Genomic DNA, 57,671 nt, shown 5'->3' on the forward strand with positions numbered 1-57,671 from the left:
TCCATTGGCACCCTGTGCGCAGAACGAAGAAAATGGCGTTCATGGCGGCACGATTATCGACACGTTTGCGATGCGTTCCCAACGGATGCTGAGTTTTATGCTCCGGGATCAGTGGTGCCATCTTTTCTCACAGTTCATCGCTAATCTGCCACTTGCTATTTGCCATAATTCACCCTCAGAAATGGTCATGATGTATTATACAGCAACTCCTATTGAGATGGGATCTAAGTGATCTACTATTCCGCGCAGCTATTTAGCTAACTTTCGTGGTGAGATGGCCATCAGGAAAAGTGATAGCCATATAAAATTATATGAATGGTAATTTTATAATATCAATGAAATAATCATCCAAATCAAAGATTGTGTAGTTAAAGTAAAACATCTTAATTTAAGGATAATTATTATGAATAACAGTTATTCAAAAGGTTTAATTTTATGCTTATTAGCAACACTTTCTTGGGGGGCTATGTTCCCTATCATGACCGATGCATTGCAGTATATTGACCCATTTAATTTTACCACCATACGCTATGGCATTGCAGGGTTGGTATTCGCACTTATTCTGCTCCGAATAGAGGGTAAAAAAGGGTTTGATTTGGGAGGTGAACGTTGGGGTTTAGCTTGGTTGTTTGGGACTTTCGGGTTTGCCGGTTTTGGATTTTTGGTTTTTCTAGGGCAGCATATGGCTGGCCCTTCTGGCGCTCTAACCGCATCAATCATGATGGCCACAATGCCGATGTTGGGCTTGTTAACAATATGGCTCTTGAAAAAGAACCGTCCACACGCCAGCACATTTGGATTCATTCTGATGTCATTCTCCGGTGTATTACTGGTGATCACCAATGGTAATGCCGCAGCGGTTATCAACTCCCCATCAAATTTGGTCGCAAACCTACTTTTGATTTCTGGGGCATTATGCTGGGTATTATACACTGTTGGTGCAAGCTACTTCCCTCACTGGAGTCCCGTACGTTACACGACAATCACAACATTATTGGGTATGATCAGTGTTATCACTATCGATGTGGTTCTAGTAACCACAGGTTATATCGCTGCACCGAATATTTCAACAGTAGTGATTGTAACGCCTCACTTGATGTACTTGGCTTTAATCGCTGGTCTGATGGCCGTTCTTTGTTGGAATGCAGGTAACAAGATCATCACACCAACTAACGGTGTGCTCTTTATGGATGTAGTGCCGGTAACCGCTTTTATCATATCAGCGTTGAGTGGAGTGGTACCGACACCTACTCAGTTGATGGGGGCAGCTATTACGGCAGTAGCGCTCATTCTAAACAACCTGAACCAGCGGAAACTGCTACAAGCTAAACTATCAATGGTGACTGGCCGGAACTGATCCTACATCTTCTTCCAGAGAGTCTTCACCGATTCAATCAACGTCCTAATCACCTGTGAGGACTCTCTGTCCCTGGACCATATGAAACAAAGCTGGCTCACCGTTTTTGCTTTGGGCCAAATATATATTTTTTCACAATCTTGTGCAGGTAAAGCGATATCTTCGCGCATCAACGTTAATCCCATTTCAAGATAGACAAGCTCGGTGAGTGTTTTCTCTTGGTCAACAACCATGGATGGGGTAAATACCGCGTTATTACGTTCAAAGAATTCTCGCGTGATGGTTGAGAAAGAGCATTTTTCTGGAGTTGCTATCCAGGGAAATGTCTGGATATCTTCCCATTCTGCTGATTGAATTTTACTGCGCCACGTCCATGGTCCAACAATACAAAGAGTAATTGGAGAAAGGACTATCATTCCCAAGTGCTTATTATGGATATCACCGATCACAAACCCTGCATCCATTTCTCCACTCACAACGGCGTCAATGATATACCCAGATATATTTTGGCTAATATTCAAATTCACATTTTGATGACGCTGACGAAATTCAGACAAAACGCCTGGTAAGTTGAGTATTATGGGAACGGAAATAGTCCCTAGCTTGCAAGTTCCAACTTCATTTATAGCACGTGCTTTTTGCACAAATTTGCTGGCTGCAGCCAGTGCTATTCGCGCTTCGTCCCGCATAACAATACCTGTAGGTGTCAGTTCCATTCCTCTGGGTGTTCTATTAAACAGGCGAACCTTAAACTCGCTTTCAAGTGATTTTATGTGAGCACTTACTGCTGGCTGGCTGAGAAAAAGTAGACCGGCGGCCCGAGTCAGACTTGACGTCTCTGCCACCGTAACGAAAGTCTTTAACTGGTTAAGATCCATGTAGGTAATTTCCCCTTCTAGGCAGAGTAGAATCAGGTATGCAAAGCTAGGCTGCCCCCCTAGTTTTGCAAATACTACCATTTTTTAGAATCAATGAGATAACTCAAGCCAAGATTCCGAGATCACTGACAGTGCAGTAGATCTCCACATGTCAACGCCCACTAACCAGTTCCCTAGCAAACTAGCAGCAACAGCCTGTCCAAGATCCAATAACACATTAAAGAAGGACAACATTCCGCACCCAATGAAGCTGATTTTCTATACCCCAATGTTGCCGGATGGCTCGCGCTGCCACTTCTGCATTCAAAGATAACGCGCTGACATACCAGCGGGAGTCTCGGTGAATATCACCCGGGTTTCCTCGCTGTCCGCCCATTCAAGCTGTCATCGTTAATAGCACACTACCTGATTGGCGCTTATAACTGACCGCGATAGTAGTAGCCAAGGAATTTTAACAGCTTCAGTTGACGCCGCAGTCGGCTAGGTTGGCTGAGCAAGCGATACAACCACTCAAGCCCCAGATTTTGCCATACTTTCGGCGCACGTTTGACCCGCCCAGTGAAGACATCATAAGTTCCCCCTACTCCCATATAAAGCGCGTCCGGATGATGCTGTAAGCAATCACGGATCAACATCTCCTGCTTCGGTGATCCCATTGCTACGCTGACCAGCGTAGCGCCACTGGCACGCACTCGCTCAAACAGTTCAGGGTAATGTTCCGCTGCCAAATAACCATGTTGGCTGCCAACAATATTCACATGCCACTGTTGGCGTAATTTCTGCTCCGTCTCCGCCAGCACTTCAGCTTTGCCACCGATTAAGAATAACGGCGTACCTTGCTGCCCAGCACGCTGCATCATGGCGTGCCACAGATCGACGCCAGCAATGCGTGCCACTTCCGCATCAGGATATTTACGGCGTATCGCACGTACCACGCTGATACCATCGGCATATTTGTATTGTGCCGCATCAAGTAGCGTTCGCAGTTCAGCATCCTGTTCAGCGTTGATCACCTTTTCGGCATTCATCGCTACCAAAGCGCCCACTTTGGGTTGTTCGGCAGCAAACAGGAAATCGAGGCATTGTGCCATGTCGCGAAATCCCCACAGTGTAAAATCCCGCACACGGTATTGCGGGATGGAGTCGGTCTGTTTCATCAGCACAGCCTGTCGTTGGTTAGAGAATCGGTTATCAGATGGTTAGCATCAGCGCTCGAGCGTGCTCGGATCAAACCTGCGCTCAGCAGTAGCCAGTAGAGTAATTTTGTCACCAGCAGAGCACCAGCAAAGATCAGGGTGAAAAACAGTATGCGCGAGAAAAAGGCATCCAATCCCTCCCTTACCAGCACAATCAGATAGAATATCGAGCTAAAACAGAAACTCTGTAGTGCGGCTGCTTTATAGCGGTTGCGCTCTTGTTTAGCGCACGCATATACCCAATCAAACCATTTGATGATCAAGCCAACCGCGATCGCACCAAGCGGGATAAAGACGATGCCGCCCATCACCAGCAGCGAGCCGATCAGCGTCGGTGAGATAGCTAATCCAGCGTGATAGTCGAGCACTTGCCAAGTGAAGTAGTTGGCCGTGTTGAGGATCTGATCCGGGCGCTCAGGCCATAGACTGCTGGGAATGAACACGTAAAAGTCACGGATAATGGGTGCCAGTCCCTGAAACTCTATATTTTGATAGTGTTGCAGCAGTAACGCTAAATTTTCCCAGGGCGAGAAGGTGTCACGGGTGAGATAGAGGAAGGTGTAAAACGCTTCTGCGCCAGTGACCTCAAGGTTGTAGCGTTTAAGTGCCAGCCAGAACATCGCCAACATTGCCAGTAGCCCCGCCAGTGCCAGTATCCGCAGTGAGATCCAGCCACGCAGCAGGCCAATAAACAGGAACAGGGCGAAGGCAATCATGATGTTGGCACGTGTGCCGCCGACAATGATGTAGGTCAGAATACCGAAGCCGACCGTGGTGAGCAAAAACTGCAACCAGGCGCGCCGATCCGGTTTCATAAAGTAGAGCAGCAGCATTGCCGGAATAAAAAAGTAAAAAAAGCGCTTTAACGCTACCGCCGTAACTTGCCTGGAAAAGATCTGGCTATAGCTGCTCAGTTTGAACAGTAGCAGGCCATTCTGCATAAAGAATAGGCTGACGCTACCCAGTGCGATCAGCGCCAATAACATCCACAGCAGATGCGCTTCTACCCGGCTGAGGGTAAATAGTGCGCTGTTTGGCTGCCATGTTGTCAGGCGGTGACTAAAGCGCGTGCGGTAACTTAATGCATAGATCGCGTAGAACGCCGTAGCGGCCAGCGAGGCATAGAGCAGGAATTCGAACGGCACCGTGACGACATCAAACTGCAGTATCAGCAGGCCGGTAAACGGCAAGCCGAAATAGAATGTCAGCAGGTACAGCAGGGAAAATAAGATATTAAAATTAAATCGATAGCGCTGGATATCTCGATAAGTGAGTAGCCCGACCAGTAACAGGCCAGCCAGGTAGACCAGCAGTAAGCCAGCAAACTGAGTCAGCGTCATGCCTCCTCCTGCTGAGTTAACGCTTGCCGCCAGCCCTGTAGATAGTTGGGGTGGAAAAAGGCAATCCGGCTGAAATCCACTGTTGCCAATTGACGTTGTGCCTGAGCAACCGCAGCAAGATCAAGTGGCTGATCCTGAAATAGTACCGGTAACTGTTGTTCGGCCAAATCCTGCCAAAATGGGTTATTGCGACTGAGCACAAACGGAATAGCAAACTGGATCAGTAGGCAGAGTGTACCGATACCCTGTTGGCGCTGGAAAATAAAATAGCCGAGATCACAGCCGCGTAATAACGCCAGGTAGTCACTGAAGGCCAACTGCTGCGTCAGCAGTTGCCATTGTTGCTCAGGGAATAGCGCCAGCGCTGTGCTGCGCACCTGTTGAATGTAATCGGCATTATTGGCTGGGTAGCCCATTGGGATAATCAGCCGTACATTTTGTCCAAACTGCCGCTGGATCGCGTGCAGCGCCTGAAGATGGCAGTTGCTGCGATCGCCCGAATTACCGACCAGGATCGTCAATGGCGCGCTGACATCAGTGCTTTTCTCAGCTTTTAGTGTCAGATCCATCCGGGTAGGAAAATAGAGCAGTGAGGTCGCTACGTTTTGATAGCGCTGTTGGTAGTAATTGAGATCACCACGGGTAGCAAAAACATGGCCAATTCGCCGCTGTGCCAGACGACGTAGCCGGTAAAATAGCCGAAACTTCCAGCCGTCGCCACTCTCATACAGATCCGCGCCCCACACATGCCAGCTCACCTGCTGTGGTTTGATCGCACCAGTCAGCAATGCCAGCCAAAGCCAGGGATTAAACTGTCCATGCCAGAAAAACTGTTGCTTGCGGTCGGCACGCGCACGCCTAGCCACTGCCGAGGCCAGGCGCTTTTTATCACTGAAAAGCTCAATATGCAGTTGTGGAAACTCGGCTAATAGCGCGCTCTGCTGGCTCACCACCATAAATTGGCTGATGCGCTCCGCCGGTAACTGTGTCGCCAACACATCGTTAAAGAAACGCAACAGCGTTTGGTTATGATGAGGGATATCGGCTGTCAATACGTGGATCAATCTGCTCATGCTCGCCTACGATAAACAATAAATGCACTGGCACAGAGGATAAAGTGAACAAGGTAAGTCGCCATATAGGCTTGCGCGGCTCCCAGTGCGCCATGTTGCGGGATCAACCAGTATGAGAACAGCAGCAGCAAGCTAAACTGGCTGATTTCAATCAGCAGGTAAAAACGCAGTGCCGCTTTGGCGATCACCAAGTAACCGAAGACATAGCCACTGATCTTCAGTACATCACCGAGGAGTTGCCAGGCAAACAGGTCTCGCATTGTCTGGAATTGTGACGAAAACAGTAGCCAAATGGCGAAATCACGCAGTAGCCAGATAATAAAACTAACCACCAGCAGCAGGGGTAATACAAACTTCAGCGTGCGTGTGATCTCTTGCACAATGGCGGTTTTCTGCTGCAAGCGCGCGAGTGTCGGCAGCAGGTAAACCGTGAAAGAGGCGGTGATAAACTGTAAATAGGCATCGGAGATACTGCTCACGCCTTGCCAGATCCCGACCTGTTGCCAGCCGTAGTGTGTCGCCAGCAGATGACGCATCATCACATAGGCTAGTGGCAGCGTGGTGGCGGTGATCAGTGCCATTAGGGTGAATTTGGCAAAATGGCGTGCTTGCTGAGGGTGCCAACACGGTAACAGCAGAGATAGCGCTCTGCGCCGGCGCAACCACAACAGCACGATAGCGGGCAGCAGCATCACTGCTGGTACTAGCGCTAAGCCAATCAATGCGCCGGAGTAGTCACCCAGTTTGACACTGAGCATAAACGCCGCGACGCCAAGCAGGCTACCGAGGATCACCGAAATGGCATTCGCCGCCGCGTCACGGTAGCCTTTCAGTACTGCGAGCAACAGGTTGGCATAAGCAATCGCCAATTGGATAAATGCCAGTACACGCACCACTGGTGTGTAGTCGCTGCTGGCAAACAGCGCATGGCTGATCGGTTCTGCTGCAATGACCAGCAACAGCGCCAGCAGAGTTGAACAAGCGATAACCAGGGTGGTTGCGGTACCAAGCGCCTGCTGTAACTGCTTTGGCTGCTGCTGATAACGTGCCACGCTCTGAGTGACGCCGTTAAAAATACCGGCACCCGATATTACGCCGAGTACCGTGATCAACTGGCGGAAATTACCCGCTAGCCCAACCCCACTGGGGCCAAATGCCAGTGCGATAATTTTTATCACCAGCAGGCCGACAGCAATTTTTATCAGCGTGGAGCCTGCCGTCCACAACGATGCTTTCGCCAATGACATCAGGCAAAGAAACTCAAAATGGTGTTGATCACCGTGCGCTGGTTCACCTCTGACAGGTTATAAAACAGCGGTAAGCGCACCAACCGTTCACTCTCGCTGCTGGTGAAGCCGTCTTCGCCCGCCAAGCGGCCAAATGTTGCGCCTGCGGGGCAAGTATGCAGGGGTATGTAATGGAAAACAGACAGAATTTCCGCCTCTTTCAGGTAGGCAATAAAGGCGCTGCGCTGTTCGATATCGCGCAGTTTAAGGTAAAACATATGGGCATTTTGCTGGCAGTGCGCGGGGATCACCGGTAGGCTGACGCGCCCGGCGGCCGCCAGTGGTTTGAATGCCTGGTAATAGTTCTGCCACAACGCTAAGCGACGCTGATTGATCTGTTCTGCCACTTCCAGTTGTGCCCATAGGTAGGCCGCTTGCAGATCGGACATTAAATAGCTTGAGCCGATATCACGCCAGGTGTACTTATCCACCTGGCCACGGAAGAACTGGCTGCGATTGGTGCCCTTTTCGCGGATCACTTCCGCTCGCTCAATCAGTGCTGGATCGTTAATTAATGTCGCTCCGCCTTCACCACCGGCAGTGTAATTTTTGGTTTCATGGAAGCTAAAGCAGCCGATATGGCCGATGGTGCCTAATGCTTTACCTTTGTAGCTGGACATCACGCCCTGAGCGGCATCTTCGACCACAAACAGGTTATATTTTTTCGCCAGCGCCATGATGCTATCCATTTCACAAGCCACGCCCGCATAGTGTACCGGCACAATCGCACGGGTTTTCTCGGTGATCGCCGCTTCGATTTTGTTTTCGTCAATATTCATCGTGTCCGGTCGCAGATCGACAAATACCACCACCGCCCCACGCAGCACAAAAGCATTGGCTGTCGAGACAAAGGTGTAGCTTGGCATGATCACCTCATCACCCGGTTGGATGTTGAGCAACATCGCCGCCATCTCCAGTGAGGCGGTACAGGAGGGAGTGAGCAGCACTTTATTACAGCCAAGACGCTGCTCTAGCCACTGTTGGCAACGGCGGGTAAAACCGCCATCTCCGCATAATTTGCCGCTGTTCATTGCGGCGTGTAGGTAATCCAGCTCGCTGCCGACCACCGGTGGGGCATTAAATGGGATCATGTGAACCTCTATATAACCAGTATGCACTGTTGACCAAGCGGGCGCCGTGGCGCTGATACAGCCGTTGTGCTGCCGTGTTGCTCAGTTGTGTTGCGATATTGAGTCGGGCGATTTGGTGCTGTTGGCACCAGGCAATCGCTGCTGCCATCAGTTGTGAACCGATGCCCCGTTGCTGTTGTCCGTGGCAGACTGCCAGCAAGCCAATACGTGCGGTTTGCGCATCGATATGGCGCAGGCTGACAAACCCAGCTAGCTCACCGTTGGTTTGTTTAACTTGCAGACATTGATGATCAAAACTGCCCAAGACCGCTTTCTCCACCCAGGTGGCATAAAAACGGCCACTCGCTTCAGGCTGATACCAAGGGCTGCGGAAGCGGCTGATGCTGAACAGTGCCGATGCGGCCTGGCGTAGTGCCGCAATATCATTCGGCTGAGCAATCTGCACCGGCAACGTTGCCTGCATGGCTAATGTTGTCTGCATGGCTAATGTTGTCTGCGGCTGCGGTGGAATCTGTAGGCTAAAATCGACTTCGGCTTCAGCCAGTCTAAAACCAAGCGCGGTGAGTGCATCCAGCCGTGCGGTGTCGCTGCTGGCAACTTTTGCTTGCACCAGCGCAAAGCGGTTTAGTCGCGTTTGATCCAGTGCTGGCGCATGTTGATCAAATTGCACGCGGCCACTGTGCAGTTGGAAAAAATCACTTTCCCAAGCCAGTGGCTCAATATTGGCGTGGACGAACATGCAGTAGCTCCAGCAGGTAGTCACCATAAGCGGTTTTCGCCAGCATTGAGGCGGCATCACGTACCTGATCATCACTCAACCAGCCGTTACGCCAGGCGATCTCTTCCAAGCAGGCAATTTTGAACCCTTGCCGCTTCTCCACCGTTTGCACAAAGGTGCTGGCCTCAATCAGGCTGTCGTGTGTGCCGGTATCCAGCCAGGCAAAACCGCGCCCCAGCAGTTCTACCCGTAACTGCCCCTGCTCAAGATAGCGTTGATTAATCGAGGTGATCTCCAACTCGCCGCGTGGTGAGGGTTTCACCTGGCGGGCAAAATCAACCACTTGGTGATCATAGAAATAGAGTCCGGTGACCGCCCAATTGGAGCGTGGTTGACGAGGTTTCTCCGCCAGCGAGATGGCTTGGAAATGATCGTCAAACTCGACCACGCCGAAACGCTCCGGATCCATCACTTGGTAACCAAATACCGTAGCGCCTTGTAACTGGTTGATCACGCTTTTCAGTTTCGGGCTAAAACCCTGACCAAAATAGATGTTGTCGCCCAGTACCAGGCAACAGGGTTGACCCGCAATAAAGCTTTCGCCGATCAAAAAGGCTTGCGCTAATCCTTCTGGGCGTGGCTGTTCGGCGTAGCAGAGTTTGATGCCAAACGCTTCACCGTTGCCCAGCAGGCGGCGAAATGAGGGCAGATCTTCTGGTGTTGAGATGATCAGCACCTCACGAATCCCCGCCAGCATCAGCACCGAGAGCGGGTAGTAGATCATCGGTTTGTCGTAGATCGGCAGCAGATGCTTTGAGACACCACGCGTGATCGGATGTAAGCGGGTGCCGGAGCCTCCGGCCAGGATAATGCCTTTCATGTTACCCCCGAAGTGGTCTGTTTAGCGCACCACTCACCAGTTAAGCAAAAGTTCGCCAAACGCCTTTGGTATCGACAATCCAGGGCTGTGTTACCTGCTGTGGTTCAATCGCTTTAAACAGTTGGTGATCGACCAACATCACAATCAGATCCGCCTGCTGCAACGCCGTTGACAGCGACTGCAGTGTCACCAGTCCACGCAGTGAAGGCGGTAACTCTGTGATGTGCGGTTCCACCACCAGGGTTTCACCACTGTGCCACAAGGCGATCTGGCGAGTAATTTCAACGGCGGGGCTCTCGCGCAGATCATCGATGTTGGGTTTAAATGCTAGGCCAAAGCAGGCGATCCTGATTTCGGTCGCGCGTTTGTTGGTGGCTGCCAGGCAGTCGGCTAATGCACTCTTTACCCGATCAATGACCCAGTGCGGCTTGCTGTCGTTCACCAGCCGGGCAGTGTGGATTAGACGTGACTGCTGTGGGTTCTGCGCCACAATAAACCACGGATCAACCGCAATGCAGTGGCCACCGACACCCGGGCCTGGCTGCAAAATGTTAACGCGCGGATGACGGTTCGCCAGCGCAATCAGTTCCCAAACATCAATTCCTTGCTCGGCGCAAATCAGCGATAGCTCATTGGCAAACGCGATGTTGACGTCACGAAAACTGTTTTCAGTCAGTTTGCACAGCTCAGCGGTGGCCGAGTTGGTGATCACACACTCGCCTTGCAGGAAGGTTTTGTATAGCTGGCAGGCACGTTCGGCGCACGTTGGTGTCATGCCACCAATTACACGATCATTCTGTATCAGTTCTACCATCACTTTGCCTGGCAGAACCCGCTCTGGGCAGTAGGCAATGTTGATTTCCGCCTGTTCACCAGCCTGCTGTGGAAAACGTAAATCCGGTCGCGCCGTTGCCAACCAGGATGCTATCTGTTGCGTGGTGCCTACCGGTGATGTCGACTCAAGGATCACCAGATCGCCGGTTTTTAATACCGGTGCTAGCGCATTAACTGCAGCTTCGATGTAGCTTAAGTCTGGTTGGTGGTCATCTTTGAACGGGGTGGGCACTGCAATCAGAAAGGCATCGGCGGGTTGCGGTTGGGTTGCTGCGCTCAGATAACCTGCTTCAACGGCACTTTTAACAACCTGTTCTAAATCGGGTTCAACGATATGAATTGCACCACGGTTGATGGTATCAACCGCATGTTGGCTAATGTCGACACCCACCACGCGCTTTTGGCAAGAGGCAAATGCCGCCGCTGTTGGTAAGCCGATATAGCCTAGGCCAATAACGGCAATAGTGTTAAAACTCATTGAATCACCTGATGATTTTTTAAAACTGCAAGAATTCGCTGGCAAGCGTGACCATCACCATACGGATTATGTGCTCGGCTCATCGCCTGATATTGACTTTCGTCGTGCAATAGCAGGCTGACGGCATCAACTATTTTTTTCACGTCGGTTCCAACCAACTTGATGGTGCCGGCGGCAACTGCCTCTGGCCGCTCCGTGCTATCACGCATCACTAACACCGGTTTGCCCAGTGACGGGGCTTCTTCTTGAATGCCGCCTGAATCAGTCAAAATCAGATAAGCACTGGACATCAGGTAGACAAACGGTAGGTAGTTTTGCGGATCAATTAGAATAATATTGTTAATATTCTTAAGAATTCTTTTAACTGGTTGATTAATATTTGGATTTAAATGAACCGGGTAGACAATCTGCACTTCGGGGTGGCGTTGGGCTATTTCGACCAGTGCGCGGCAAATCTGCTCAACTCCCTCACCAAAGTTTTCCCGCCGATGGCCTGTAACCAGGATCAATTTTTTATTGCTATCAAGAAATGGATAATTCTGTTTCAGTGCAGCAAAACGCTGTTGGTCGGTCATTATGCTGTCACGTACCCATAGTAGGGCATCAATCACGCTATTGCCGGTAACGAAAATCTGCGCTGCCGGCACCGCCTCGCGTAACAAATTTTGCCGTGCATGTTCTGTTGGGGCAAAGTGGTAGCTGGCTAAGTGACCGGTCAGTTTACGGTTGCCCTCTTCCGGCCACGGAGAGTAAAGATTGCCTGTGCGTAGCCCTGCCTCAATGTGCCCAACAGGTATACGCTGATAAAATGCCGCCAAGCTGGCGGCAAAGGTGGTGGTGGTATCGCCATGTACCAGTACCAGATCGGGCTTAAAATCGGCCAATACCGCTTTTAAGCCTTGCAGGATCAGGCAGGTTATCTCGGTGAGTCCCTGCTCGGGTTTCATAATGTCAAGATCGTAATCAGGAACGATGGCAAACAGACTGAGCACTTGATCCAACATTTCACGATGCTGTGCTGTGACACAAACACGTGACTCAAAGGCATCATCTGCCGCCAGAGCATGTACCAGTGGTGCCATTTTGATGGCTTCTGGTCTGGTACCAAAAACAGTCAATACTTTCACAGAGGATCCCTTGAGGTTAGTTCACCGCAGTTCACACTGTCGACGATAAGGGTCTATCCAGCCGCTGTTAGCTGGCTGGCGTGTTGGCAGGCGTGCAGCTAACCCACAACGCACTGCCGATAGTTCATCCGTGAGTTGATGTTTACAAATTGCAGAGTTATTGATGCCGCTGTGGGCGTCGTAACAATACGACGCCAACTCCCACCATCACACCGATACCCCCCCAAAGTAGCAACCAGAAGGATCTACGAGGAGAATCACGACGTACTGGCTCTTCTGGGGTGTGCAAATAGCGATAGGTTTTGAACTGAACATCGGATGGCGGATTTTTTTGTAGTGTGCTCAGCAGCGCCTGGTTGCGATCATACGCTGCATCATAGTGTGGCCCAATCGCTTGTAAGGCATTCAGCCGAGTTTGCAGTAGCGGTTTGCCCAATAAAAACAGCTCACTATCAGTTAGTGACTCCCTCGACGCTCTGCTTGGCTGTATGCTGATGCCTTGCTGTTCAGCAAGTTTCAATGCTTCGGTTAGCGTATTCAGTTCCCGCTGAAAAGCCGCACTCGCCACCGCCTGTTGGTGTGTGAGTTCAGTGGCAACCCACTCAGCACGCGCCCGCCAGATACCCTGTAATTGCTGATTTAGCTGCTGTACCGCACGCGCGTTAGCAAAATTGATATATTCGACCAATAACTGAGCTGCTTCGCCAGCGCTTTCGGCGGTCAATTTGACGGTGTCATTGAGCACTTTTTTGTCATCACGCGCAGTAAAACGGATGTTATTGATCAGTTCGTCGAGCAGTGCGGCATCGGCTCGGCTGTCACCTTGTCGCCGTTGGCGGTAATAGTCGCTCTGTAGCCAGAAATCGCGCCGTGTATCATAGGCGGCCAACTGGATGACAAATTCTTGGTAACTGTTGTCAGCAATCTCCGGCTGCTCGGCAGCGCTATTCTGTGTCGATGGTGAGAGCAACTGATTGAGAAACTGCTGCTGGGCATAATAATGGGTTAATTCTATCACCGTCGGTTTTTGCGTTACCGCTTGCGCACTCCACTGCTGTTTCACCAGATAGGAGAGCAGCAACGCGGTCGCTGCAAATAACAGTGCAAAGCCAACTATCACCACCTTTCCTCGCCACAAAGTGTGGCATAAGGCAGCAATATCAAGCACATTTTCAATCGGTAACTGATTATTTTCGGACGTTTTTTCACTCTTCATTACTGTCCTTAAGCCTCTTGTTAAGGGTTGGGCTTATGTTTGTCTGCCTGGTAGCGGCGCTTAACGCGCTTAATGTAGCGTGCAAAACGCCAAGGGTGTTTAACGAGGTAAGCGTAAAAAAAGAACATGCACAAAAATAGTGCAAACATTAACCATTGTGGGATCACCGTCAGCAGATCAGCGACCACACCGATGGTTGCCAATATCGCCGCAGCCAGAGTAATTAATAGACAAGCTTGGCGCGAGCTAAAACCGGCGCGCATAATCAGGTGATGGATATGTTGGCGATCGGCCGAAAACGGGCTGCCCCCTTTATGTAGGCGACGATACATAATCACCACCATGTCCATGAGCGGAATGGCAAGCACCCACAGCGCCGTTACCGGGTTAATGGCTGGTTGTGAAGATTGAGAACCCTGTAGCAGTAGCCAGATAAGAGTGAAACCAATCAAGGTACTACCCGCATCACCCATAAATACTTTGTAGCGGCGCCCCAAAATGGCAAGGTTGAGCAAAAGATAAGGCACGATCGCCGACAGCATGGCAAAACAGAACAAGGCAAGTTGGCTACTGCCGGCTTGATAGAACAACAAGCCCAGCGACAGGAAGGCCACCGAGGAGAGGCCACCAAGCAGGCCATCAATGCCATCAATCATATTGAAAGAGTTGATCGCCGCCCAACAGGCCAGCAGTGTCAGAGGGTAGCCCCAGAAACCAAGCAGTGTTTCATGACTGCCAAAGATGTAGCCAAAACTACGCAGGTAGAGATCGGCAAATAACATCATGCTTATCGCTACCAAGGTTTGGATTGCGACGCGCAATTTGACACTGATATCAAAGCGGTCGTCTATCGCCCCCAGTAGCACCAGTACGCCGGCACAAAGGAGATAGAGTTGGCTGTCAGCAATGGTTTGATCGGTAAAAAGCAGTGCGAAACAGATGCCCGCGTAGACGGAAATCCCGCCAACCAGTGGGATCACCCCCTGATGGTGCTTACGCTGACTTGGTCGATCAACCAAGCCAAGAGGCATTGCCAATTTGCTGGCGATCAATAAAAAAACCAAAGAAAACAAGAAAACAAAAAGAATTTCAGCACTCATAGCGAACCAGTTCACGGTTAACAACAGCTTGAAGAAGATCCGGCTGCCGACAGCATTTCAGCCACCATACCACTAACCACTTGAAGTACGAGCTTTAATTCGCAACAGAAATAGTCAGTCACTATCAATTTTTAACTTGCAACTGTTCGTATCCCTACTCTATTTAGCTACAGCACTTTCTCGTTTAAGCTCACTCTAACTTCAACACAATATTAACGCGAAAAAATCAGCATAACTTCGATAAGTGTCGCACTTGTACTGGATGGCGACAGTGACTATCAAAGACCATTCAGCACGCGGCTACGACACTCCGGTTATGGCATTACTACTGGTTATCTTTAACTCAATGTACAGCACTGCTGCTCGGTACTGCACAGCAGCGCACGCTGAAACTACGAACGCTTCATCATGTCAAAGAATTCATCGTTGGTTTTGGTCATTGCCAACTTATTGATCAGGAACTCCATGGCATCAATTTCACCCATTGGGTGAATGATGCGGCGCAAGATCCACATCTTCTGCAACTCTTCAGAAGTGGTGAGTAACTCTTCTTTGCGTGTGCCTGAGCGGTTGTAGTCAATCGCTGGGAAGACGCGCTTCTCTGCAATTTTGCGTGCCAGATGCAACTCCATGTTGCCGGTACCTTTAAACTCTTCATAGATCACTTCATCCATTTTCGAGCCAGTATCGACCAACGCAGTGGCAATGATAGTCAGGCTGCCACCCTCTTCAACATTACGTGCGGCACCAAAGAAACGCTTCGGACGGTGTAGTGCGTTAGCATCAACACCACCGGTCAACACTTTACCGGAAGCCGGTACTACGGTGTTGTAAGCACGTGCCAGGCGGGTAATGGAATCCAGCAGGATGATAACGTCTTTTTTGTGCTCGACCAGACGCTTGGCTTTCTCAATCACCATCTCCGCCACTTGTACGTGGCGTGAAGCTGGTTCATCGAAGGTAGAGGCGATCACTTCACCTTTCACCAGGCGCTGCATTTCGGTCACTTCTTCGGGACGTTCGTCAATCAGCAGCACCATTAGCACGCAATCTGGATGATTGTAAGCAATGCTTTGGGCAATATTCTGTAGCAGGATAGTTTTACCTGCTTTGGGTGGCGCAACAATTAAGCCACGTTGACCACGACCAATCGGCGCGGCCAGATCAAGCACACGAGCGGTCAAATCCTCTGTCGAGCCATTACCACGCTCCATACGCAAACGTGAGTTGGCATGAAGCGGTGTCAAGTTCTCGAACAGGATTTTATTACGTGAGTTTTCTGGTTTGTCGTAGTTGACTTCATTGACCTTCAACAACGCGAAATAGCGCTCGCCTTCTTTCGGCGGACGGATTTTGCCAGAGATGGTGTCACCGGTACGAAGGTTAAAACGACGGATTTGGCTAGGAGAAACGTAGATATCATCGGGGCCGGCGAGGTAAGAGCTGTCTGCTGAACGGAGAAAACCGAAGCCATCCTGCAATATCTCCAGTACGCCATCGCCGAAGATATCTTCGCCACTTTTAGCATGTTGCTTAAGTATAGAAAAAATAATGTCCTGTTTACGCAGGCGAGCCAGATTCTCCAGCCCCATGTTTTCGCCGAGAGTAATCAGTTCAGAAACCGGCGTGTTTTTTAATTCGGTAAGATTCATATTGAGGTTCTTAAACTCGGGGTATGTCTCGAACTTGTATCGTGAATGGTATGGCAGTGTAATATCTGACCGTTTTTTCAAACCGCTGCACTATTATATGCATGACTATATGCATGACGTATGCGCTACAGCATGCACTATAACGTTGATAGGCGCTATGCACTATACGTTGATAGGCTTACTCATAGTTTATTCCGAGTGTTAATAAAAACCACCAGACGTTACTATAAACGTTAACAACTGAAACCACTGTGCCAATAACCTGCGCTGACCTGACGGACAAAAACCGCTATATACGATTTAAAACCATACAATTAAAAATCATGTGATTAAAAACCTCTATATGCAGCTTAAACGAGTATTGCCAAACCTATTTAGTTGCTATGTGCTACAGCTTGAAATCGTTTTTGATATCTGTGCCGCTACTGGACATTCAATTTAACCTACTGACCATCAAGGTAAAAAACCACCCATACCAGATGCAGATGTCAACGGATTGAAATCGAAGGTACCTTAAAACTGGTTATTACAAAACCAATTATTACAAAACTGGCTTGTTACAGAGCCGGTTATTACAAAACTGGCTTGTTGCAAGACACAGGTTCATTGCAAGACCGGATTGTCGCAAAACCTGATCGTTACAAAACTGGTTTGCTACAAAATTGATCGTCATAAACCGTTTGATTCTCGACACATCGGCTGACTGACTCTGTAAACCCGCCATCACCGTAGAGCGCAATGTTGCCAAATAGCTGCACTCATGGACTATGAGTAAAAATGGTAGTATGCAAAATTACAGCATTTGTTAATCATTGCGCTGATAAATTACGAAAAACTATGACAAGCGCAGACCACAACACCGATGGTTTAAGATCAATTAAGAGTAAAACTTAGATTTAATAAATAAGGTAAGTTCTGTATGCAGTGAGGCAAATGTAACACGCTTTCGGATTGACGTCCAGTGATGAATACAAGATTCACCACTGAGGACGCGGTTAATTCGTGATCAAACTCACTAAATCACAGATTTGCGCTCAAGAAATCCTTAAGTTGCCCCTTAGACAAAGCACCCACTTTGCTGGCTACCACTTGTCCGTTTTTAAACAACAATAGTGTTGGAATACCACGAATACCATATTTAGGCGCTGTTGCCGGGTTCTGATCAATGTTCAACTTAGCGACAGTAAGCTTGCCGGCAAACTCCTGTGCAATCTCATCCAGAATCGGGGCGATCATTTTACACGGCCCACACCACTCTGCCCAAAAATCAACCAAGACTGCACCTTCGGCTTGCAATACATCGCTCTCAAAGCTGCCGTCAGTCAAGTGAATTATTTTCTCGCTCATGCTCTACTCCACAGGATTATGCCAACCTAATTGGTGTAGTATTAACCAACTTGGGGTTTTATGTTTTTTTAAAGTCTCGGTGGTGTCACTTTTACCACCATGAGCCATACTCTCTATACTCAGATTGCCTGAAATGACAAGCCATTGGTAAATTCTAGTTACCGCTATCTGTTTTGTCGCCATTTGATAACATCACTGGCAGAGGCAGGCTGTTAGGGAGTTGTTCAGTTGCCAGTCACCTACAACACCAAGTACTTTGGGCGTATTTCACAGGATATGCTTTCGTAAAGCAACAATTAGCTGATATTCTACCGCACTATGAGCAAAACACACTTGACTGAACAGAAGTTTTCCGACTTCGCCCTGCACCCGCTACTTATTGAATCTCTTGAGAAAAAGGGGTTCCACAACTGCACGCCGATCCAAGCGCTGGTGTTTCCACACACCTTCAGTGGGCGTGATGTTGCAGGTCAGGCGCAAACCGGTACTGGCAAGACACTGGCATTTTTAGTGTCTACTTTTCACCATTTGCTGTCTCATGCGGCAAAAGAGGGCCGTCAGACAAACCAACCGCGCGCCTTGATCATGGCGCCTACCCGTGAGTTAGCAGTGCAGATCCACTCCGATGCACAAGCCTTGGCACAGGCTGCCGGCTTGAAACTTGGCTTGGCCTATGGCGGCGACGGCTACGACAAGCAGTTGAAAGTACTGGAGAGTGGTGTCGATATTCTGATCGGCACTACCGGTCGCTTAATTGACTATACCAAACAGAATTACATCGATCTGGCTGCCATTGAGGTAATGGTGCTGGATGAAGCCGATCGTATGTATGATTTAGGTTTTATAAAAGATATTCGCTGGTTGTTCCGCCGGATGCCGCCCGTTGATCAGCGGCTGAACATGCTGTTCTCTGCCACCCTTTCCTACCGTGTGCGTGAGTTGGCATTTGAACAGATGAACAATGCGCAGTATGTGGAGGTTGAGCCGGAGCAAAAAACCGGCCACCGGATCAAAGAGGAACTGTTCTACCCTTCCAACGATGAGAAAATGCGTTTATTGCAGACCTTGATCGAGGAAGATTGGCCAGATCGCTGCATTATCTTCGCCAACACCAAACATCGTTGCGAAGAGATTTGGGGGCATCTGGCGGCTGATGGTCATCGCGTTGGTCTGTTAACCGGTGATGTTGCCCAGAAGAAGCGTCTGCGTATTCTGGAAGATTTTACCAAAGGCAGTTTGGATATTCTGGTTGCAACTGATGTCGCTGCACGCGGCTTGCATATCCCTTCAGTCACTCATGTATTTAACTATGATCTGCCTGATGATTGTGAAGATTATGTCCACCGTATTGGCCGCACCGGTCGTGCAGGGCAAAGTGGTCATTCGATCAGTCTGGCCTGTGAGGAGTACGCACTTAACCTGCCTGCAATCGAAGCCTATACTGGTCACAGCATTCCCGTGAGTAAATACAACAGCGATGCCCTGCTGGACGATCTGCCAGCCCCCAAACGCCTGCCACGTCGCGGAAGTGGCCACCAACATGGTTCTCGTCGTAACTTTGGTTCACGCCGTGGTAGTTCACTGCGCAGTAGCCATAAGCGCCCAGGTTAGCCCACGATGAGCACAGCCAACCCGCTGTATGCAGCCATTGATTTAGGCTCGAACAGTTTCCACATGTTGGTTGTGCGTGAATTGGCGGGGGGCATTCAGGTATTGGCGCGAGTCAAACGTAGAGTGCGCTTGGCCGCTGGGCTGGATGCTAATAACCAGCTCTGTCTGCAAGCGATGCAGCGCGGTTGGCAATGCCTGGCGCTGTTCTCTGAATATTTGCGTGATATTCCTGCCGCACAACGTCGCATCGTGGCAACAGCCACCCTGCGCCAAGCAGGGAATGCCGATGCTTTTCTGCGTACCGCAGAAACCATCCTCGGTTGCCCAATCAACCTGATCAGTGGAGAGGAAGAAGCGCGCTTAATCTATCGTGGTGTCGCTTATACCACCAGCGGCTCTGATCAGCGCCTGGTGATCGACATCGGTGGTGCCAGCTCAGAACTGATTGTCGGCACGGGCACACAAGCCCATCAACTGTATAGTCTGCCGATGGGCTGCGTTACCTGGCTACAACGCTTTTTTGCTAACGGTGAGTTACACGCCCACCACTTTGCCGCCGCAGAACACGCCGCCGGTGAGCTAATTCGACCTGTCGCCACTGCGCTACGGCAACATGGTTGGCAAGTTTGTGTCGGTGCTTCTGGTACCATGCAAGCGTTACAGCAAATTGCCTCAGCACAAGGCATCGATGGCGCCATCACCCGCACTCAGTTGCAGCAGTTAAAACAGGCGGTGATTGCCTGTGGTCAGTTGGCTACACTCAATATTACCGGTCTCAGTGTTGAACGCACCCAAGCATTTCCCAGTGGGCTGGCAATACTTATCTCTATTTTCAATGAGCTAAACATTGACAGCATCACACTGGCTGGTGGTGCGCTACGGGAAGGCTTGCTGTATGAGATGTTACAGTTGCCACTCGAACAGGGCGTTCGCCACCGCACGTTAGTTTCGCTACAGCATCGTTACCTGCTGGATAGTGCTCAGGCGGCACGAGTGAGCCAATTGGTAGCCAACTTTTGCCAGCAACTGGCAGCGGTCTGGCCGGTTGATAATGCCAGCCGTGAGTTGCTCGATGCAGCCTGTCTGATACACGAAATCGGGTTAAGCATCGATTACCGTCAAGCACCACAACATGCCGTGTATCTGCTTCATCACCTGGATCTTCCCGGTTTCACTGCTGCAGAAAAAAAACTGTTAGCCAGTTTGCTTGGCAATCAGCGCGATGCGCCAGATCTAGCACCACTGCAACAGCAGCAACGGCTACCTGTCATCACTGCGCAGCGTCTCTGTCGTTTGCTACGTCTGGCGATCATCTTCGCCAGCCTACGCCGTGATGACAGTTTGCCAACAATACAACTTCACGCCGATGACGAACTGCTCCAGGTGAGGTTACCGAATGGCTGGCTGGCAGCCCACCCGCTACGCGCACAGGCTCTAGCACAAGAGTGTGAATGGCAACTCCAGGTTGACTGGCCACTGCAACTGCAAGAGTGAGATGCAAGATAACGCAATCAGCACAGTGCCGGTTAGCTGTTGCCCTTGGCTTTCGCTAACATCGCCCGCACACTGGCAAGATGGGCTTTCCCTTTATCTACCCGCTCCTGTGCACTGACCACCTTGCGTTCATTCTCCCACTGTAAATCATCCTGTGGCAGTTCAAGCAAGAAACGGCTCGGTTCCGGCCGCACCAGTTCACCATACTGTCGTCGTTCACGGCATAGGGTGAAAGTCAGTGCCTTTTGTGCCCGAGTAATACCGACGTAGGCCAAACGCCGTTCTTCGTCGATATTCTCCTCATCAATGCTACTTTGGTGTGGCAACAGTCCCTCTTCCATACCAATCAAGAACACATAGGGAAATTCAAGCCCTTTCGAGGCGTGTAGTGTCATCAATTGCACTTGGTCCAACGCTTGATCACTCTCACCACGCTCCATCATGTCACGCAGGGTGAAGCGAGTGACCACTTGGGTCAGTGTCATCGGTTCATCTAACTCACTGCCTGCCAGCATTTCACTCATCCAGCCAAACAGTGTGTTGACATTTTTCATCCGCATTTCTGCTGCTTTCGGGCTTGGTGACGTCTCAAACAACCAACTTTCATAGTCGATACCGTGGATCAGATCACGGATTGCGCTCACCGCTTCACGCTCTACTCGCTGTGCAATTTCCTCTAGCCAGCGGGTAAAACTGGTCAATGCCTGTAACCCTCGTCCACTCAGATGTTGCTCCAACCCAAGATCAAAGCTGGCTCTAAACAGGCTTTTATTGCGTAAATTCGCCCACTCTCCGAGTTTCTGTAGTGTTGCTGGGCCAATCTCTCGTTTTGGTGTGTTAACAATGCGCAAGAAAGCACTGTCATCATCTGGGTTGGTCAATACACGCAGATAAGCCAGCAGATCTTTGATCTCTGGGCGTGAGAAAAACGAAGTACCACCAGAAATTTTGTAAGGGATACGGTTTTGAATCAGCACCTTCTCAAACAGGCGCGATTGATGGTTACCACGGTAGAGGATCGCGTAGTCGGCATACTGTGTTTTGTTGATAAAATGGTGGGCAATCAGCTCCCCCGCCACACGCTCAGCTTCATGCTCTTCATTGTTGGCGCTAATCACCTTGAGCGGTTCACCATAGCCGAGGGTTGAAAAGAGCTTTTTTTCAAACAAATGCGGATTATTCGCGATCAGGATATTGGCGGCCTTCAAGATCCGTTCACTGGAGCGGTAGTTTTGCTCCAACTTAATCACCTGAAGTTGTGGAAAATCCTGTTTGAGCAGTTCCAGATTCTGCGGCCGCGCACCACGCCAGGAGTAGATCGATTGATCATCATCACCCACCACGGTAAAACGTGCTCGTTCACCAACCAGCAACTTGACCAACTGATATTGGCTGGTGTTAGTGTCCTGATACTCATCCACCAGCAGGTAACGAACTTTCGCCTGCCAGCGTTCACGCACACGCTCATCACGCCTCAGCAACAACGTCGGCAGTGAAATCAGATCATCAAAATCCAGCACATTGCAACTTTTCAAATAATCATCATAAAGTTGATAACAGTGAGCAAACAGCTTGTCGCGCGGCGACTGAGCATCGGCCATCGCTTCCACTGGGCTGAGTAAGTCATTTTTCCAGTTCGAGATACAGGTCGTCAGTTGTGCGATTAAGGTATTATCGTTTTCCAGCCACTTTTCCGTCAGCTCTTTCAGCGTCGCTAGCTGGTCCTGATCATCAAACAGCGAGAAGTTGGCTTTCATTGCCAAAGCCGCGTGCTCACGCTTGATAATTTCCAATCCTAAGGTGTGAAAAGTGGAAATGGTCAAACCGCGCGCCTGCTGCCGTTCAAGGGTGTGTGCCACCCGCTCTTTCATTTCTCGTGCCGCTTTGTTGGTAAAGGTGACGGCAACAATATGGCGTGCCTGGTAGCCACACTGCTGGATCAAATAGGCTATTTTTTGCGTGATCACGCGTGTTTTACCAGAACCGGCCCCGGCCAGAACCAGGCACGGGCCAGTGACAAATTCGACGGCTTGTTGTTGGCTGGAATTTAATCGCATCGCAATTACTGACTCAATCTCGCTTAATCGGGGCGAGGATTGTAGCAGAAAGCACCAACAAGGGTGACCTTGGCTCACTGCTCCAGCCAATAATTTGCGCACACATGACAGCATTCAGCAGCAAAAACCGTCAAACCATGCCGGCAGGCCAGAAAGAGGATTTACAGCGTTAACCGCAACCGTTAGATTGGAGGCATCTACGCATCAAGCATACCGAACAGGATAGCTATGAATTATCAAAATGACGATTTACGCATTAAACAGATAAAAGAGCTTTTACCCCCCGTAGCGTTGCTGGAAAAATTTCCTTCCTCTGAGGCAGTGATCAAAACTGTCGCCCAGGCACGCGATGCCATCCACCAGATCCTGCGTGGCAATGATGATCGCCTGCTGGTGGTGATCGGCCCCTGTTCAATACATGATCCCCAAGCGGCAAAAGAGTATGCTGCACGCCTGCTCAAACTGCGTCAGGAATTGAATGGTGAGCTAGAAATTGTGATGCGTGTCTACTTTGAAAAACCGCGCACTACCGTTGGTTGGAAGGGTTTGATCAATGATCCACATATGGATAATAGCTGCGAGATCAACCAGGGGCTGCGGTTAGGGCGTAAGCTGCTACTCGATATTAATGAAATCGGCTTACCTACCGCCGGTGAATTCCTTGATATGATCACGCCACAATACCTTGCCGATTTAATGAGTTGGGGGGCGATCGGTGCGCGAACCACCGAGTCGCAGGTACACCGTGAGCTGGCTTCTGGGTTATCCTGCCCGGTCGGTTTCAAAAATGGTACCGATGGCACGATCAAAGTCGCCATTGATGCGATTAATGCGGCAGGTGCGCCACACTCGTTCCTGTCTGTGACCAAGTGGGGACACTCCGCGATCGTCAGCACCAGTGGTAACAAAGATTGCCACATCATTCTGCGCGGTGGAAAAGAGCCAAACTACAGTGCAGAACATGTCAAAGCGGTCACCGCTGGCTTGGTAAAAGCGGGCCTACCCGCTCAGGTGATGATTGATTACAGTCACGCCAATAGCTGCAAACAGTTTAAAAAGCAGCTTGAGGTCAATGCCGATGTCTGCCAGCAACTGCGCAGTGGTGAAAAAAGCATTATCGGCGTGATGATTGAGAGCCATCTGGTCGAAGGCAACCAGAACCTCGAAAGCAATGAGCCACTGGTCTACGGCAAAAGCGTTACCGACGCCTGCATCGGTTGGCAAGACAGTGAGCAGGTTCTACGCGAACTCTCCGCCGCCGTTAAAGCGCGCCGTGCGCGATAACATGCTGGCTGAGCTAGCGTTGCAGCACACCCGCATTGATCACTACTGTACACATTGTGCTGCTGATATCCGTGCTGCTAATACAATCCTGAGCCGTTAATCGGTCATAGGCCCACAAATGGTTTATTGTGGGCCTACTCGGTGACGCTAGGCTTATCACTCACTACCACTGGCCTCAAACTCCATTGCTTAGCAATCACACCGTCGGCTACTGGCAGCATAACTCTGGGCTGCGAGCAAGATAGCCCACTCAGTCGAGTTTGACACCAATCCGACGAGCCACTGCTTCATAGGCCTCAATCAACCCACCCAGGCTCTGGCGGAAACGATCTTTGTCCATCTTCTCTAGCGTATTTTTATCCCAAAGGCGGCTACCATCCGGTGAAAACTCATCACCCAACACCACCTCACCTTTGAATAGGCCAAATTCCAGTTTGAAATCAACCAGAATCAAACCAGCCTGATCAAACAGTTTGCTCAGCACGTCATTGGCCTGATAAGTCAGCTCGCGCATACGCGCCAAGTGTGCTTTGCTCACCCAACCGAAAGTCTCACAATAGGACTCATTCACCATCGGATCATGCATTGCGTCATTTTTTAAAAACAGATCAAACAGGGGAGGGTTGAGTAACGTACCTTCAGGGATACCGAGACGTTTTACCAATGAGCCAGCAGCACGGTTACGGATCACACACTCAACCGGCACCATCTCCAGTTTTTTCACCAAAACCTCAGTGTCTGACAGCAACCGCTCCATTTGAGTCGGAATACCGGCTTGTGCCAGTTTCTCCATAATGAAGTGGTTGAATTTATTATTCAGCATCCCCTTGCGTTCAAACTGTTCAATGCGCTGCCCATCCAGAGCTGAAGTATCGTTACGGAATTCCAGCACCAACAGATCTGGGTTTTCGGTAGTGTAAACAGTTTTTGCTTTTCCACGATACAACTCAGCCAGTTTTTGCATTTTAGATACTCCAATTGAAGTTTTATACTGTTCGGCTCGTCACAGATGTGCGTCCGTATCAATAAGCACGCGCGTACCAGCAATATCAGCGCACGCTTGCCAACATACTTTGCGCACATATTCTGCCAAAGCCACCACGCAAACGATACCGTTTTGGCAAAACAAAAAGGGGCGTTAGCCCCTTTTTATTTCTCTGTCACTCTAGAGTGCCGCTGTCAAACGCGGCTTGCAGCGCCGCCAGCAAGGCATCATTTTGTGATAATGTTAGGGTTTTTCCTTTTTCATCAAAGAATTGAACGCTAGTCCGGTTATTCAAATCACCCAATTGCAACTTATAGTTGCCGCTCTCCAACTGCGGATCCGCGACACCTAATGCACGCCATTCACTCTCCGTCAGCGGGTTATAGGTCAGATTTAAGCTGGCGTCAGAACGACTACGGTTACGCACCTGCATACCCAGTTTTTCCAGTGCGGCTGGCAAACGTTCCCATACCACGCTGTAGGGAGCGCGCACAATCAACAGCGGTAAACCGGTGTCATCAGCACCACTCTGCAAGCTTAAACGTTCCGCACTGCGACTTTCAGCGCTTGCTCCCAGACTATTCTGATTCTCTAATCCCTCAAGAATGCTATTCATCATCATACTGGTGTAACGCTGCACTTCAGCAGCCGCGATCACACTCTGCCCCTGCTGACGCAGTTCCAGGCTTCTCACCATCAGCACCTGCTGATAGCCCTGCTGCTGCACGCTGATTTGATAACGGCCTTCATGTGGATGATCCTCATCCAGGCGATCCCATTGCACCCAATCAGTGGTTAACGTCTGATTACCATTATCACGCGCAGCAACCGGCACATCCTTCAGTGTCAACAGATGGGTGATGCGTGACCATAAATTCTGGTTCTGTGCCGTATTTTCAAACAGCAGCGTCGCACTACCATTAGCATATTGCGCACGAGAACCACTGAGCAGCGCCAGTGGCTGTAGTGGTGGTCGAATATCGAGCTGCTTACCGACCGCACCCGTTGCGGTCATTGGCGGCACATTGTAGCCACTATTCGCTGCAGGTAAGGTTATCCCCGCTGGCGCCACCAATGGTTTCAATGGCGGCGCATTCAGATAATCCTCATTACCGATGACCTGGCGTTTATATTGCTGATCAGAAGAACAAGCCGCTAGCATCGCCAGCGCTAAACCAACGGCTGTTGTTAACACCGTTTTTTGCAATGAACAAGTCATCAAATCTCCCTAACAGTTACAGCAAGCCCACGCTTTTCAACGCACGCTCGACGACAGGGCGAGCGGTATCGCTCAACGGTGTCATGGGTAGACGCACGGTGTCATCGGTTATTAACCCTAACACCTTGCAGGCCCACTTCACCGGAATTGGGTTTGCCTCAATGAATAGATCTTGATGCAGAGGCATCAAGCGTTGATTTAAACGGCGAGCTTCAGCGAAATTACCCGCTGCTGCCAAGCGACAAAGTTCGGCCATTTCAGCGGCAGCCACATTGGCTGTGACCGAAATCACTCCTTTACCCCCCAGTTGCATAAAGTCCGCGCAACTGGCGTCATCACCACTCAGTAATACAAAATCTTTATTATCCAGCAATACTTGGATTTGGCTGACACGGCTCAAGTTCCCCGTCGCCTCTTTCACAGCAACAATATTTTTGATATTGGCTAACCGTGCAATGGTTTCAGGCAGCATGTCACACCCGGTACGTGATGGCACGTTGTAGAGGATCTGCGGTAATTCGCTGCTTTCGGCAATCGCCTTAAAATGTTGATAGAGTCCTTCCTGAGTAGGTTTATTGTAGTAAGGTGTCACAGTAAGGCAACCTGCCACCCCGGTATTACTGAAACGCTGGGTCAGCGAAATCGCCTCACTGGTTGCATTCGCTCCAGTCCCGGCGACCACAGGAATACGGCCGTCAGCCAGCTCTACGGTCTGTAATACCACATCAATATGCTCATCATGAGCGAGTGTGGCAGACTCACCGGTAGTACCGACGGAGACAATCGCCGCAGTACCACTGGCCACATGATAATCAATCAGTTTTTTTAGGCTAGCACGATCAACCGCACCTTTGCTGTCCATCGGCGTAACCAGTGCAACAAGACTTCCCGTAAACATTCGCAATCCCCTCCACAAACAAGTCACTCATGGTACTTTTGACACCCATCTAAAAGCAAGCAAACAACGTGTTATCAGCGCTTGGCAGGCCGTTTTTTTTATGTTTACCTTGGTAACCCCATTTTGCACGATAGGAAGTCGCATGTTATCTAACCCAGATCAGCACTATCTTGTGATCACTGCCCTTGGTGCTGCTCGTCCAGGCATTGTTAATACCATCACACGTCATGTCAGCCACTGTGGATGCAATATCGAGGATAGTCGTCTGGCTATGCTAGGTGAGGAATTTACCTTTATCATGCTGCTCTCTGGCAGTTGGAATGCCATCACTACGATTGAGTCCACGCTGCCGCAAAAAGGCGCTGAACTAGAGTTATTGATTGTGATGAAACGCACGAATTCACAACAAAGACCTGCTGTTCCGGTTTCTGTTTGGGTACAGGTTAGTGTAAAAGACTCACCGCACATTGTTGAGCGCTTTACTGGCCTGTTTGATTCATGTCAAATGAGCATTGCAGAGTTGGTGTCACGCACTCAACCCGCAGCAGACGAGCAGCCCTCTCAGCTCTATATTCAGATCACGGCACATAGTTATGGCAATCATGATGTGTCAAATATTGAACAGACTTTTTATCGCCTCTGTACAGAATTAAATGCGCAAGGCAGTATTAACGTTGTGAACTATCCGCAGCACGATGAGAAAGAGGGAGAGTAGCGATGGCTCCATTAAAAACCGGTGATATTGCACCGAAATTCAGTTTGCCCGACCAAGATGGCGAAGAGATCAGTCTTACTGATTTCCAAGGACAGCGCGTACTGGTTTACTTTTACCCCAAAGCCATGACACCGGGTTGTACTGTGCAAGCCTGTGGATTGCGTGACAACATGGCTGAGCTGAAAAAAGCGGGCGTTGAAGTACTCGGTATCAGCACCGACAAACCAGAAAAACTGTCACGCTTTGCCGAAAAAGAGTTACTAAACTTTACCTTGCTTTCTGATGAAGACCATCAGGTTGCACAGCAGTTTGGCGTCTGGGGAGAAAAGACATTTATGGGCAAAACCTACGATGGCATCCATCGCATCAGTTTCCTGATCGATGTCAATGGCACCATCGAAAAAGTGTTTGATGATTTTAAAACCAGCAATCACCACGAAATTGTACTGAATTATCTGCACGCCAAATAATTCAGCTTCAACATCAGCGCCAAGTCTGACAACTGACAGGCTTGGCGCTGGCGGATGGTACTGAACGACTTCGTACTGGACTGATTCGTTCTGAACTGATTAGCACCTAACCACTGCCCACCCGACAGTTGCCCGATGGACAGCGATAGCTATCAACGTTGTCGATACGTTTACTCCGCCGGCTGCGCCGTATCAGGCCAGGCGTGGATCACAGCTTTCACCAAGGTCGCCAGTGGGATCGCAAAAAAGACGCCCCAAAATCCCCACAGCCCACCGAAGATCACCACAGCCAGAATGATCACTAACGGATGTAGATTAACCGCCTCCGAAAACAGCAACGGCACCAGCAAATTACCGTCCAGCGCTTGGATCACCAGATAGGCGATCACCAGCGTCCAAAAATCAGCCCCCACTCCCCACTGAAACAGTGCCACTGCCACCACCGGGATGGTCACCAGCACCGCACCGATATAAGGCACCAGCACCGAGAACCCGACCAGCACCGCCAACAACAGCGAATAGCGCATCCCAAGGAAAGTGAACAGCAAATAGCTCACACCACCGACAATCACCATCTCCAATGCTTTGCCGCGAATGTAGTTGGTGATCTGCTGGTTCATCTCCACCCACACTTTCCCCGCCAAACCTCGGTTACGTGGCAATACCTGCCTGACTGCATCGATCATCTGCTCTTTATCTTTGAGCAGAAAAAACACCATCAACGGCACCAAGATCGCGTAGATACCTAACGTTAACAGCCCCACCAGTGAAGCAAGCGAAAACTTCACCACTGACTCACCCACACTGGCCAACCGACTACGCAGATTATCGATCACCATATCGATAATGCCGGCATCAACCAAAGCAGGATAGCGTTCTGGTAGCGTCACCGCATAGTTGTAGAACTGGTTAAGCATATTGGGTAGATCGGCAACCAAGTTAATACCTTGCCGCCAGGCAGTCGGTGCAACAAACAGCACCAGCAACAGCGCAACACCACCAAACAGCAACAGCACAATAGTCGCAGCCCAAGTGCGTGAACCGACCAAGCGTTGCAGACGTGCTGTCGGCCATTCAAGCAGATAAGCCAACACCACTGCCACCAGCAGCGGTGCCAGAATCGCATGCATAAAATAGAGGATACCAAATCCAGCCAGCAGGATAAGCAACAAGGCGATGGCTTGCGGGTCAGTGAAACGGCGCCGATACCACTGTAACAGTACTTCCAACATCAGAGCTTGCTCCTTACAACATCAATCAAAGTAAGGTCTGTGTTCCTTTATACAGCCCACCCAATATAACCAGATATAAAACCGTTGCTGCCGCTACACGACAGCAACCTGACACAATTTTACACTGTGGAAACGTTTCATTGTCGAATCTGGCTCACTATGATGTAACAGTGCTGCTATGCACAGTCTGGTATCATTTGACCACATCATACTTGTAGGTGCTCATCTTAGCGCCTACTGATTGTACTGAAGAGTATCACAATGCAGAAGAACTCTTATTGTATGTTGAGGTCTTAGCTGTTATCGACTCACCGCTCGGGCAGATAACACGACCTCTCTGCGTCTAATCATTCCAGGAACAATGCTGAGTGAACTCATCAGCATTGGCCCAATTGCCGCCCAGCAACCCGACTCACTTCTTGGCGGACAGTTAACAATTTACTTTTGGGGAGCTATTTGATGATAAGCACCAAATTATCTAAAACCAGATTAGCCCTGGTTCTGGCCTGTTCACTGTATGCCTATCCTGCCTGCACAGTACAGGCTGCCTCATCCAACGCACTACCCGATATCGGCACTGCAGCCGGCACCACGCTCAGTATTGCTCAAGAGATCACCATGGGTGATTTTTATGTCCGACAGCTAAGAGCTGGCGCCCCGCTGATCGATGATCCGCTATTAACACAATATATTAATAAACTGGGTAGCCGATTAGTCTCCAATGCCGATTCAGTACACACCCCGTTCCAGTTTTTTCTGGTACGCAACGACGCAATCAACGCATTCGCCTTCTTTGGCGGTAACGTAGTGTTACACTCTGCTCTGTTTCGCGAAAGCGACAATGAAGATCAGCTCGCTTCGGTACTCGCCCATGAGATCTCGCACGTAACTCAGCGCCATTTAGCACGTGCGATGGAAGATCAGCAACGCAACGCACCATTGACCTGGGTCGGTACACTGGGTTCAGTACTACTGGCGATGGTAAACCCAACACTTGGCATGGCAGCGCTGACCGGCACACTGGCTGGCGCGCAACAGGGGATCATCAGTTTTACCCAAGCCAACGAACAAGAGGCTGATCGTATTGGTATGCAAATCCTGCAACGTGCCGGTTTTGATCCGAAGGGAATGCCTGACTTCCTACAAAAACTGGCTGACCAATCGCGCTACAGCTCAAAACCACCAGAGATGCTGCTCACCCACCCGCTGCCGATGAGTCGCCTCGCTGATACGCGCAACCGCGCCAACCAGATGCCGGTCTCACCGACGCAACCCAGCCAAGACTACCTGCTCGCCAAAGTGCGTGCGATCGGGCTATACAGTGCCGCCAGTCCGAGCCTACAGCGAACCTTGCTGGAGAGTTACAGCCAGGGCAACACCAAACAGCAGTTGGCCGCGCAATATGGGCGCGCATTGATGCTGTACAACCAACAAAAATATGACCAAGCACGCGCCATCATTACTCCATTGCTGGCCAAAGACAGCAAAAATGTCTGGCTGCTTGATCTCATCACCGATATTGACCTGGCACAGAACAAAACCGCTCAGGCAGTCAACCGTCTAGAGGCAGCAAATGCGGCACAAAGCAACAACCCTGTGCTGATCCTTAACCTGGCAAATGCCTACCTGGCCGCCAACCAGCCGGCTGCAACATCACGCCTGCTAAATCGCTACACCTTTGCCAACCCACGTGATCCGAACGGCTGGGAACTGCTGGCAAAAGCCAGCGCAGTGCAAGGGCTACGTGACGAAGAGTTGGCTGCCCGTGCCGAAAGTTTGGCACTGGTTGGACGACTCGATCAAGCGATTGAGTTACTGAGCAATGCCAGCGCATTACAAAAACTGGGCAGTTTGCAACAGGCACGCTACGATGCCCGCATCGACCAACTACGCCAACTGCAAAAGACTTTCAGTAAATTCCAGCAAACCTGATAACCAAGGAGCGATCAGCATGAAGCCTGTCACTATCTATCACAATCCGCGCTGTTCAAAGAGCCGTGAAACACTGGCACTGCTCGAACAGCAGCAGATTGAACCGAATGTGATCCTGTATCTGGAGACACCGCCCTCAGTGGCAGAATTGCAAGCGCTGCTCAAGGCACTCAATTTTCAGTCAGCCCGCGAGTTAATGCGTCAGAAAGAGTCGTTATACAGCGAGCTAAAACTGGCAGATAACAGCCTGACCGAACAGCAACTGTTGAGCGCACTGGCCGCCCACCCAAAGCTGATCGAACGCCCAATTGTAGTGAAAGAGGGGCGAGCCCGTCTTGGTCGTCCCCCTGAACAGGTGTTGGAGATCCTCTAAACCTCGTCACAAACTGCGCGCTGCTCGGCGCGCAAGTTCGCCTCATCACACGCAATACCAAACATCCCATCAACTTAACGCACTCGACGTGTCGATCGCGACTGGCGCTTTGGCTGTTTCTCTGCCGCCTTCGCGGCAGACTTTAACGCCGCCAAATGGGCTTTATCTGCCGCAGGCACCGCGCGCTGCTCAATCGGAAATACCGGCAACGCTGCCAACAACCGGGCACCGTAGCTCTTGGTCAAGAGCCGCCGATCGTAAATCACAATCTCACCCACACACTGGTGGCTGCGGATCAAACGCCCGACCTGCTGGATCAGACTGAAACTGGCACTCGGCAAACTCTGCACTTCAAATGGGTAACGGTTACGCGACTTCAGCCACTCACCTTCGGTAATGATCACCGGATTATCGACCGGCGGAAAGCTGATCTTGTGAATATGCACCTGAGTCAACAGCTCGCCCTTAAGATCCAGCCCCTCAGCAAACGACTGTAAACCGACCAACACACTGGCACTACCGCCAGCAACTCGCTTGCGGTGCTCTTCCACGAGCCGGTAACGCGGCTGATCACCCTGCACCAACAGCATTAGACGCAGATCGCTGACATAACTGAGAAACGTTTGCATCGCACGCTGACTACTAAACAAGATCAACATCCCTTTATGCTGACCGCTGGCCTGCTCAGCACGGAAAAAGCGCGCCATCTCTTCCAAATGCTGCGCCTCATTGGCTAATGCCGGCTCAAAACGCATCTCAGGGATGATAATTTTCCCCTGGCTAATATGATTAAATGGCGACTCCAGCACCTGAAAGCGATCACCAGCATCCTGATCCAACCCGGTCAGCTCACTCAACCGCGCAAAGCTATTCAGTGAACGCAACGTCGCAGAAGTGATCACCACATGCGGCACTTTACGCCACAGCAACTTCTCCAACTGCTCACTAACCCGAATACCGACACAGTGCAGATAAAGATGGTGATTATCATCATGGCGCTCACGCGTGATCCATTTTGAGATCGGCGCACCAGAACACTGCTCCATCGCAGCTAGACGAAACAGTTTGCACATCGCCTGCAGATAGCCCTGTGCACGGCTCATCTGCAAAATAGCACGCTGCAAACGCAACATATCGTGCTTACCGGTCAGTTCACTCAGCGTATCAAGCAGAAACTCAACCAACCCCAACAAGCCATCACTCAGCTTATACAACCGGGCACAACTCTCCAGCAGCGCTGGTGGTAGCTCCCCCAGCGCAAAACGGTATTCCGCCTCGCTATGATCGGCCGGTAAATAACTGCTGAGCTGTTGCTCAAACTGCTGTAACAACTGCTGCAACTCTTCACAATGATTTTTCAACCGTTCACTGTTCGCCAAACGCGGTGGATTTTTCGGCTGAAACTGCGTCATGCACTGCTCAATCTGGCGCACCACCAGATCGAGTTGTAACTGCACCCAGACGGCAGTAATTTCACCGTCAATCTCCAGCGCATCACGTGCCACTTCCGGCAAATGGTGGCCCTCATCCAACACCAGCAGCAATTGCTTGGCACTCGGCAACACCGATTCACTCTCCAGCGCCGCCATCACCAACGCGTGGTTAGTCACCACCACATCAGCGCTTTCAATCTCCTTACGCGCACTATAAAACGGACAGTCACGGAAATAATAACAGTTACGCCCCAGGCAGTTAGCCTTATCGGTACTCAACTTCAGCCACAACGTATCAGTGATCGACTGCGGGTAGTGATCGCGCAGGCCATCCCATGCCTGGCTGCTAAATGCCTGCAACAACTGTTGACACAACGCGCGCTCATCGGCGCTGGCATCGGCCTGCGGTTCATCGCTGTAGAACATCAACTGCCCCTGCCCGGGGAAATCGCTATCGAGTGCAGCCAAATTGCGCAGGCAGAGATAACGCCGACGCCCAAACGCACCGGTAAACTTGAGATCTGGGATAATCTTTTGCAACAGCGGCAGATCTTTACTGTAAATCTGATCTTGCAGCGCCACATTGGCCGTGCTCACCACCAATGGCTTGCCTTGATCACGGCCAACCGCAATCCCCGGCAACAGGTAAGAGAGCGTCTTACCCACCCCAGTCGGAGCCTCAATCGCCAGATGGCGCGGGTAATCACCAGCCAATGTTTTCGCCACTTCAGCAATCATCTGCCGCTGCGGCGCTCGCGCAACGAAACCGGGTATCTGCTGCGCTAACGCCTTATACCACTGGCCAATCTGCTGTTTCACTGCACCTGAAAGTGCCATGCTACGGTTATCTCAACAAGGTCAAATGGTTATTGAGCCTCAAACCGCAACCGGCGCTTTGATCGCGGGATGTGGGTCGTAGCCGACAATCTCAAAGTCGTCAAAGCAGTAATCAAATAGTGACGCAGGCCGACGTTTGATCACCAACTGTGGCAGTGGGCGCGGTTCGCGGCTGAGTTGCCGCTGAGCCTGCTCAAGATGGTTCAGGTAAAGATGGGTATCGCCGCCAGTCCAAACAAAATCACCGACTTGCAGATCACACTGCTGTGCCATCATGTGCAGCAGCAGAGCATAACTGGCGATATTGAACGGCAGGCCGAGAAAAATATCACACGAGCGCTGATAAAGCTGACAAGAGAGCTTGCCCTGAGCAACATAAAACTGGAAGAAGGCATGGCAAGGTGCCAACGCCATTTGATCCAGCTCACCGACATTCCAAGCGGAAACAATCATCCGACGCGAGTCAGGATCCTGCTTTATCTGTTGCAGTACCGTGCTGAGCTGATCAACCTGGCGACCATCAGCAGTTGCCCAGGCTCGCCACTGCTTACCATAAACCGGGCCCAAATCGCCATTTTGGTCTGCCCACTCGTCCCAGATAGTCACTTGGTGGTCACGCAGATAAGCGATATTGGTCTCACCGCGCAAAAACCACAGCAACTCGTGAATGATCGAACGCAGATGACACTTTTTGGTGGTCACCAGCGGAAAACCCTGCTGTAAATCGAACCGCATCTGGTGGCCAAAAATCGACAATGTTCCAGTGCCAGTGCGGTCTGCTTTAGCGGTGCCCTCATTGAGCACCTTATTCATCAGTTCTAGATACTGCTGCATGTTTCTCAACCATCGCGGTTACTGTTTACGGCCACGGTAGGCCCACACCATCATCACAACACCGGCAATCACCATCGGCACCGACAGGATCTGCCCCATACTGATCGCTCCCTCAAACAGACCAAGCTGCGCATCTGGCTGACGGAATAGCTCAACAATGATCCGGAACAGCCCATAGCCGATCAGAAACAGTGCCGACACTGCACCCAGTGGGCGCGGCTTAGCAATAAACAGATTCAGAATGATAAACAACACCACTCCCTCAAGCAGCAGTTCATACAACTGTGATGGGTGGCGCGGCAGTACGCCATACTGGTTTAACAACGGCAGCCAGCGCTGCGGATCAGCCGTAGCCAGCGCAATATCGGCAGCACGCGAAGAGGGAAAGAGCATCGCCCAAGGGGTCTCTGTGGTGACACGCCCCCACAACTCACCGTTGATAAAATTGCCCAAACGCCCAGCACCCAGACCAAACGGCACCAGTGGTGCGATAAAATCAGCAATCTGTAAAAACGTGCGTTTAGTGCGTCGTGCAAACCAAAACATCACTAAAATCACACCCAGCAGGCCGCCGTGGAACGACATGCCACCATCCCAGACTTTGAACAGATAGAGGGGGTTTTCCAGAAACTGTGCCCAACCGTAAAACAGCACATAGCCGACTCGTCCGCCGACAAACACCCCCAAGAAACCGAAGTAGAGCAGATTCTCCACTTCGTCTTTGCGCCAGCCACTGCCCGGCTTGTTAGCGCGACGTACCGCTAGCCACATAGCAAACACAAAACCGACCAGATACATCAAGCCATACCAGTGCAGCGAGAGAGGGCCGAGCGAGAAAATGACCGGATCAATATTAGGAAATGCCAAATAGTTACTGTTCATCGATTACCCGTACACTGAATGATTTTCCCGCAGATCGGGAGCTAACAGTAGCGCATGATAGCATATCCTCACGCTCTGCAAGCTAGTTCAGCTTGCTGCTTTTTTTACTCCGGCTGGGGTTAGCCAGCCAGTGCCACAACTTTCTCCTTTTTTATCTTGACTGATGCAAGCAAGCTCTTTATGTTTGATTTTGAATAAAAATAACTTATTAATTAAACGAATAAGCGTTACCACTAATCAGCAAAGGAGATGAATGCATTGTGACTCGATCAATAAATTACCAAGGGAAATCGGTTATTTGTAAAGGTGATATCACCACCACAGGAGGTTACGTATTAGAGGGTACCCCGGATGGCAGTTATATTTGCGATGGTTTGCCGATCGCTCTGAAAGGACACAACGTTTCTTGCCCCGCCTGCGATAGCATCGGGGTGATTGCTGAAGGGGTAGCTGGGTTAGATTTTAATAATATTCCAGTGGCATTAGAGGGACATATGGTTGCTTGTCGGTGCCCGCCAGGTAGCCACCGCCTGATAGCTAAGAGTACGCCCGGAGCCACCACCTCGGCAGCTACTGGATATCAATGCAGCCTGTCATCCACTGCTCATCCTATCCCTGTACAAACTTCAGCCACTGCGGCCTATCAACACAGTATGTCACCGGCTCAGCACGCACCAGCAGCAGATACTGCATCACTGCAAGCGCGATTAGCCCAACAATCTACAGCCATGACCTCTGCCCCAGTACAAAAGGTCTGCCGTTATTGCCTCAGAGACATTGAGCTAGGCAACGCCTGTACTGCCAGCTTCCACTCCGTCATCAGGGAATCTATCGATGCAGGCCATAATATCAACGGCGTATTTCAGGCACTCTGTACATTCTATGTTGAGCATTTTGATATTTGGCAAAATAAACATGTCAGCAAAATGTTTTCTGACTTACATGATGTGGTGGGTAAGAATTTTGATTCATTATCGAGCACGGATAAGAAAAGGTTTTTTATTTTAATAGACCGACAAGTAAAAACGAATTTTTATGGTTTAATGTATAACCATGATAAACGAGATCCCAGTTATGGCGAGCATGAATATAATTATGATAAAGTGCAACATCTGATTGCTGGATTGTGGTTGGGTTCTAAATACAGCTACAGTACAGGATTAATGACAGCTTGGGCGGTGGAAAAGATAGACACTTATAAAGTTGTTTGGGGTGAGTTGACTGGGACCAGAAAGCGACACCACATTGGTTTTGACTGGTACGACTATGCTTTTACTGTCGCAGGGGCTGCCTTGGGTCATTTACTTTCAAGCGTTGAAGCGCAGCGTTGTCTAAAAGATCTTACTCTGTTTGCCAGTGGTGCAGCAAAGTTTGACTCATTTTATACTCCACCAAAGTTGAATTACCTAGGCATAGGAAAAATAGATCCTGTGTTTCCTGTAACGGGTGGTAATTCAGAACAGATAGAGAGATCACTCGATGTTATCTTCAAGACTTTCTAAGCTACTTATCTTTTTTGCTATTTTATTGGCGATTGTTTCTTTTCTAAGAAGTGATTTTATCGTTCATTATTTAGAGAGATCTGCAATACATGATAAATTTTCAGTTTTAATTAAAGTTTGGAACGATAACGGCTTAACAATAGATACAGTAAAATTTGATGATAGCGAGGCAACAATAGCAGAAAGGGAAAAACAAGCGCAACTACAACGAGCTACCGGAGAACGAAAACGTTGGTATTTAAAAGGACACAGGAAACTGACAGAGACAGAGTTGGATTGTTTAAGTAACCATTTATTTTCCACTGTTATTCTAGAGGGGTATCTCGACATCATTTGCGACTATGATGGTAAGATTATCTATATTTACTAAACCTTACTTTGCCCTACCAAGAGGCAACATCACGACCATTTTTTAACCAAAAACAGCATTTGACCTGATCGCGTGGTTATGTTCTTCCCGTTATCAAAGCAAAAGAACTGTCTCGCTCCTCCCCCTGCAAAGGGGGAGGTTGGGAGGGGGTTATTGCAACATAATCAAATGCTTTAAGCCCCCCCCTACCCCTTCCCTTATCAAGGGAAGGGAACTGTCTAGCTTCACCCGTTGTAACGCAGGACAAACACACGGGTGTAAATTTTTATACTAAATTATCAATGGGTTGACTATATCCAACCAATCATCGGCTAAAAAACGTTCGGAGATACCATCAGTCCAATGTCGGGTTCATCGAGCTGAGATCAAACGGTGTGATCTGGTAGACAAAATAATTCAGCCAGTTAGAAAACAGCAGGTGCCCGTGACTGCGCCAAGAGGCGACCGGCGTCAATTCAGGGTTATCGTCCGGGAAATAGTTCACTGGCACTATTGGGTTCAGACCGGCACTTTTATCACGCTGATACTCGTTTGCCAGGGTGAACTGATCATATTCCGGGTGCCCGGTGACAAACACGAGTCGCTTGTCGTGGCTGGCAAACAGATAAGCCCCACTCACTGCTGATTCTGCCAACATATCCAGGTCAGTGTACTGGCGGATGATCTCACTGGAAAAATCAGCATAGTGTGAATGCGGTGCCAAAAACTGGTGATCAAAACCACGCGTCAGCAGCGCATGAGGTTGCAGGGTCTGATGCAGGTAAACCCCTGACAGTTTGGTTTGACGCGTTCTTTTCGCAATACCATACAGCACGTTAAGTGCTGCCTGCACCGCCCAGCAGACAAACAGTGTTGAGGTAACATGCTGTTTGGCCCATAAGATCACGCGTTCAATCTGTGCCCAGTAGCTGACATCACAAAACTCAACCAACCCGAGCGGTGCGCCTGTCACAATCAGGCCATCAAAATTGTCATGCTGGATATCGTCAAAATCGCAATAAAAGGTATTGAGGTGCTCGGCCGGTGTGTTTTTCGATTCATGCTTATCGATGCGCAGCAGTTGAATGTCAATCTGCAACGGTGAGTTGGAGAGCAGGCGCAAAAACTGGTTTTCGGTCTCGATCTTTTTCGGCATCAAATTAAGAAGTAATACTTTCAATGGCCTGATACCCTGGGTGTTGGCACGTGAGGAGGTCATCACAAACACATTCTCATTGCGCAAAAAATTGACCGCAGGTAGTTCATCAGGGACACGAATTGGCATAACCGACTCCTTGCACATCCATTTAAACGTTTAGACATCTAGATGCCCGAAGATAGCTTGTTTTTCTCCGCTTGTCGAGTGTTACGCCGAATCGATTTAGATGCGATTTCAATCGGTGTGATTGCCGCTGGCCTTGGTCAATGACCGTACACAGAAACCACAGTTTGACTGCAATCACCGGGAGTCTGTGCACGGTCCAGCGGCAAGGAGACAACGAAAACAGCAGCCGTCGCATCGGCTGCTGCTCAGTTGCACGGTAGCATAATAGCAAGATGGGTTTTCACCGCCTGGCAAGTTAACGGCTTGTCGTCAGCGTGACCACCTCCGCCATCGCACCCTGTTGATCCGGTGGCGGCAAGAAGCCGCGCTGCACCAGGTAATCGAAGTAACAGAACATCAATCTGCAATCACTGGGCGCACAGGCGATCCCCGCAGGCAGCAGGCTCTGTTCGGTAAACTCGGTATCCAACAGAAGGCTGCCACCCTGTTCAATATTGGCATAGAACAGGTTTAGCATACCGGTGAACTGGGAGTGGTACGGCTTGCCCTGAAACCACAACCGATTTTCTGCCAACGCGGCTAGGTAATCATCGTTATTCATCCGTTTAATGCGATAACCGTACTGCTGCAAAAAGTCGACGATACCGTCATAGCTGAGCGGAGTTGGGTTGGTCAGATGGAATGTTTGCGATGCAAAACGGTCAATTTCCAAAATGATATGCAGTGAGGCACGCGCAACGTAATCCACTGGGCTAACATCGAAATTTTGCGGTGCGCTGAAAGTGATACCGGTTTCGACCAGCGCCCGGATCACCTCATAGTACAGCCCCTTCAGCCGTGTTTCTGTCAGTGGGTAACAGCCCGTGACGCTATCACCCCAGATATTGCCTGGGCGGGTGATCGCCCAACGCAGGCCACGTTTGCCCGCTTCATGCACCGCTAATTCAGACTCAAATTTGGTACGTGCATAGCTCATATGTTTAAAAGATTGCCCCAGATCCAGGTCGCTCTCTTTCAGTCGATAATCATCGTTAAACAACTGTCGCCCTGCAACGGTAAAGCTGGAGATGTAGAGCAGTGGCACTTTTCCCAATAGACATAACTCAATGATATTGTGCGTACCGCCAACATTGGTATCGAACAGTGCTGGGTAAGAGGCTAACAGGTTAACCCCGGCGGCACTGTGGATCACCCGGTCAACCCCTTGTGCCAGCTCGTAATAATCACTCTCGCTCAACCCCAGTAACGGTGCACTGACATCACCAACCATCGGGATCACTCGCCATAACTGCGACTGACAACGCCGCTGCGGATCATAGACATAAAGCAATTCAATCAGCCTGTTGCGTGCTTCCTGCTGATCATTAGCACGTACCAGGCAGTACACACATGCTTCCGTGGTGAGCAGGATCTCAAGCAGTAGCCTCGCCCCGAGCACCCCCGTTGCCCCGGTCAAAAAGATGTTCTCTACCCGTTGTTCTGTATTAAACATATCTATTCCTTGTCAAACAGTTAAAGGGTACCGACATGCATACCGCCATCGAGCGGGATCACGGCGGTATTGAGGTAATTTGTGTTACAACTCGCCAGAAAACCAACCACTTCAGCCACATCCTCTGCGGTTCCCCAGCGCCCAATCGGCACCAAGGAGCGCGCCAGTTTGTCTTCATCCTGCTTATCTCTGCGCCCACTGGGTAGAAACTGCTTTAACATCTCGGTATTGCAGATACCGGGAGCTATCGCGGTGACACAGATATTCAGCGGCCCCAACTCGCGCCCCCATGATTCGGTAGCCGATATCACCCCCGCTTTGGAAGCCGCATAAGCCGCACTACCTGCCGCGCCACAGATACCGGCGATCGAAGCAATATTGATAATGCGCCCATAATTCAACCGAGCCATGAAACGCGAAAACACCATCGTGCAGTTGAACGTACCGAGCAAATTGACATCCAGCACCCGTTCGGTGCTACTCAACGCGTTGTCAGACAAGCAAAAACCGCGCTCAATAATGCCGGCATTGTTGACCAGTAGCGTGATTGTCTCGCCCAAGCTGCTGCTAATCTGGTGCGCTGCCTGCTGGACCTCACTCTGTTGGGTGACATCCATCACAAACGGGTGCAGTTGCTCTGGGTGACCTAACTGATGAGCTAACTCTGTCAATCCGCTCATATTGATGTCTGTTGCCGCTACTTGATAACCAATCTGCAATAATACCTTACAGATTGCAGCCCCGAATCCACCAGCCGCACCGGTGACCACGGCAATCTGATTGCTCATACACAGCCCTCCTTGTTAAAAGTCGCATCAATAATCTCTCTGACATTGCTCATCACATGGTAAATACGCTGTTCAAACCACTGCACATCGTCCTGTGACATCAGCATATTGGCGTAAATATGTGACTGTGGAGCAAACTGGATGCCATACCGTTTCGCCGTTTCACGGATCAGATTATTGCAACGCTGCACCTGTTGCTGTGCCGCACTATCGCTCTCTGCTGCCGTCAGCACGCTCGATTGTGCATGGTACACCAGCGCGGTCGGCATCCCCTGGATCACCAGCGGCAACTCGACCTCTTGTGCCGCACTGATAAACAAGTGTGCCAGTTGGCGCGTGATATCGGCCATGCGCTGATAGCAGAGCGGATCTTGTTCGATCAGCGAATAGGTCGCTTTGATCGCCGCCAAACCGAGTGGGTAGCCATTAAAAGTACCGGCATGGAGCACCTTGTTGCGGCTGTAGAGTTCCATAATGTCACGTTGCCCAACAATCGCCGACACTGGCACCGCGCCACCGCCCAAGGCTTTACCGAATATGCTGAGATGTGGGGTTACGCCCAGCAGTTGCTGCGCACCCCCGGTGCCAACGCGCACGCCAGTCAACACCTCGTCGAAAATCAGCAAGATATTGTATTGCTCACACAGTGCCTTAGTTTTCTGCAAATAGCCCTGGAGCGGTAAAATACCACCGGCGTTGATGGCAATCGGCTCCATCAGTACCGCAGCAATCTCGCCATGATGACGCTCAATGGTGGCCGTCAGCCGATCGATATCGTTCCACGGCAACAGCAAGGATTGCTCTGCCATCACATTTGGCGCACGTCCCAAGGTATATAACCGATCCTCTGGCACCAGCTCTGGCAGTAAACTGAGGCCATCTGTAGGCAAACGACCACCGGCAATATTGTCGCTACTGCCGTGATAGTGGCCAACAAAACGGATAAAGCGTGTTTTGCCAGTAAAGGCGCGCGCCAGTCGCAGCACATTCTGTATTGCCTCGCTACCACTCAGGCAGAAGCGCACCATCTCAGCACTCGGAATATGTTTGACCAGTAGCTCACTCACCTCTAGCCCCAACTCGCAGCTCTCTACCACAGGCTGTTGATTGAGGCAGTGACGCAGCACAGCCTGATAAGCCTGGTTGTGGTGGCCGACAAACAGTGCGCCTGATTTTGCATTCAGATCAAGATGCTGATTGCCATCCAGATCCCACAAGCGGCTCTGACGTCCATAACGGAACGGCACCACCAAGGTGTGTTCTGGCTGGTTGAAATTTTCATGTACACTGCCTGGCAGCAGATCCCAGCACTTTTTATAGAACGCATGACACGCCTGCAACGAAAGCGGATCAGCCCCTGTCTGTTGCTGTGACAGCGGTGTCGATGCTGTTGGCAGCGACTGATTGCCACCATCAACGGGTGGCTGCAGAGAGTAGCTCAACGCCTGGGCCGGTACGCTTATCTGCATCAACTCCAGCAGTGCGACACGGGTAAGATATGCCGCACCGTGCATTAATAGCTGAGCCAGTTCCGCCACCCGCCGCTGCTCGACATCCGCCAGCGCACTGCCTTGCAGCCACTGATTGAGCGCGCCGAGTGCCGATCCGCACCAGATCTGATAATCCGCCGCACGTTGCGGCTCGCCACGGATCGCCCAACTGGAAGATTGGCCAAGATACCACTGAAACAGCAGTGCCATTTTTTTCTTTGGCTGCTGCTGTGCCTGGGCGATCACTTCCGCTCGGCCTCGACGCTGAAAAAATTGCTCAGTCTCGGACCAAACCTGTGCCAATGGCTGGTGAAAAATCTGCTGCTCCAGTAACGTCACCTCGCTGGCTGGCAGCGCTTCCAGGCTGTCATACTGCTTGTAGAGCGCGTAGAGTTTCTGCGCGCGAACCGGGTAGAAACTGCCCAGTTTCAGCACCTGCACTTTCGCTCCCAACTCAAACATATCTGCTGAAGGCGCTAGGGTGACATCACCGATCTGAGCACGCGCCAGCAGTTTTTTCGCACTGGCCGAAGTGCCTGCTTCTACCGTAGCTTGGTTGATCGAACCGGTGACCACATAGGCCGCACCGAGCGCAAAGGCAGCGCGCACTGCACTCGGGGTGCCGATACCGCCAGCGGCGCCGATGCGCACCCGTTGTGCCAGTTTGCCTTCACTCACCATCTGATCGCGCAACTGCACTACCGAGGCGAAAATACAGCTCAATGTGCCTTGGTCAGTATGGCCGCCAGAGTCGCCTTCAACAGTGATGTCATCTGCCATCGGCACCTGCGCGGCCAACTCTGCCTGTTCGGCACTGATCAATTGCTCTGCCACTAGCTTTTTCAACACAGCTTCCGGTGCGGGATGCAGAAAATGTTGTGCCACCTCTCGCCGTGACACCTTGGCGATAATGCGGTTAGTGCGCGTCACACTGCCATCGGCAGCGCGAGCCAGCCCCGCTGCACGGTAATAGACCAGCGCCGGACTGAGGTTTATATAGGCCGACGCTTCCACCACCGTAACGCGCTGTGCCAGACAGAGCTGAACACAGGCCATCTCCCAGGCCGGGTTACCGGGGTTGTGTAGCAAGTTGATACCAAACGTTTGATCTGGCAGTTGCTGGCGCAGGTGAGTGATCGCTTGCGTAATGCGAGCAATCTCCAGCCCACCAGCACCGAAAATCGCCAAGATATTCTGTTGCGCCAGAGCCGCGACCAGCGCTTCAGAGGCGATGCCATGCGCCATTGCTCCGGCATAGTAGGCCAATTGCACCCGATACTCGCGACAAAAGCTGGCATCCCCCAACGCACTCGCTGGCAATGCCGGCAAAATGCCAATCTGCTGAGCGCTGGCGTCTGGCAACGCGCTGCCTAACTCCGCCAAGTGAACCTCATCACCCAGTTGGATAACTTGTAACGGCTGCTGCAACTGATAGAGCGCGGCTACCCCTTGGGTTAAATAACGTCGAGGCTCTGAATGATTGGCACCCGACTGATTGATCGATAAACACAAACTCATGATCTGCTTTCCTGTGCTAAAAGTGCCGTTTGTGTGGTGGCAGGGTCTATCGCTGCTGCGTGACGGTGCCGGTAACCCGCTGCGAGGTTGTCGGCAACGCCAATGATGCTGCCGCGATAGAGGATTTCGACAATAAAACGTAACTCGATCGATGCAATGGTGCTGCCATCCGGCCAGTAACGGCAAGCGATCGATTTACAGCTCAAGCGATAGCGCAGCAATTCAGGCTGGCACTTCACTTCGCCACGGAATTTTGCTTGGTAACTGTGCTGACAGACGGTGTAACGCTGTAGGTCGGGATGATTCGCTAAGCCGAGATAGTGCACGAAAAATTTCACCATTTGCTCACAGCCTTCCACCAATAGGGTACCTGGCATCACCGGATCATTTTTAAAATGCGCGGCAAAAGCCCAGTGTTTGGGATCAATCTGCTGTTCACCTAGCGCGCTCCCCAATCCCCACTCACCGCCGCGAGGGTCGATCGCGATCACCCGCTGTAACATACGAGCGGCAGGTGAACAGATCGCTGCCAGTGGTTGTTCATCACCGTTTGCCGACATGGCGTATTCAGCACCAAAGCAACCGGCAATATCACCGCGCATGAAGGCATCGAGCTGCTGCTGGCCAAACTGTTGCTGTTGACAACGCCGTAGCGGCGTAAATGGCGTGCCTGGTCGTGCATCACGGAAGTAGCTGCGGGTATCCAGCTCTCGCGCATTGGCTATTTCACGCCGACTAAAGAAGCCAGAGCTGGCCACCAGCTTGAAGACCAAGCGCTCACCGACGTAGCAGAAATACTCATAGCCGATCAGCACAACTGCGCCCGCACGCACAAACGAGGTGATATTCACCCGCCCGCGCAGTACCTCACCCGCACGCGGCATCTCACTGTGGATAACGGTTTCACTATCCACCGCACGATAACAAAGCTGCCCTTTGAACAGATGATCACAACCGATGACCGTAAACGCGACAATCATCGCGTGCGATGATTCCAGCGCAACGAACGGTGGTGTCTCACCATCGACCAAAAACCAAGCATCCGGCTGGATATCGTACTCCCACTCAATCATGCAGGGTTCCAGGCACGCTTTTTGCGCATTCAAGGCGGTGATCCGTGACACAAACAGATAGGGTGGCGAAGGCATCCGGGTGCGGATCGGGTAGTGATCTACCGCCGCATACTCCGCTCCCAGCACTCGGCTTACCTGACCATCGGTCAGCTCAATCAGTTGCTGATAATCAAAATAGGGAGCGGCGGTGACTGTCTGCTCCGGCGTCATTGGCTGTGCCAGCAACGCGGCTATCAGGCGGAAGTAACGCTGTTCAGCCTGCAGGTAGTGCAAGTGTGTGTTGGCCTGATGCAACAGAGAGTGCCGACCAGTGCCGGTTAAGTCGCTCTGTTCGGCAGTGTGCTGTTGCGCTATCGGCGGTTCAAGCGCACTGGCGGCGCTGCCTTGCGCTGATGGCAATAATGGCTGATCCGCATTGCTGTTCCAGTTCGCTAGCTGTTCCGCTTCCCTGCTGGCGCGTAACGCGGCAAAGCGTGCCATGATCTGCGGGTTGAGCATAAAATCGCTCAAGCGTTTTTCCCGTCCGGTATAGACCATTATTGGCTGTGCTTTACTGCGCGTATAGCAGCGCAACCCTGGGCGTGCGCGTTCACCGCTGAGTGGTTCACGCAGTAGCAGGTGGCTACAGGCATGATCCATGCCGATGTAGTTGACTGCGGCGCGGCGTAATGTTCCCTCCTCGGCTGACCAGACTTCAGTTTGCTGCGGTAGCAGAAAACGCCCAGCCGCTTGCTCACCCAGCAACGCTGACTGGTAAAAGTGTGGCAATGGCGGCAAATAGCGTTGTGTAAGCTGAAATGCGCACTTGATCGTGGCCAGTAACCCACCGGCAGTGAGTAGGTGACCATAATTGGCTTTGATGGTACCGATTGTCGGCAGTTGACTGCGTGTGCCGCTGCTGTATACCTGCGCCAGTGCCGACAGCTCACTCTCCAGCTCTGCCGGGCGCGCACCACAGTAGATTTCGATGTAGTCGACCTGCTCAGCACGGCAACCTGCACTTTGCAAGGCATGTTGCGCACTCTGTACCATGCTCTGCTGATCGAGCTGGTGTTGCAGTGAATCCGCTGTTTGATGGGTGATCGACAACCCTTCCAGGGTGGCGTAGATCGGGGTAGCACTCTCCAGCGCGTCTTGTTCACGCTGCAAAATGATCACCGCACCGCCATCACCCGGGGCCTGGTTAACACAGACCGGTTGCTGATCCCACAGTACGCTTTCCAGACTGCCGCCAAAACTGCAACCGGCAATCAACACCGCATCCACTTGTTGCCGCTTCAGTAAAAACTCAGCCAGCTCAATCGCTTTAAATGCTGAGTTCTCTTGGCTATAGAGTGCCAATGCTGGCCCGGTCAAATGCAGATAGGCCGCCAGACGGCTGGCGACGATATTGCCGATACCGCCAGTAATGCCTTCTGCGCTCGGCGGCGGAAAGAGTGCGTCTTTCACCACATCCTGTAGCGCTTGCAGATCATCTGCACTCAGTTCAATGCCGTGACAGCGTAAACTCTGCTCCAGTTGCCAACTGATCTCGTAACGCGCTTGGTAGCGCTGGCAGTTGTAATCGCTACCTGACGCGACGATCACGGCAATGTTACGGTAGTTGCCGTCTAACAGGTAACCAGCATCAAGAAAGGCACGCTCGGCAATCGGTAGCAAGAATAGGTGGGAGAGCAGATGTGCTCCTACCACATTCGGTGGTAAGCGGAAGTAGTGGCAATCAAACTCAAACGCCTCAATCCAGCTACCGATTGGCGGCGTGTCAATACCTCGCTGTGCCAATAGAGTCGGTAACTGTTCAATACCGAGCCAACGGGTAGCGGGTAAGGGAGCATAGTGTTGTCGCCCTCGACGCAGGCTCTGATCAAGGTGACCATTCTGTTCAGTTTCCGCCAGTTGTAGCGCAATACCGACCAACGCCAATGGCTGCATTTGTGGTGCTGCTGCTGGCGATGGCGGCACTGTGCTGCGCCAACTGGCATGCTGTTCGCTCAGTACCAAGTGCGCGTTTACCCCACCAAAACCAAATGCGTTGATGGCGGCCCGTTTCGGCCGTTGGCGTTGCGGCCAAGGACGTGCCTGACGCACAATATCATGCAGCGTGATATCGCCAGTGGCAGTGGCCACCATTTGTTCCACCCCGGGGGTCGGCGGGATGACATTGTGTTGCATCGCCAAAATCACTTTAAACAGGCTAGCCATGCCAGAGGCGGTCAACATATGGCCGTTGATAATTTTATTGGCACCGAGCAGTGGCCGTGTCGCGGCGTTCCGGAAAAATGCTTCCACTGCCGACAACTCGATCTGGTCACCCACCGGTGTGCCGGTTGCATGACATTCGAGGTAGTCGATATCAGGCGGTTCAGTGCCATAGGCGCGCGCCAATGCCAATTGCTGTCCTTGAATGTCCGGCACCAGCAGGTGACGCCTGCCAGCATCGTTTGATAGCCCGATCGCTTCAATCACTGCATAAATTTTATCGTTATCACGCACCGCATCAGCGTAACGCTTGATGGCGATGATCCCTGCCCCTTCACCGGCTTTTAACCCTTGCGAGCGGCGATCAAACGGGATTGACTCACCGTTATCAGGGAAAGCACGCAACACATTAAAACCGTGGTCAAGGTAGATATGGTCGGCATGACACACTGCGCCAGTCAGCATCATGTCGGCTTTACCGTCAATCAGATACTCGCTCGCCATTTTGATCGCATACAGTGCCGAAGCACAGGCAGCATCCAACGCATAGCTTGGCCCCTGTAGCCCCAACGCCAGTGCGGCAACGGTAGCGTTGTGGCTGTTGGTCAGCAGGTTCAGATCAGATAACGATTTTTGCTGCCAGGGAGAGACGAAACAAAAATCGCTGCGCCCCAATAACTGTTGTAGATAAGGCGTCAGCAATTGATGATAAAAAGCACTCATCAACTGTTTGCTGCTGTGTGTTGGCATACCGATATTGCCAATCAGCAGTCCGGTGCGTGCCAACTTCTCCGGTTGATGACGATAGCCGCTGTCCGTGAGTGCCTGTTGCGCCGCATAGAGTGTCCATTTAAACAGGTTATCCAGCGTCTGCAACTGCTGTGCCGGTAGTGCGTAACCTTGGGCGTCAAACTGAAAGCCACGAATGTGGCCGTTACGGTTATAGTTGATTTTGTCGCCGGTGCCCGGCGTCGCATGATAATAGAGTGCCGGATCAACCTCAGTTTCGGCGCGGGAGAGCGCACTGGAGCAATCTCGGCAAGCCAGTAAATTTTGCCAATACTGCTCGATCGAATCCGCTTCCGGAAACAGGCAGCCCAATCCGACAATCGCAATATGTTCCATCGATGACGACTCCGTTATTCAATTTATCTATCCGAGCGCTCAGCGCCCGGAGTGACTATTTCGGCTATTGCTGTTGTACCATCTGCTGACTGGCACCGGTGAATAGTGTGTAGAATGCTTTGGAAACCGTAAATGTGGCCGCTTCGATGTCGCTATAGACGTTGCCTTGCTCATCATGCAGCGTGCAGTTGGCCTGGAGCGAACTGGCGGTCTGCTGAGTCACCTGCATGGTGATGTAGAAGCTTTGATCAAAGGTGATTGGCCGATATTGTCTGATTTGGCCGATCGAGGTAGGCAAGCCCGCTTTATCGCTGTGCAGCATCAACCACAGTAATAACATCTGTAAGGCCACATCGTAGACATACAGGTTGAAACCCTCTGTGGGGAACTGTCCGGAAAGTTCAGCACCCAGTTGTGGTAAGCGTGCTTTGGCCAGCATTCCCTGTTGATCACTCTGTAGTAGCTGCTCAATGCCACGGAATGACTCACCATGAAACAGCAGCGCTCCCTGTGTCATATCGCCATACAGTGGTGCCGGTAGTGGCAGCGCAACGTCCAGCGCACCAGCGGGCGCACAACAAGGCGCAGACGCCGCCTGCTGGGCAAACGAGAGTCTGGCTTGATAATGTGCTAACGTTTTTTCTGCCAGCAAACCACTGATCACCACGTTAAAGGTCAGTGTGTCGTCGGGTTGGGCATTCGGCACCGGTTCCAGCGTCGCGTGGTAACGTTCAGCCTGGTTGCCATCAAACACAATCCCTTTCAGCACCATAAAGTCACTCACCGTGACGAGCTGATAGCCCGGTAGCTGCTCTTGGCAAACACGCACCATCCAGGCAATCGCGGCGGTTGCCGGTAATACCGGATGCTGGTTGATCACATGGTGCTGCAGAAAGCGGTTGTGGTTCAGCGTGAGCAGCCGTTCGCTCTGGTTACTGAACCGGGCGCTAGGCAGGGCGCGTTTGACACGGTAGTTATCACCCCCGATCACCACCTGTGCCTGATCCGCCAAGTCGAACTCGTGCACGAAAAATGTTCTGCCAGTCTCGAGCGGAATAATCAGCATGTTCAGTCTGTCGTAGGCGCGTTTCAGGGTGTCATTCACCATCCCCCCTTGTAATGGCCCCCAATTGATCGCACGTACTACCGGCTGTCCCGCTTTTTGTAGCGGTAGCCAGGCAAATTTATTCAAGGCTTCATTCGCCAAAGAGTAGTCCGTCTGCCCAGCGTTACCGAAGAAACTGGAGACTGAGGAGAACAGTATGATGTGACGCAGGGTGGTCACATCCAGCACTTGGCAAAGGTTATCCAGCCCTTTAACTTTCGAGTCAAACACTAAGCTTAAGTCTGCCAATGTTTTCTTTTCGATGCGTTTATCCGCCAGATTACCGGCTCCGTGAATGATGCCGCTGATCGCACCGTGCTGCTGCTGAACCTGTTTCACTACGTTCGACAACTGCGCCCGGTCGGTAATATCACAGCAGTGGTATACCGCTTCACTGCCCAACTGGCACAATTGCTGTAGTGTGTTCAGGATCTCGTCGCGATGTAGCAAGCCACTCAGCATATTATTAATTTTTACCGGTGTCGGTTGTATGCCGCTGGCTTGTAGATGGGCAATCGCTGCCGCTTTGCGCTCCGCGACTGTCTGGGCTCCCGTGGCCCAATCAGGCAATGGTGCTTCAATATCGGTGCGCCCCAGCAGCACAAAACGCGTTTGGTGACGCTGTGCCAGCGCAATCACGCAACTGGCGGTCACGCCACGTCCACCGCCGGTGACCAGCAACAGATCCTGCTGATCAATCACTGCTGCCGCTGCTTGCTCTTGCCGTGTTTGTCGATAAAGCGCCAAGGTGACACGGCTACCATCAACACCACGTCCCACCTCAGCCAAATCTTGTTGTCTATCTTGCAACTCCTCGAGCAGCGCACGTACTGCCGCACCATTTTTCAGCCGGGCATCAATATCCACCGTGCGGCAGAATGCCGATTTCCATTCAACATTCAGTGCCTTGGTTAACCCTGTCACTGACGCTGGCAGTGGCGTTGTTAACCCCCGCTGCCCGGACAGTGAAAACTGTCCATCACCCCGTGTGATGACAAAAAACCAGCTCGGCTGCTGTGCATCACGATCTAAACTGGGCTGTAACCGCCTTGCCAGTAGAAAGGTGGTTGTCAGTGAGTGATAGCCTTGTTGATCGAACAGCTCTGCGGCACTCTTGGCTTTTTTAGCGGTGTTCTGTAACCAGATCACCCCATCAATCCCGCCTTGCTGCTGCTCAATGTCACTGATCACCTGGTCTAACCCCGACTCATCTGCGGCGAGCAATTCATAGCACCCAGCAGGCCTGTTTTTCGACTTGCTTGCAGTGAGTGCCAACAGCGTCACTTGCTGGCCGAGTGTGCGAAGCTGGCTGGCTAACTCGTCACTAAAGGTTTTGCCTTCATCCACGATCAGCCAGTGGTGGCTGCCAGCAAACGTCTGCGGATTGGCATCGGCAATCGGCAGTGAGTGTAAGCCAACAGTAAAACGCTCCACAGTGGCGGGGGTTGATGCTGTAGTCAGATCGCTGGCAGTCGGCTGAACCACAGGCACAGAATCCTGCTGCGGTTCAGCTAACGGCTTTTTTAGCGCTTCACCTGCCGGTTGATCCGCCGTCGAGGCGACAAAACCGAGTGAATGCGGTGCGCTGTCAGCCGTTGCGCTAGCGGCAACTGGCTGGCTATTGGCTGTGGCAGACGGCGCAGTGCTGCTGCCTGTTGCTGCCGGTTGCGCTGTTAGCGCGGTACTCTGCCCACCGAGCCGTTGTTGCAGATCAGCCACCATTTCATCAATCATCTGTCTAAAGAAGGCTGACATTTTCTCAATGCTGCTCAACGACTCGACATTGACCATCATCGCATCGTCATTTTCTATCGGGTAACCGATATTGCGGATTTCGGTCAGGAAGGTGTCAAATATGGCACCAAAGATCTCCATCCGCTTAATCGAGTCGATACCCAGATCAGCTTCCAGATCCATCGTCGGCTCAATCATCTCCTGCAAATAACCGGTGCGCTCACTGATCACTTTGATCAGACGCGTACTGATTTCACTGCTCGTGATCGCGTTCAACTGCGCAATCTGAGCAGCCAGTTGTGTTTCATCACTGGCTGATGGCGCTGCCGCGACGGCTGGTTGGCGCGGCTGTGGGTTAGATGGTGCAACAGACTGTGGTGCCGCAACTGTTGGCAATACTGGCGGCGGCGTGTTAGCAGCGCTGCTCGGCATTGTGGCCGCTGTTAAGCTGGGTAGTGTGACATCCGCAACTGATGGCATACGCGTTGACAGTGGTGAGTTAAGCGGTGTTAACGTTGGCGCGGCTGTGCTGGCGGGTGCTACAGCTACCGGGCTGGCTGCTGGCATTGCGGCAACTGGCGACATCGGTGCGACTGGCGCACTGAACGGCGCACTTGATGACGCCGTTGGGCCGGTGACCGCCAGATTGCTGGCAACAGTACTCTGTCCGCCTTGTGTTGGCTGATAAGCCAATGAACTATGCCCTGTGACACGGCTTGCTGTCGCGCTGGATGCCCCCGTCATATGAGCGGTTGCCAGCGCCACGGGGTGCTGTTCTGACTGGAACAAGCTCTGCTGGGTAGCAAAGTAGTGTTGGTGATTGGTGTGATATAACTCCAGATTCTTATCCAACAGTTGGATACTTTGCCCCAGACTAGCAAGCATAGTGGCGAGATGTGGGTGATCACGGTAGCCTTCCAGTAACGCACACTGTTTGTTCAGCAGCGCATTTAAGAGCTGGATATATTCCTGCTGGTTGTGCTGAAACTGATGGTGCAATTGGCTCATCATCTGCTGTGCATGTAGCAGCCCTTGTAATCGATTCTCAGGATGTTCAATTAAGGAATTCATCTGTTCCATGTCATTTTCTCGCCTATGTGTAGAAATAAATGAAGCGCTGTCTGTCGTGCCAACTGAAGCTGGTGCAGGGGTGGGGGTGGCGATCTGCGCCACAACGGCTGATCGGGGTTCAGCCACAATTTTTTGCTCGGCAATAAAACGGTCAACGACTGCGGTATCGCCTTCACGCAGCGCATGTTGACGCCGCCGCTGATTCTTTTCTGAAAAATAGAATCCACCGCTGAGCCGGTAACTGAGCCGACGTGAAAGATCTTCTGTCACGGGTAACGGGCGCAGGTAACGCTGTACACCGTGCAGTGGCATACCGTAGGCCAATAAGCGTGCCTGTGCGCGTGCCAGTTGTAGCGACTCTTCACCGTTATCACTGATATTGAGTGAAATCAGTGTGTGTTCACGCTGTTTGAGGATGTCAGCAACCAGCTTACCCAGCACACCTTTCGGGCCAAACTCAACAAACACTCTGCCACCCTGCTGATAGATCGCCTCGATGGTTTCACGAAAACGCACCGGTTGGATCATCTGTGCTGCCAGTGTGTTGGCATAACTTGTTGGGTCGTTTGACCACTCGGCTGCGGCAGCACTGGAGAAGACTCGGCACCGTGCTGGATGAAATTGCAGCGTCGATAGCTCTGCCAGGAATGGCGCACAGGCAGCCTGCAACAGCGGGGTGTGAAATGCCGCCGAGACCGGCAGCAGGCGGCACTGAATGTTGTGCTGTTGCAACGCCTGATGCAGTGCCTGGATTTGAGCACGACTCCCCCCCAACACCACTTGCTCAGTTGCGTTATCGTTCGCCAACACGACTTCAGGATAACTGGCTAACCAGGGTTGAACTGCGGCAACCGACAGCGCGACTGCCAGCATGGCTCCACCATCGGCGTTCCCGCTATTAGCTTGCTCAGTTGCCTGTGCTGCTGCATGGCCGCGCGCCAGTGAGGCTCGATAAAAGTCGCTATCCGATAGTACGCCAGCAGCCCACAATGCCGTCAGTTCACCATAACTGTGGCCGACCACAAAATCAGCGCTAAACCCCTGTTCTCGTAAGGTGGCAAAGTAACCAGCACTGATTGCACCTATTGCAGGCTGTGCATTGGCAGTGTCAGTTAAATGCGCACGCTGTTGCTCGCGCTGTGCGTCAGAAAACGCCGGCGGAGGGTAGATCACCGTTGACAAGCGGTAACCGCGCGTAGCGTATGACAGGCTATCCAGTGTCTCCAGTGCCTGGCGCATCGCAGGCGAGTCGCAAGCAATATTACGTGCCATATTGACGTATTGTGAGCCTTGGCCTGGAAACAGCGCCACCACTTTACCCGCTACGTGTTGCCCTTTCGGCTGGTAATAGATGCCATGCGGATGTTCCCATCCCCGATCCCGGCTGGAGCGTAACTGCGTGACTGCCGTCTGCCAAAGTTGTGCAGCATGCTCAGCACTGCTGGCCACCAACACCAAACGCGCCTGTTCTGCCGGCAGGGCAGTCAGATCCTGCTCAGCCAGATGTTGCCGTAGTGCTGTTGCGGCATTGCCACCATTGAAAAGTTGGCTGACTTGCTGGCAGCGTGCCAACAACTGTTCGCCATCAGCCGCAGTAAGCAGCAGGATATGTGTCGCAGCGTTAAGCTGATAACGCTGCTCGGTGGGCTGCCGGTACTCTTCCAAAATGGCATGGAAATTGGTGCCACCAAAACCAAATGCACTCAATGCGGCACGACGTGGGGCGCCATCATTCGGCTGTAACCACGGGCGTGGTTCACTGTTGAGATAGAACGGGCTGTTTTCGTCAGTTAATGCGCTCACCGGTTGCTGCACGTTGATTGACGGCGGCAACACCTTTTGCTGTAACGCTAACGCAACCTTGATCATCGAGGCGGCACCGGCGGCACAACGGGTATGGCCGATCTGCGATTTTATGCTGCCAATCGCAATCGAGTGCGCGGGTAATTCGGTATCGTTGAAAATCGTGTGCAGACTCTTCAACTCAGTATTGTCACCAGAGATAGTGCCCGTGCCATGTGCTTCAATCAGCTGGATATCGCTGGGTTTAATTCCAGCCCGTGCATAGGCGCGCGTTAACGCTTTTACTTGCCCTTCATAACGTGGGGCAAAAATACTCTTTGCCCGTCCATCGCTGGAAGCTTCGAGCGATTTGATCACCGCATAAATGCGGTCCCCCGCCTGCTCGGCATCTTGTAACCGTTTTAGCAACAACATGCCGATACCATCGCCCAACATGATGCCGTCAGACTGCTGATCAAACGGGCGCGAGCAGTTAGTTTTTGACAGTGCCGGCGTTTTACTAAAACAGAGAAATGAGAATACCGAATTTTCCAGGTTCAAACCGCCCGTGATCACCGCATCACAACTTCCAGAATGCAGTTCTCCGATAGCAGCTTTAATCGCCGCCAAGCTACTGGCACAGGCGGCATCGACCATGTAAGAAGTGCCACCCAAATCAAAATAGCTGGCAATACGACCACAGGCGACATTGCCCAAAAAACCGGGAAAACTGTCTTCATTCCACTCCAAGTAAAGGTCAAGGACTCGCGCGATGACCTCTTCCGCCACTTCAAGCGATAACCCTGCTTTCACCATCACTTCACGCAGATGAGGTGCCTGCTGACGTGCAGCGAGTGAAAATGAGGTGTTACCGTTGCCCCCACCACCGAGAATAACGCCGATGCGATCACGATCGAGGCAACTATTTTGCTGATCGAGTAAGCCGGCATCCTGCATTAACTGCCGGGCGGTGTAGAGCGCAAATAGCTGAGCTGTGCTGATCGAATCAACAATCGCCGGTGGGATCTTAAATGCCACTGGATCAAAATCAATCTCCGGCACAAACCCCGCCTTGTAAGCATAGGTTTTATCTGCCGCCGTTACGTCTGGATGATAAAAATCCTCTTTCTTCCAGTAATCCAGCGCCGATACAGTATCAATATCTGTTATTGAGTCTTTTTTGTTGACAATATTCTGCCAGAACTGCTGCAAATTCGCAGAGTCTGGAAAATGTGTTGCCATCGCCACAATAGCGATATCTCCACTGCTGTTGCGACTATAGTCTGAAGAGTGCTTTGACATATATCCCTCTAGTTTCAATTATGAAACAGGCACAGCTTAACTTTCCCATCCAATTAAGAGAGAACTGTGAGTAAAAAAACAATCAGGCGGAGCTAATTCTCAATAATTAACCCACATAAAAAACAAAAGCAGCACCGCCAAGACCTGAGAGCGGCCAAGGTAATAATGTTTCTGTTTTCATTCTCTGTCGGATTTAGATATTTTAAATTACGTATACATAACTCACCGTCCTTATTTTCATTAAGTGTATCTTGCGTTACTCACGCTAACGTCAACATCAATTAAGGCAATCAATAACGCCCTGCTTTTGTTTAACTACCTAAACGGGTGATGGTGAATAACAACCATTTTTGACCTAATCCGTATAACCTCTTTGGCCGGGGGTAACCAGATCCTCAATATCTAAAAATAGTTAAAATTCATTAGATAACATTATATGTTAAAAAATTTTACATATCAACATGGTGAAAAACATCGTTTTAGATTGAATTCCAATCAATCAAACTGTTATAAAACAATAAAATAAAACAAAAATATTGCACAGACTGGCACGCCCTGGCATTGTGCGGGGAAGATAAGATTTTAATTCTGAATTAAGCAAAAATAATAAAATAAAAACCTATAAATTTACATAAAAATATCTTGTCAATTGGATGGGTGGCCGGCATAATCGGCGCACCACTTGTTAGCCCGCAGCAATACTGGCAATAACTAACAGCGGTTAATTTCTGGTTGCTGTTCAATTAGCAACTTGCTATCGGGTAAGTGCTCACCTATTATTGAAAAAATTATCCCGTATTCCGTTAACCGCAACTAGCCGTCTGCTCTATGAGTGCAATATCATAAAGAGCATTGGGATAAACACGCCAGCAAAAAAATAATAAAAGAAAAATAAAATCACACTATTACAATTAATTGAGCCGTGTATAACCTCAACCAGCTTTAATAATTATCCAACCGGTAGATCATATTAGGATGTGTCCCGTCACTATTTTTTGTACAATTTAGCGATATTTAGTCGAGAAGAGGCTTTTGAATTTGGCTCGTTATGATGTCCCTGATGAGGCTTGGGCGCTCATTTCCACCCTGTTGCCGCCTGAACGTAATCGTGTAAGGGGCGGTCGACCCTACCTTGAGCATAGGCCTGTAATGAACGGGATCTTTTGGGTACTTTGCTCTGGTGGCTCCCTGGCGAGATCTTCCTGAAAGGTATGGCAATTGGAAAACGATTTACAACCGCTTTAAACTGGATACCCAGCGGTATAAGAAACGCAATGTGGTCGAGCGGTGCTTTGGGATGTTAAAAGAACATCGTCGCATTGCCACTCGCTCGGAGAAAACCGCCAGAAATTACCTTTGCATGCTTAAATTAGGCTCTGTTCGGTTGTTTTTAAAGCGGTTATTGGGTTAAGGGACACAGCCTAGTTCTACAGAGCAGTGATATTCCGGTAGTGGGTCTGTTTCTGGCCAGTTTGCGATATTCGGGCGGCTGTCGCACAGTTCACCAACACGTAAATAGTGGTAACGGTAACCGGCCGCCTCGGCGGCCGGTTTTATCGTGGAGCCGGCTTCACCACGCTGTACACGCAGTGGGCGCTGTGCCATCTCCTTCACCAGTGCCTGGGCGCCGAGCGTGATATACGCCGGGATCGCCATCAGTTTCTCTTCACGAATGATGCCGTTAGGCTCTCTGAGCTGGTAAGGCATGTTGGTAACCGGTTGCCCCTGTTTATCCAACAGTTCAATCTCTACCCAGTGGCGTAATAAATCACAGGAATAGTGGGTCGGTGGGCGTTTGCGTGGTGTGTTTTCGCCGGTGGTCATGATAAAGACACTCCTTATTTGGTTAATCAACCACGTCCACCGTTTCACTGGCTACCGTTTTACCCGCATGGCTCGCCGCTCCAGTTACCCCTTTGGCGATGGCCTTACCCCCCGATTTCGCCAGCCCACCAATCCCTGTTGCCAATGAAACGGTAGTGGCAATCACATCGCCACCTTCTTGCGCGGGATTACTCATCTCTAAA

The 57,671-nt window shown here is 51.0% G+C and carries 41 protein-coding genes and 2 pseudogenes (1 of these 43 running past the window's edge); 11 read left to right on the forward strand and 32 right to left on the reverse strand.

Annotation, left to right across the window (positions count from 1 at the left end; genetic code table 11):
- Positions 1 to 121, reverse strand: a 121-nt coding sequence (locus EOJ37_RS08520; protein ID WP_240651688.1) for a transposase, incomplete at its 3' end; no start/stop codon positions are given.
- A gap of 282 nt (positions 122 to 403) precedes the next feature.
- Here EOJ37_RS08520 and EOJ37_RS08525 point away from each other — a divergent pair.
- Complete coding sequence (locus tag EOJ37_RS08525) at positions 404 to 1,357, forward strand: DMT family transporter (protein WP_127959508.1); 954 nt, start codon at positions 404 to 406, stop codon at positions 1,355 to 1,357.
- Between the two features lie 2 nt (positions 1,358 to 1,359).
- On the opposite strand, the gene EOJ37_RS08530 is transcribed toward EOJ37_RS08525, so the two are convergent.
- The 15 genes and pseudogenes from EOJ37_RS08530 to trxA all read right to left on the reverse strand — a co-directional run bounded on the left by EOJ37_RS08530 (position 1,360) and on the right by trxA (position 17,573).
- On the reverse strand, positions 1,360 to 2,235 hold the full coding sequence (locus EOJ37_RS08530) for a LysR family transcriptional regulator (RefSeq protein ID WP_127959545.1): 876 nt from the start codon (positions 2,233 to 2,235) through the stop codon (positions 1,360 to 1,362).
- A gap of 229 nt (positions 2,236 to 2,464) precedes the next feature.
- Positions 2,465 to 2,578 (reverse strand): annotated as a pseudogene (locus tag EOJ37_RS14835) (ISAs1 family transposase); the annotation flags it as partial.
- A 73-nt stretch (positions 2,579 to 2,651) separates the two neighbouring features.
- Complete coding sequence (gene wecG, locus EOJ37_RS08535; protein WP_127959509.1) at positions 2,652 to 3,392, reverse strand: lipopolysaccharide N-acetylmannosaminouronosyltransferase; 741 nt, start codon at positions 3,390 to 3,392, stop codon at positions 2,652 to 2,654.
- Positions 3,392 to 4,771 (reverse strand): ECA oligosaccharide polymerase, encoded by a 1,380-nt coding sequence (wzyE, locus tag EOJ37_RS08540; RefSeq protein WP_127959510.1) that lies wholly within the window; start codon positions 4,769 to 4,771, stop codon positions 3,392 to 3,394. Before wzyE ends, wecG begins: the two co-directional genes overlap by 1 nt.
- A complete protein-coding gene (locus EOJ37_RS08545; protein ID WP_127959511.1) occupies positions 4,768 to 5,844 on the reverse strand; it encodes a TDP-N-acetylfucosamine:lipid II N-acetylfucosaminyltransferase in 1,077 nt (358 codons plus the stop codon). Before EOJ37_RS08545 ends, wzyE begins: the two co-directional genes overlap by 4 nt.
- Complete coding sequence (wzxE, locus tag EOJ37_RS08550; protein WP_127959512.1) at positions 5,841 to 7,091, reverse strand: lipid III flippase WzxE; 1,251 nt, start codon at positions 7,089 to 7,091, stop codon at positions 5,841 to 5,843. Before wzxE ends, EOJ37_RS08545 begins: the two co-directional genes overlap by 4 nt.
- On the reverse strand, positions 7,091 to 8,221 hold the full coding sequence (gene rffA, locus EOJ37_RS08555; protein ID WP_127959513.1) for a dTDP-4-amino-4,6-dideoxygalactose transaminase: 1,131 nt from the start codon (positions 8,219 to 8,221) through the stop codon (positions 7,091 to 7,093). The genes wzxE and rffA overlap by 1 nt, the downstream gene beginning before the upstream one ends.
- Complete coding sequence (rffC, locus tag EOJ37_RS08560) at positions 8,208 to 8,960, reverse strand: dTDP-4-amino-4,6-dideoxy-D-galactose acyltransferase (protein WP_127959514.1); 753 nt, start codon at positions 8,958 to 8,960, stop codon at positions 8,208 to 8,210. Before rffC ends, rffA begins: the two co-directional genes overlap by 14 nt.
- Positions 8,938 to 9,819 (reverse strand): glucose-1-phosphate thymidylyltransferase RfbA, encoded by an 882-nt coding sequence (rfbA, locus tag EOJ37_RS08565; protein ID WP_127959515.1) that lies wholly within the window; start codon positions 9,817 to 9,819, stop codon positions 8,938 to 8,940. The genes rffC and rfbA overlap by 23 nt, the downstream gene beginning before the upstream one ends.
- 40 nt (positions 9,820 to 9,859) lie before the next feature.
- Positions 9,860 to 11,131 (reverse strand): UDP-N-acetyl-D-mannosamine dehydrogenase, encoded by a 1,272-nt coding sequence (wecC, locus tag EOJ37_RS08570; protein ID WP_127959516.1) that lies wholly within the window; start codon positions 11,129 to 11,131, stop codon positions 9,860 to 9,862.
- Positions 11,128 to 12,258, reverse strand: a complete 1,131-nt coding sequence (wecB, locus tag EOJ37_RS08575; RefSeq protein WP_127959517.1) for a non-hydrolyzing UDP-N-acetylglucosamine 2-epimerase — start codon at positions 12,256 to 12,258, stop codon at positions 11,128 to 11,130. Before wecB ends, wecC begins: the two co-directional genes overlap by 4 nt.
- 157 nt (positions 12,259 to 12,415) lie before the next feature.
- Positions 12,416 to 13,474 carry an ECA polysaccharide chain length modulation protein gene (wzzE, locus tag EOJ37_RS08580; protein ID WP_127959518.1) on the reverse strand — a complete coding sequence of 353 codons (1,059 nt, stop codon included), beginning with the start codon at positions 13,472 to 13,474 and terminating at the stop codon, positions 12,416 to 12,418.
- 20 nt (positions 13,475 to 13,494) lie between these two features.
- On the reverse strand, positions 13,495 to 14,589 hold the full coding sequence (gene wecA / locus EOJ37_RS08585) for a UDP-N-acetylglucosamine--undecaprenyl-phosphate N-acetylglucosaminephosphotransferase (protein ID WP_240651687.1): 1,095 nt from the start codon (positions 14,587 to 14,589) through the stop codon (positions 13,495 to 13,497).
- Positions 14,590 to 14,966: 377 nt separating this feature from the next.
- The gene (rho, locus tag EOJ37_RS08590; protein WP_127959519.1) at positions 14,967 to 16,226 is read right to left on the reverse strand and encodes a transcription termination factor Rho; all 1,260 of its coding nucleotides are present in this window, start codon (positions 16,224 to 16,226) and stop codon (positions 14,967 to 14,969) included.
- 1,020 nt (positions 16,227 to 17,246) lie between these two features.
- Positions 17,247 to 17,573, reverse strand: coding sequence for a thioredoxin TrxA (gene trxA / locus EOJ37_RS08595; RefSeq protein ID WP_127959520.1), 327 nt, complete (start codon positions 17,571 to 17,573; stop codon positions 17,247 to 17,249).
- Between the two features lie 318 nt (positions 17,574 to 17,891).
- Between trxA and rhlB the strand changes: the two genes are divergently transcribed.
- Both rhlB and gppA read left to right on the forward strand, forming a co-directional pair.
- Entirely contained in the window at positions 17,892 to 19,184 is a 1,293-nt protein-coding gene (rhlB, locus tag EOJ37_RS08600) for an ATP-dependent RNA helicase RhlB (RefSeq protein WP_127959521.1), read from the forward strand.
- A gap of 6 nt (positions 19,185 to 19,190) precedes the next feature.
- Complete coding sequence (gene gppA, locus EOJ37_RS08605; RefSeq protein ID WP_127959522.1) at positions 19,191 to 20,678, forward strand: guanosine-5'-triphosphate,3'-diphosphate diphosphatase; 1,488 nt, start codon at positions 19,191 to 19,193, stop codon at positions 20,676 to 20,678.
- 32 nt (positions 20,679 to 20,710) lie between these two features.
- Here the strand turns inward: gppA and rep are convergent, their stop codons facing one another.
- A complete protein-coding gene (gene rep / locus EOJ37_RS08610) occupies positions 20,711 to 22,735 on the reverse strand; it encodes a DNA helicase Rep (RefSeq protein WP_127959523.1) in 2,025 nt (674 codons plus the stop codon).
- Positions 22,736 to 22,963: 228 nt separating this feature from the next.
- Here rep and aroG point away from each other — a divergent pair, with 228 nt between their 5' ends.
- A complete protein-coding gene (gene aroG / locus EOJ37_RS08615; protein ID WP_127959524.1) occupies positions 22,964 to 24,019 on the forward strand; it encodes a 3-deoxy-7-phosphoheptulonate synthase AroG in 1,056 nt (351 codons plus the stop codon).
- 250 nt (positions 24,020 to 24,269) lie between these two features.
- Here aroG and purC read toward each other — a convergent pair whose 3' ends face one another.
- The 3 genes from purC to dapA form a co-directional block, all read right to left on the reverse strand.
- On the reverse strand, positions 24,270 to 24,983 hold the full coding sequence (purC, locus tag EOJ37_RS08620) for a phosphoribosylaminoimidazolesuccinocarboxamide synthase (protein WP_127959525.1): 714 nt from the start codon (positions 24,981 to 24,983) through the stop codon (positions 24,270 to 24,272).
- A 196-nt stretch (positions 24,984 to 25,179) separates the two neighbouring features.
- On the reverse strand, positions 25,180 to 26,223 hold the full coding sequence (gene bamC / locus EOJ37_RS08625; protein ID WP_127959526.1) for an outer membrane protein assembly factor BamC: 1,044 nt from the start codon (positions 26,221 to 26,223) through the stop codon (positions 25,180 to 25,182).
- 16 nt (positions 26,224 to 26,239) lie between these two features.
- Complete coding sequence (dapA, locus tag EOJ37_RS08630) at positions 26,240 to 27,121, reverse strand: 4-hydroxy-tetrahydrodipicolinate synthase (RefSeq protein ID WP_127959527.1); 882 nt, start codon at positions 27,119 to 27,121, stop codon at positions 26,240 to 26,242.
- 142 nt (positions 27,122 to 27,263) lie between these two features.
- Between dapA and EOJ37_RS08635 the strand changes: the two genes are divergently transcribed.
- Positions 27,264 to 27,836 (forward strand): glycine cleavage system transcriptional repressor, encoded by a 573-nt coding sequence (locus EOJ37_RS08635; protein WP_127959528.1) that lies wholly within the window; start codon positions 27,264 to 27,266, stop codon positions 27,834 to 27,836.
- Positions 27,837 to 27,838: 2 nt separating this feature from the next.
- The gene (bcp, locus tag EOJ37_RS08640; protein ID WP_127959529.1) at positions 27,839 to 28,306 is read left to right on the forward strand and encodes a thioredoxin-dependent thiol peroxidase; all 468 of its coding nucleotides are present in this window, start codon (positions 27,839 to 27,841) and stop codon (positions 28,304 to 28,306) included.
- Positions 28,307 to 28,476: 170 nt separating this feature from the next.
- Here the strand turns inward: bcp and EOJ37_RS08645 are convergent, their stop codons facing one another.
- Positions 28,477 to 29,538, reverse strand: a complete 1,062-nt coding sequence (locus EOJ37_RS08645; RefSeq protein ID WP_127959530.1) for an AI-2E family transporter — start codon at positions 29,536 to 29,538, stop codon at positions 28,477 to 28,479.
- A 462-nt stretch (positions 29,539 to 30,000) separates the two neighbouring features.
- On the opposite strand from EOJ37_RS08645, the gene bepA reads away from it, so the two are divergent.
- The gene (gene bepA / locus EOJ37_RS08650) at positions 30,001 to 31,470 is read left to right on the forward strand and encodes a beta-barrel assembly-enhancing protease (RefSeq protein WP_127959547.1); all 1,470 of its coding nucleotides are present in this window, start codon (positions 30,001 to 30,003) and stop codon (positions 31,468 to 31,470) included.
- 19 nt (positions 31,471 to 31,489) lie between these two features.
- Positions 31,490 to 31,843: an arsenate reductase (glutaredoxin) gene (gene arsC / locus EOJ37_RS08655; protein ID WP_127959531.1), complete on the forward strand. Its 354-nt coding sequence runs from the start codon at positions 31,490 to 31,492 to the stop codon at positions 31,841 to 31,843.
- A 74-nt stretch (positions 31,844 to 31,917) separates the two neighbouring features.
- Here arsC and dinG read toward each other — a convergent pair whose 3' ends face one another.
- From dinG to lgt, 3 genes are read right to left on the reverse strand one after another with little or no spacing between them, the layout of a single operon-like run.
- A complete protein-coding gene (gene dinG / locus EOJ37_RS08660) occupies positions 31,918 to 34,113 on the reverse strand; it encodes an ATP-dependent DNA helicase DinG (protein ID WP_127959532.1) in 2,196 nt (731 codons plus the stop codon).
- A gap of 39 nt (positions 34,114 to 34,152) precedes the next feature.
- A complete protein-coding gene (gene thyA, locus EOJ37_RS08665) occupies positions 34,153 to 34,947 on the reverse strand; it encodes a thymidylate synthase (protein WP_127959533.1) in 795 nt (264 codons plus the stop codon).
- An 18-nt stretch (positions 34,948 to 34,965) separates the two neighbouring features.
- The gene (gene lgt, locus EOJ37_RS08670; RefSeq protein WP_127959534.1) at positions 34,966 to 35,829 is read right to left on the reverse strand and encodes a prolipoprotein diacylglyceryl transferase; all 864 of its coding nucleotides are present in this window, start codon (positions 35,827 to 35,829) and stop codon (positions 34,966 to 34,968) included.
- A gap of 260 nt (positions 35,830 to 36,089) precedes the next feature.
- Between lgt and EOJ37_RS08675 the strand changes: the two genes are divergently transcribed.
- Positions 36,090 to 37,331, forward strand: a complete 1,242-nt coding sequence (locus EOJ37_RS08675) for a PAAR domain-containing protein (RefSeq protein WP_127959535.1) — start codon at positions 36,090 to 36,092, stop codon at positions 37,329 to 37,331.
- A complete protein-coding gene (locus EOJ37_RS08680; RefSeq protein ID WP_127959536.1) occupies positions 37,309 to 37,701 on the forward strand; it encodes a hypothetical protein in 393 nt (130 codons plus the stop codon). Before EOJ37_RS08675 ends, EOJ37_RS08680 begins: the two co-directional genes overlap by 23 nt.
- Positions 37,702 to 38,035: 334 nt before the next feature.
- Here EOJ37_RS08680 and metA read toward each other — a convergent pair whose 3' ends face one another.
- The 6 genes from metA to EOJ37_RS08710 all read right to left on the reverse strand — a co-directional run bounded on the left by metA (position 38,036) and on the right by EOJ37_RS08710 (position 55,644).
- A complete protein-coding gene (gene metA, locus EOJ37_RS08685) occupies positions 38,036 to 38,965 on the reverse strand; it encodes a homoserine O-acetyltransferase MetA (protein WP_127959537.1) in 930 nt (309 codons plus the stop codon).
- Positions 38,966 to 39,260: 295 nt separating this feature from the next.
- Positions 39,261 to 40,457: an SDR family oxidoreductase gene (locus tag EOJ37_RS08690; protein WP_127959538.1), complete on the reverse strand. Its 1,197-nt coding sequence runs from the start codon at positions 40,455 to 40,457 to the stop codon at positions 39,261 to 39,263.
- A 20-nt stretch (positions 40,458 to 40,477) separates the two neighbouring features.
- Positions 40,478 to 41,245: an SDR family NAD(P)-dependent oxidoreductase gene (locus EOJ37_RS08695; RefSeq protein ID WP_127959539.1), complete on the reverse strand. Its 768-nt coding sequence runs from the start codon at positions 41,243 to 41,245 to the stop codon at positions 40,478 to 40,480.
- Positions 41,242 to 44,253, reverse strand: a complete 3,012-nt coding sequence (locus EOJ37_RS08700) for a PfaD family polyunsaturated fatty acid/polyketide biosynthesis protein (RefSeq protein ID WP_127959540.1) — start codon at positions 44,251 to 44,253, stop codon at positions 41,242 to 41,244. The genes EOJ37_RS08695 and EOJ37_RS08700 overlap by 4 nt, the downstream gene beginning before the upstream one ends.
- Complete coding sequence (locus tag EOJ37_RS08705; protein WP_127959541.1) at positions 44,250 to 48,650, reverse strand: hotdog fold thioesterase; 4,401 nt, start codon at positions 48,648 to 48,650, stop codon at positions 44,250 to 44,252. The genes EOJ37_RS08700 and EOJ37_RS08705 overlap by 4 nt, the downstream gene beginning before the upstream one ends.
- A 64-nt stretch (positions 48,651 to 48,714) precedes the next feature.
- Positions 48,715 to 55,644, reverse strand: a complete 6,930-nt coding sequence (locus EOJ37_RS08710) for a type I polyketide synthase (RefSeq protein ID WP_127959542.1) — start codon at positions 55,642 to 55,644, stop codon at positions 48,715 to 48,717.
- A gap of 1,038 nt (positions 55,645 to 56,682) precedes the next feature.
- Between EOJ37_RS08710 and EOJ37_RS08715 the strand changes: the two are divergent.
- Positions 56,683 to 56,947: pseudogene (locus EOJ37_RS08715) on the forward strand (transposase); the annotation flags it as partial.
- 104 nt (positions 56,948 to 57,051) lie between these two features.
- On the opposite strand, the gene EOJ37_RS08720 reads toward EOJ37_RS08715, so the two are convergent.
- Positions 57,052 to 57,468, reverse strand: coding sequence for a hypothetical protein (locus EOJ37_RS08720; RefSeq protein WP_127959543.1), 417 nt, complete (start codon positions 57,466 to 57,468; stop codon positions 57,052 to 57,054).
- A 22-nt stretch (positions 57,469 to 57,490) separates the two neighbouring features.
- Positions 57,491 to 57,671, reverse strand: partial view of a hypothetical protein gene (locus EOJ37_RS08725; RefSeq protein WP_127959544.1) — the 3' portion only. It continues 74 nt past the right edge of the window; the window shows 181 of its 255 coding nt (coding positions 75–255); the start codon falls outside the window, past its right edge; it ends in the stop codon at positions 57,491 to 57,493.

It is taken from the genome of Serratia microhaemolytica, assembly GCF_004011885.1.
GTDB lineage: Bacteria > Pseudomonadota > Gammaproteobacteria > Enterobacterales > Enterobacteriaceae > Serratia_G > Serratia_G microhaemolytica.

Coding starts and splice junctions, on each gene's coding strand:
- EOJ37_RS08525 (WP_127959508.1), top strand. CDS start 404: ATGAATAACAGTTATTCAAAAGGTTTAATTTTATGCTTATTAGCAACA.
- EOJ37_RS08530 (WP_127959545.1), bottom strand. CDS start 2,235: ATGGATCTTAACCAGTTAAAGACTTTCGTTACGGTGGCAGAGACGTCA.
- wecG (WP_127959509.1), bottom strand. CDS start 3,392: ATGAAACAGACCGACTCCATCCCGCAATACCGTGTGCGGGATTTTACA.
- wzyE (WP_127959510.1), bottom strand. CDS start 4,771: ATGACGCTGACTCAGTTTGCTGGCTTACTGCTGGTCTACCTGGCTGGC.
- EOJ37_RS08545 (WP_127959511.1), bottom strand. CDS start 5,844: ATGAGCAGATTGATCCACGTATTGACAGCCGATATCCCTCATCATAAC.
- wzxE (WP_127959512.1), bottom strand. CDS start 7,091: ATGTCATTGGCGAAAGCATCGTTGTGGACGGCAGGCTCCACGCTGATA.
- rffA (WP_127959513.1), bottom strand. CDS start 8,221: ATGATCCCATTTAATGCCCCACCGGTGGTCGGCAGCGAGCTGGATTAC.
- rffC (WP_127959514.1), bottom strand. CDS start 8,960: ATGTTCGTCCACGCCAATATTGAGCCACTGGCTTGGGAAAGTGATTTT.
- rfbA (WP_127959515.1), bottom strand. CDS start 9,819: ATGAAAGGCATTATCCTGGCCGGAGGCTCCGGCACCCGCTTACATCCG.
- wecC (WP_127959516.1), bottom strand. CDS start 11,131: ATGAGTTTTAACACTATTGCCGTTATTGGCCTAGGCTATATCGGCTTA.
- wzzE (WP_127959518.1), bottom strand. CDS start 13,474: ATGAAGAGTGAAAAAACGTCCGAAAATAATCAGTTACCGATTGAAAAT.
- rho (WP_127959519.1), bottom strand. CDS start 16,226: ATGAATCTTACCGAATTAAAAAACACGCCGGTTTCTGAACTGATTACT.
- trxA (WP_127959520.1), bottom strand. CDS start 17,573: ATGAGCGAGAAAATAATTCACTTGACTGACGGCAGCTTTGAGAGCGAT.
- rhlB (WP_127959521.1), top strand. CDS start 17,892: ATGAGCAAAACACACTTGACTGAACAGAAGTTTTCCGACTTCGCCCTG.
- gppA (WP_127959522.1), top strand. CDS start 19,191: ATGAGCACAGCCAACCCGCTGTATGCAGCCATTGATTTAGGCTCGAAC.
- rep (WP_127959523.1), bottom strand. CDS start 22,735: ATGCGATTAAATTCCAGCCAACAACAAGCCGTCGAATTTGTCACTGGC.
- aroG (WP_127959524.1), top strand. CDS start 22,964: ATGAATTATCAAAATGACGATTTACGCATTAAACAGATAAAAGAGCTT.
- purC (WP_127959525.1), bottom strand. CDS start 24,983: ATGCAAAAACTGGCTGAGTTGTATCGTGGAAAAGCAAAAACTGTTTAC.
- bamC (WP_127959526.1), bottom strand. CDS start 26,223: ATGACTTGTTCATTGCAAAAAACGGTGTTAACAACAGCCGTTGGTTTA.
- dapA (WP_127959527.1), bottom strand. CDS start 27,121: ATGTTTACGGGAAGTCTTGTTGCACTGGTTACGCCGATGGACAGCAAA.
- EOJ37_RS08635 (WP_127959528.1), top strand. CDS start 27,264: ATGTTATCTAACCCAGATCAGCACTATCTTGTGATCACTGCCCTTGGT.
- bcp (WP_127959529.1), top strand. CDS start 27,839: ATGGCTCCATTAAAAACCGGTGATATTGCACCGAAATTCAGTTTGCCC.
- EOJ37_RS08645 (WP_127959530.1), bottom strand. CDS start 29,538: ATGTTGGAAGTACTGTTACAGTGGTATCGGCGCCGTTTCACTGACCCG.
- arsC (WP_127959531.1), top strand. CDS start 31,490: ATGAAGCCTGTCACTATCTATCACAATCCGCGCTGTTCAAAGAGCCGT.
- dinG (WP_127959532.1), bottom strand. CDS start 34,113: ATGGCACTTTCAGGTGCAGTGAAACAGCAGATTGGCCAGTGGTATAAG.
- thyA (WP_127959533.1), bottom strand. CDS start 34,947: ATGCAGCAGTATCTAGAACTGATGAATAAGGTGCTCAATGAGGGCACC.
- lgt (WP_127959534.1), bottom strand. CDS start 35,829: ATGAACAGTAACTATTTGGCATTTCCTAATATTGATCCGGTCATTTTC.
- EOJ37_RS08680 (WP_127959536.1), top strand. CDS start 37,309: ATGTTATCTTCAAGACTTTCTAAGCTACTTATCTTTTTTGCTATTTTA.
- metA (WP_127959537.1), bottom strand. CDS start 38,965: ATGCCAATTCGTGTCCCTGATGAACTACCTGCGGTCAATTTTTTGCGC.
- EOJ37_RS08690 (WP_127959538.1), bottom strand. CDS start 40,457: ATGTTTAATACAGAACAACGGGTAGAGAACATCTTTTTGACCGGGGCA.
- EOJ37_RS08695 (WP_127959539.1), bottom strand. CDS start 41,245: ATGAGCAATCAGATTGCCGTGGTCACCGGTGCGGCTGGTGGATTCGGG.
- EOJ37_RS08700 (WP_127959540.1), bottom strand. CDS start 44,253: ATGAGTTTGTGTTTATCGATCAATCAGTCGGGTGCCAATCATTCAGAG.
- EOJ37_RS08705 (WP_127959541.1), bottom strand. CDS start 48,650: ATGGAACATATTGCGATTGTCGGATTGGGCTGCCTGTTTCCGGAAGCG.
- EOJ37_RS08710 (WP_127959542.1), bottom strand. CDS start 55,644: ATGTCAAAGCACTCTTCAGACTATAGTCGCAACAGCAGTGGAGATATC.
- EOJ37_RS08720 (WP_127959543.1), bottom strand. CDS start 57,468: ATGACCACCGGCGAAAACACACCACGCAAACGCCCACCGACCCACTAT.